44 protein-coding genes (1 of these 44 only partly in view) are annotated in these 57,671 nt (G+C 43.1%); 15 read left to right on the top strand and 29 right to left on the bottom strand.

Translation table 11 applies throughout. The features are described 5' to 3' along the window. Positions 1 to 79: 79 nt before the first annotated feature. The 3 genes from ABDD94_RS10730 to ABDD94_RS10720 all read left to right on the top strand — a co-directional run bounded on the left by ABDD94_RS10730 (position 80) and on the right by ABDD94_RS10720 (position 2,216). Positions 80 to 622, top strand: a complete 543-nt coding sequence (locus tag ABDD94_RS10730; RefSeq protein ID WP_345947527.1) for a pyridoxamine 5'-phosphate oxidase family protein — start codon at positions 80 to 82, stop codon at positions 620 to 622. A gap of 111 nt (positions 623 to 733) precedes the next feature. Continuing rightward, positions 734 to 1,441, top strand: a complete 708-nt coding sequence (locus ABDD94_RS10725; RefSeq protein WP_345955873.1) for a cytochrome b/b6 domain-containing protein — start codon at positions 734 to 736, stop codon at positions 1,439 to 1,441. Continuing rightward, positions 1,419 to 2,216, top strand: a complete 798-nt coding sequence (locus tag ABDD94_RS10720) for a molybdopterin-dependent oxidoreductase (RefSeq protein WP_345955872.1) — start codon at positions 1,419 to 1,421, stop codon at positions 2,214 to 2,216. Before ABDD94_RS10725 ends, ABDD94_RS10720 begins: the two co-directional genes overlap by 23 nt. A gap of 10 nt (positions 2,217 to 2,226) precedes the next feature. On the opposite strand, the gene ABDD94_RS10715 is transcribed toward ABDD94_RS10720, so the two are convergent. The 16 genes from ABDD94_RS10715 to ABDD94_RS10640 all read right to left on the bottom strand — a co-directional run bounded on the left by ABDD94_RS10715 (position 2,227) and on the right by ABDD94_RS10640 (position 24,932). Next, the gene (locus ABDD94_RS10715) at positions 2,227 to 3,486 is read right to left on the bottom strand and encodes a cation:proton antiporter (protein ID WP_345955871.1); all 1,260 of its coding nucleotides are present in this window, start codon (positions 3,484 to 3,486) and stop codon (positions 2,227 to 2,229) included. Positions 3,487 to 3,582: 96 nt separating this feature from the next. Beyond that, positions 3,583 to 5,244, bottom strand: a complete 1,662-nt coding sequence (locus tag ABDD94_RS10710) for an FAD-dependent oxidoreductase (RefSeq protein WP_345955870.1) — start codon at positions 5,242 to 5,244, stop codon at positions 3,583 to 3,585. 33 nt (positions 5,245 to 5,277) lie between these two features. Then, on the bottom strand, positions 5,278 to 6,684 hold the full coding sequence (locus ABDD94_RS10705) for an ATP-binding protein (protein ID WP_345955869.1): 1,407 nt from the start codon (positions 6,682 to 6,684) through the stop codon (positions 5,278 to 5,280). A gap of 98 nt (positions 6,685 to 6,782) precedes the next feature. Beyond that, a complete protein-coding gene (locus ABDD94_RS10700; protein ID WP_345955868.1) occupies positions 6,783 to 7,139 on the bottom strand; it encodes a hypothetical protein in 357 nt (118 codons plus the stop codon). An 11-nt stretch (positions 7,140 to 7,150) separates the two neighbouring features. Continuing rightward, complete coding sequence (locus ABDD94_RS10695) at positions 7,151 to 7,438, bottom strand: GNAT family N-acetyltransferase (protein ID WP_345955867.1); 288 nt, start codon at positions 7,436 to 7,438, stop codon at positions 7,151 to 7,153. 44 nt (positions 7,439 to 7,482) lie between these two features. Further along, a complete protein-coding gene (locus tag ABDD94_RS10690) occupies positions 7,483 to 8,106 on the bottom strand; it encodes a dienelactone hydrolase family protein (protein ID WP_345955866.1) in 624 nt (207 codons plus the stop codon). Between the two features lie 2 nt (positions 8,107 to 8,108). Further along, entirely contained in the window at positions 8,109 to 9,044 is a 936-nt protein-coding gene (locus tag ABDD94_RS10685) for a ring-cleaving dioxygenase (RefSeq protein WP_345955865.1), read from the bottom strand. A 394-nt stretch (positions 9,045 to 9,438) separates the two neighbouring features. Beyond that, positions 9,439 to 9,969, bottom strand: a complete 531-nt coding sequence (locus tag ABDD94_RS10680) for an OmpA family protein (protein ID WP_345955864.1) — start codon at positions 9,967 to 9,969, stop codon at positions 9,439 to 9,441. A 401-nt stretch (positions 9,970 to 10,370) separates the two neighbouring features. Beyond that, positions 10,371 to 13,751 carry a DEAD/DEAH box helicase gene (locus tag ABDD94_RS10675; protein ID WP_345955863.1) on the bottom strand — a complete coding sequence of 1,127 codons (3,381 nt, stop codon included), beginning with the start codon at positions 13,749 to 13,751 and terminating at the stop codon, positions 10,371 to 10,373. Between the two features lie 82 nt (positions 13,752 to 13,833). After that, positions 13,834 to 14,529 carry a sulfite oxidase-like oxidoreductase gene (locus tag ABDD94_RS10670; RefSeq protein ID WP_345955862.1) on the bottom strand — a complete coding sequence of 232 codons (696 nt, stop codon included), beginning with the start codon at positions 14,527 to 14,529 and terminating at the stop codon, positions 13,834 to 13,836. 68 nt (positions 14,530 to 14,597) lie between these two features. Then, positions 14,598 to 16,010 (bottom strand): serine/threonine-protein kinase, encoded by a 1,413-nt coding sequence (locus ABDD94_RS10665; RefSeq protein WP_345955861.1) that lies wholly within the window; start codon positions 16,008 to 16,010, stop codon positions 14,598 to 14,600. Then, entirely contained in the window at positions 16,003 to 16,794 is a 792-nt protein-coding gene (locus tag ABDD94_RS10660; protein ID WP_345955860.1) for an FHA domain-containing protein, read from the bottom strand. Before ABDD94_RS10660 ends, ABDD94_RS10665 begins: the two co-directional genes overlap by 8 nt. Positions 16,795 to 16,828: 34 nt before the next feature. Beyond that, entirely contained in the window at positions 16,829 to 20,923 is a 4,095-nt protein-coding gene (locus ABDD94_RS10655; RefSeq protein WP_345955859.1) for an FtsW/RodA/SpoVE family cell cycle protein, read from the bottom strand. After that, entirely contained in the window at positions 20,910 to 22,376 is a 1,467-nt protein-coding gene (locus ABDD94_RS10650; RefSeq protein WP_345955858.1) for a protein phosphatase 2C domain-containing protein, read from the bottom strand. The genes ABDD94_RS10655 and ABDD94_RS10650 overlap by 14 nt, the downstream gene beginning before the upstream one ends. Before the next feature lie 95 nt (positions 22,377 to 22,471). Further along, a complete protein-coding gene (locus ABDD94_RS10645; protein ID WP_345955857.1) occupies positions 22,472 to 23,434 on the bottom strand; it encodes a hypothetical protein in 963 nt (320 codons plus the stop codon). 97 nt (positions 23,435 to 23,531) lie between these two features. Next, a complete protein-coding gene (locus ABDD94_RS10640) occupies positions 23,532 to 24,932 on the bottom strand; it encodes a serine/threonine-protein kinase (protein ID WP_345955856.1) in 1,401 nt (466 codons plus the stop codon). Between the two features lie 250 nt (positions 24,933 to 25,182). On the opposite strand from ABDD94_RS10640, the gene ABDD94_RS10635 reads away from it, so the two are divergent. Then, positions 25,183 to 27,087, top strand: coding sequence for an AAA domain-containing protein (locus ABDD94_RS10635; RefSeq protein WP_345955855.1), 1,905 nt, complete (start codon positions 25,183 to 25,185; stop codon positions 27,085 to 27,087). A gap of 100 nt (positions 27,088 to 27,187) precedes the next feature. Here ABDD94_RS10635 and pgl read toward each other — a convergent pair whose 3' ends face one another. Genes pgl through tkt form a run of 7 tightly spaced genes read right to left on the bottom strand, consistent with a single transcriptional unit; the run spans position 27,188 to position 35,150 of the window. Beyond that, positions 27,188 to 27,919, bottom strand: coding sequence for a 6-phosphogluconolactonase (gene pgl, locus ABDD94_RS10630; protein ID WP_345955854.1), 732 nt, complete (start codon positions 27,917 to 27,919; stop codon positions 27,188 to 27,190). 11 nt (positions 27,920 to 27,930) lie between these two features. Further along, complete coding sequence (zwf, locus tag ABDD94_RS10625; protein WP_345955853.1) at positions 27,931 to 29,445, bottom strand: glucose-6-phosphate dehydrogenase; 1,515 nt, start codon at positions 29,443 to 29,445, stop codon at positions 27,931 to 27,933. Between the two features lie 34 nt (positions 29,446 to 29,479). Next, a complete protein-coding gene (gndA, locus tag ABDD94_RS10620) occupies positions 29,480 to 30,886 on the bottom strand; it encodes an NADP-dependent phosphogluconate dehydrogenase (protein WP_345955852.1) in 1,407 nt (468 codons plus the stop codon). A gap of 34 nt (positions 30,887 to 30,920) precedes the next feature. Further along, positions 30,921 to 31,553: an HAD family phosphatase gene (locus ABDD94_RS10615; RefSeq protein ID WP_345955851.1), complete on the bottom strand. Its 633-nt coding sequence runs from the start codon at positions 31,551 to 31,553 to the stop codon at positions 30,921 to 30,923. Beyond that, positions 31,550 to 32,677: a transaldolase gene (gene tal, locus ABDD94_RS10610; RefSeq protein ID WP_345955850.1), complete on the bottom strand. Its 1,128-nt coding sequence runs from the start codon at positions 32,675 to 32,677 to the stop codon at positions 31,550 to 31,552. The genes ABDD94_RS10615 and tal overlap by 4 nt, the downstream gene beginning before the upstream one ends. Then, positions 32,674 to 33,129 (bottom strand): RpiB/LacA/LacB family sugar-phosphate isomerase, encoded by a 456-nt coding sequence (locus tag ABDD94_RS10605; RefSeq protein WP_345955849.1) that lies wholly within the window; start codon positions 33,127 to 33,129, stop codon positions 32,674 to 32,676. The genes tal and ABDD94_RS10605 overlap by 4 nt, the downstream gene beginning before the upstream one ends. After that, entirely contained in the window at positions 33,126 to 35,150 is a 2,025-nt protein-coding gene (gene tkt / locus ABDD94_RS10600; RefSeq protein ID WP_345955848.1) for a transketolase, read from the bottom strand. Before tkt ends, ABDD94_RS10605 begins: the two co-directional genes overlap by 4 nt. A 328-nt stretch (positions 35,151 to 35,478) precedes the next feature. Here tkt and ABDD94_RS10595 point away from each other — a divergent pair, with 328 nt between their 5' ends. Continuing rightward, a complete protein-coding gene (locus ABDD94_RS10595; protein WP_345955847.1) occupies positions 35,479 to 36,042 on the top strand; it encodes an acyl-CoA thioesterase in 564 nt (187 codons plus the stop codon). Positions 36,043 to 36,159: 117 nt separating this feature from the next. Here the strand turns inward: ABDD94_RS10595 and ABDD94_RS10590 are convergent, their stop codons facing one another. Both ABDD94_RS10590 and ABDD94_RS10585 read right to left on the bottom strand, forming a co-directional pair. Continuing rightward, positions 36,160 to 38,988 carry an FAD-binding and (Fe-S)-binding domain-containing protein gene (locus ABDD94_RS10590; RefSeq protein ID WP_345955846.1) on the bottom strand — a complete coding sequence of 943 codons (2,829 nt, stop codon included), beginning with the start codon at positions 38,986 to 38,988 and terminating at the stop codon, positions 36,160 to 36,162. Between the two features lie 90 nt (positions 38,989 to 39,078). Beyond that, positions 39,079 to 41,778: a glycoside hydrolase family 2 TIM barrel-domain containing protein gene (locus ABDD94_RS10585; protein ID WP_345955845.1), complete on the bottom strand. Its 2,700-nt coding sequence runs from the start codon at positions 41,776 to 41,778 to the stop codon at positions 39,079 to 39,081. A 271-nt stretch (positions 41,779 to 42,049) separates the two neighbouring features. Between ABDD94_RS10585 and ABDD94_RS10580 the strand changes: the two genes are divergently transcribed. Then, positions 42,050 to 42,634: a hypothetical protein gene (locus ABDD94_RS10580; RefSeq protein WP_345955844.1), complete on the top strand. Its 585-nt coding sequence runs from the start codon at positions 42,050 to 42,052 to the stop codon at positions 42,632 to 42,634. Positions 42,635 to 42,986: 352 nt separating this feature from the next. Here ABDD94_RS10580 and ABDD94_RS10575 read toward each other — a convergent pair whose 3' ends face one another. Then, a complete protein-coding gene (locus tag ABDD94_RS10575) occupies positions 42,987 to 43,964 on the bottom strand; it encodes an SGNH/GDSL hydrolase family protein (RefSeq protein WP_345955843.1) in 978 nt (325 codons plus the stop codon). A gap of 568 nt (positions 43,965 to 44,532) precedes the next feature. Between ABDD94_RS10575 and ABDD94_RS10570 the strand changes: the two genes are divergently transcribed. Both ABDD94_RS10570 and galU read left to right on the top strand, forming a co-directional pair. Next, the gene (locus ABDD94_RS10570; protein WP_345955842.1) at positions 44,533 to 45,528 is read left to right on the top strand and encodes a hypothetical protein; all 996 of its coding nucleotides are present in this window, start codon (positions 44,533 to 44,535) and stop codon (positions 45,526 to 45,528) included. Between the two features lie 2 nt (positions 45,529 to 45,530). Next, positions 45,531 to 46,406 carry a UTP--glucose-1-phosphate uridylyltransferase GalU gene (galU, locus tag ABDD94_RS10565; RefSeq protein ID WP_345947560.1) on the top strand — a complete coding sequence of 292 codons (876 nt, stop codon included), beginning with the start codon at positions 45,531 to 45,533 and terminating at the stop codon, positions 46,404 to 46,406. Between the two features lie 78 nt (positions 46,407 to 46,484). Here galU and ABDD94_RS10560 read toward each other — a convergent pair whose 3' ends face one another. Continuing rightward, positions 46,485 to 48,851 carry an endonuclease MutS2 gene (locus tag ABDD94_RS10560; RefSeq protein WP_345955841.1) on the bottom strand — a complete coding sequence of 789 codons (2,367 nt, stop codon included), beginning with the start codon at positions 48,849 to 48,851 and terminating at the stop codon, positions 46,485 to 46,487. 7 nt (positions 48,852 to 48,858) lie between these two features. Continuing rightward, the gene (locus ABDD94_RS10555; protein WP_345955840.1) at positions 48,859 to 49,380 is read right to left on the bottom strand and encodes a DUF4296 domain-containing protein; all 522 of its coding nucleotides are present in this window, start codon (positions 49,378 to 49,380) and stop codon (positions 48,859 to 48,861) included. 49 nt (positions 49,381 to 49,429) lie between these two features. Here ABDD94_RS10555 and ABDD94_RS10550 point away from each other — a divergent pair, with 49 nt between their 5' ends. Genes ABDD94_RS10550 through ABDD94_RS10535 form a run of 4 tightly spaced genes read left to right on the top strand, consistent with a single transcriptional unit; the run spans position 49,430 to position 52,663 of the window. Then, positions 49,430 to 50,119: a YggS family pyridoxal phosphate-dependent enzyme gene (locus ABDD94_RS10550; protein WP_345955839.1), complete on the top strand. Its 690-nt coding sequence runs from the start codon at positions 49,430 to 49,432 to the stop codon at positions 50,117 to 50,119. A 9-nt stretch (positions 50,120 to 50,128) separates the two neighbouring features. Further along, positions 50,129 to 50,602 (top strand): GNAT family N-acetyltransferase, encoded by a 474-nt coding sequence (locus ABDD94_RS10545; protein WP_345947564.1) that lies wholly within the window; start codon positions 50,129 to 50,131, stop codon positions 50,600 to 50,602. After that, positions 50,599 to 51,396, top strand: coding sequence for a DUF3298 domain-containing protein (locus ABDD94_RS10540; RefSeq protein WP_345955838.1), 798 nt, complete (start codon positions 50,599 to 50,601; stop codon positions 51,394 to 51,396). The genes ABDD94_RS10545 and ABDD94_RS10540 overlap by 4 nt, the downstream gene beginning before the upstream one ends. 7 nt (positions 51,397 to 51,403) lie before the next feature. Beyond that, complete coding sequence (locus ABDD94_RS10535) at positions 51,404 to 52,663, top strand: aspartate kinase (RefSeq protein WP_345955837.1); 1,260 nt, start codon at positions 51,404 to 51,406, stop codon at positions 52,661 to 52,663. On the opposite strand, the gene ABDD94_RS10530 is transcribed toward ABDD94_RS10535, so the two are convergent. Continuing rightward, on the bottom strand, positions 52,660 to 54,714 hold the full coding sequence (locus tag ABDD94_RS10530) for a tetratricopeptide repeat protein (protein WP_345955836.1): 2,055 nt from the start codon (positions 54,712 to 54,714) through the stop codon (positions 52,660 to 52,662). The two genes, ABDD94_RS10535 and ABDD94_RS10530, sit on opposite strands and share 4 nt — an antisense overlap. Before the next feature lie 231 nt (positions 54,715 to 54,945). Here ABDD94_RS10530 and ABDD94_RS10525 point away from each other — a divergent pair, with 231 nt between their 5' ends. The 3 genes in view from ABDD94_RS10525 to ABDD94_RS10515 are tightly spaced (at most 22 nt apart) and all read left to right on the top strand, a layout consistent with a single transcriptional unit that may run on beyond the window. Continuing rightward, on the top strand, positions 54,946 to 56,301 hold the full coding sequence (locus tag ABDD94_RS10525; RefSeq protein ID WP_345955835.1) for a glutamine synthetase family protein: 1,356 nt from the start codon (positions 54,946 to 54,948) through the stop codon (positions 56,299 to 56,301). Between the two features lie 22 nt (positions 56,302 to 56,323). Beyond that, complete coding sequence (locus tag ABDD94_RS10520; protein ID WP_345947569.1) at positions 56,324 to 57,373, top strand: hypothetical protein; 1,050 nt, start codon at positions 56,324 to 56,326, stop codon at positions 57,371 to 57,373. Between the two features lie 16 nt (positions 57,374 to 57,389). Then, positions 57,390 to 57,671: the 5' end (the start) of a TIGR01459 family HAD-type hydrolase gene (locus ABDD94_RS10515; RefSeq protein WP_345947570.1), read on the top strand. 567 nt of this gene lie beyond the right edge of the window; only the first 282 of its 849 coding nucleotides appear in the window; the start codon lies at positions 57,390 to 57,392; its stop codon lies off the right edge, out of view.

Here is a 57,671-nt window from a genome sequence, read left to right as displayed (position 1 = left end):
CCGAAATCAAAATTGTTCCACACAAAATGCTTTCCGGCTGGTTATTGATATTCATTTACCGATAAACATAGTATACATCATGGATAGCATTAATCAACAACAGCCCGAAGATAATTTCAAGAACTTGCAGGGCGAAGAGGCCAAACAAAAAATTAAGGAGTTGGCCGAAAAGACCGAAACTTGTTTCTTTTGCTCTAACATAAAAACAGGTGTTCCCATCTCTACACGCCCTATGGCTGTACAAAAGATTGATGATGAAGGTAATTTTTGGTTCTTAAGTGCTGACGATAGCCACAAGAACGAAGAGATTTCTCATGATCCCTTTGTCCACCTTTTATTTCAGGGGTCAGCGCATTCAGACTTCCTGAACATTTACGGCATAGCTGAGATTAGTAAGGATAAAGAAAAGATTAAAGAATTGTGGAAACCCATACTTAAAGCATGGTTTACTGAAGGTGAAGATGACCCTCGCATAACCGTTGTAAAAGTGGAACCTACTGAGGGTTACTACTGGGACAATAAACACGGCAACGCCATAGCTTTCCTTAAGCAAGCAGCAAGCGCTGTTGTAGGCAAAACGCTGGATGATTCAGTGGAAGGCAAGCTTGAAATGGAAGATTAATAACCTCGAATGCAATAATGAAAGGCCCTGTTGTGCATCGCATAACAGGGCCTTTCTATTTAATTTAACATGTCAGGAATAATTGCAACCTTTACAGCGTATATACAATAGATGAAGTACATCATAAATAAGCATCCATTAGCTATACGCTGGTTCCACTGGCTTAATTTCCCCTTGTTAGCTATTATGATCTGGAGCGGGCTGCTTATTTATTGGGCTTATGACCCCTACGCTATAAAACTGTTTGGCCACACAATTTTTAAATTCTTCCCTGAGTGGTTCTATCAAAAATACCATATCAAACGCCGGCTCGCTGAGGGCATGGCCTTTCATTTTGTTTTTATGTGGCTGTTTGCTATAAACGGCTTTTTATATGTTTTATACACGGCAATATCCGGCCAGTGGAGAAATTTGTTACCTCAAAAAAGCTCGTGGCGTGAGGCATGGCTGGTATTGTTGCACGATTTACATATTCGCAAAACTGCTCCGCTTGTAAACAAATACAATGCTGCACAACGCATAGCTTACACCGCTATACTTGTTATGGGCGTGGGCTCGCTACTTACCGGGTTTGCTATTTACAAACCTGTACAACTTAGTTGGTTAGTGCTCATTTGCGGGGGGTACAAAACTGCCCGGCTTATTCATTTTACGCTTACAATAGGCTATTGCCTGTTCTTTGTAATACACATTGTTCAGGTGGCTTTGGCTGGTTGGCAAAACTTTTTTAGTATGATACGTGGCTTTGAAGTAACCGATAAACCTATTACTCCAATTGTTTCTAAAACTGTAGAAGATGTCAAAGCACCAAAAGAATAAAGCAAAGCAACTACCGCTCACAGAACCCTACGACAAGAAAAAGGTTACCCGACGTACGTTCATATCTACATTGACCTTTGGCGCCGGAGGGGTATTAGCTTACCTGGGCTGGAACAAGATTTACCTCGCAACAAAAGAGACAACGGCCGACGCAACCGCAGGTGCACGTGCTCCTTTAAGAAAAGGCTTGGATGCCAACGGCGAACTTTTTGAAAGTACCATAGGTCCGAATGATCTCTCGCGTACTTATCCCAAGTCAGCAGCAGTTAAAAAACCTCGTATAAACGGCGACGTGGGAATAACAGATAAAGGTGTAGACGACTGGCAATTACATATCATTAAAAGCCCATCTGAGTCATTAAGAATATCTATAGACGATTTAAAGAAACTCCCTAAAACAGAATTTGCTTTCGAGTTTAAATGCGTTGAAGGCTGGAGCCAGATAAGCCATTGGGGCGGTGTGAAATTTAGTGATTTTATGAAGCACTATAGGTTAGCTGAACAAGCCAAACTCGCTTACGTTGGTATGCATACGCCCGATAAGAAGTATTATGTGGGTATTGATATGCCAAGTGCATTACATCCCCAAACCCTTTTATGTTACGAAGTAAGCGGTCAACCGTTGTCCGCAGAACATGGCGCACCGCTACGGCTCATCATACCCACTAAGTATGGCATTAAAAACCTAAAACGGATAGGTACGTTATTTTTTAGTAATGAACGACCGCCAGACTATTGGGCTGAACGCGGATATGATTACTTTTCGGGGTTATAGCAGCGTATACTCACGAACCAGTATTTACTTCTTCTTTCTGTAAAAGCGGTTTATTACGGCCTCCGTCTGTGCCAGTAATTCTTACGGCTGCTTTCTCAGTAGCAAAGGATGCTACCAAGCACGTCATTAAAATAAGTATGATGGTACCGTTCAAGATATTATCATCTATAATTCTGGCTTTAAAACCTACTAGTATGATGGCCATAGTGGCTGCGGCGTGCGAACTACTGAGGCCAAATATTAAGCCTCGCTGTGCGTTAGAATATCTAAAAACGAGCTGTGTGATCAATGCACTTATCCACTTACCTGCCAACGCCACTACAGTAAGTACACCGGCAACCATCAATGCGTGGTAGCCATTAAACAACACATGTAAATCAACCAGCATACCCACACTAATCAAAAAGAAGGGAATGAAAATAGCGTTACCCACAAATTGCACTTGATTCATTAGCTTAGAACCAGGTGGCACAAGCCGGTTAAGTGCCAAACCAGCAGCAAACGCACCTACAATTGGCTCTATACCGGCCAGCTGAGCCAAAAAAGCCGAAAGAAATACCATAAATAGTATAAAAATGAAGTGCGTGGTTCTTTCGTTAGCAACCTTTATAAAGAACCAGTTTGCCAGGCGAGGAATAGCGATGAATTCAATTAATGAAAATACCATTAAAGACGCCGTTAAACGCAACCAAAACACGGCTGTTAATCCGCCAGCAACTGATCCCATTACAACTGCCAGAATGATAAGGACAGCAGTGTCTGTTAATATAGTGCCACCAACTGTTACCGCCACGGCTTCATTTTTAGAGATACCGTACCTGCTGATGATCGGGTACGCCACCAGCGTATGGGTGGCAAACATACTGGATGTTAATATGGAAGTAAGTAAAGGATAACCCAGCACATAGTAACAAACCGGGAATCCTATTAGTGTAGGAACAGAAAAGGTAAGAAAACCAAAAAGCAAGCTCTTATGCTTTTTCTGTTTAAAATCATTCAAATCAAGCTCAAGACCGGCAATAAACATGATGTAAAGCAATCCGATAGTCGAAAACAAATCAGTCGCAGCATTCTTTTGCAAAACGTTAAGCCCGTGCGGACTTACAGCTATACCAGCCATTATAAAACCTACAACAGCTGGTACCCGTATTTTTTTGAGCAGCAGCGGCGAAAGTAAAATAATGAGCAATACCAACATAAACATCAGCACGGGGTTGGTTACCGGCAACTGAAACTTAGACAGTATTTCATCAAACATATGGTTATTCATAACGGCAATAACTTATAGCATAAAAGTACATGATGTTGATAATACGGTTTGCACGCCAACCGTCAAAACTTTGCTATAATTTGCTTCGCTTCATTGTTAAACCTCTGCCAGATATTTGTGTACGAAACTGATTGCCATTGATCCCTCTCCTACAGCAGAAGCTACCCTGTTCATGGCACCGGCACGTACATCACCGGCGGCAAAAATGCCGGGGCAGCTGGTTTCCAAAAGGAACGGATCGCGTGGCAGTTTCCATGATTTGCCAAAATTATCGTAGCTGGCTAAATCGCGCCCGGTTTCTATAAAGTTGCCTTTACTTTTTATAATTCCCATCTGTATCCAATCGGTGTAAGGCTTGGCTCCTATAAAGATATAAAGGGCTGTTGCTTGCTTTTTAACCGTTGCCTGCGTGTTTAAATTGATCAATGTAAGTGCCTCAAGGCAATTTTCACCGTGGGCTTCAATTACTTCTGTACATGGCAGTACGGTTATATTGGGCGTGTTGTCAATTTGTTCAATCAAATAGGCAGACATAGTTGCCGCAAGGCTTTCGCGGCGGATGACGACGAAAACGTTTTTAGCAAACTTTGACAGGTACATAGCTGCCTGGCCTGCCGAATTGCCTCCCCCAATAATGTAGACTTCCTTATCCTTGCAAGCAGCAGCCTCTGTTATTGCGGCGCCATAGTATATTCCCGCACCGGTAAACTTATCCACACCATTCACTTCCAACTTACGGTAATCAACGCCCGTAGTTATCACAATAGAACGGCTGATTACCTCAGAACCATCATCCAAAATAACATATTTATAACCATCACGTTCCTGTATGTCGGCTACGGTATGCGGTGATAAAAATTCAGCGCCTAAACGCCGCGCTTGACTGATAGCCCTATGGGTGAGATCGGCTCCACTTAAACCTGCCGGAAAGCCGAGGTAGTTCTCAATCCGCGAACTAGAACCGGCCTGACCACCAGGTGCTTTACGCTCAATAAGCAGGGTCTTCAACCCTTCAGACGCGCCATAAACAGAGGCAGCCAATCCGGCCGGACCAGCGCCTATGATCACCACATCGTAAATCTGGTTGGTTAGTTGTGGGCTAATACCTATTTTGACAGCTATATCAGCAATGGAAGGTTTTGATTGGTAAGATCCGTCCTCAAAAAAAACAACCGGCAGTTGTTCATTGGTCAGCTTATTAACCGTAAACAAATTCTTGGCCTCTTCATTACGTTCAATATCCAGCCATTGATACGGAATTAAGTTACTCCCAAGGTAATCTTTTATGGTGTGCGATTGCGGCGAAAACTGGTAGCCAATAAGCTTTATACCTTTAAAAACCGGAATGTAGTGCGTATGCCAGTCATCTAGCAAATCGCTCACCACCGGGTATAATTTCTCTTCGGGCGGATCCCACGGTTTCATCAAGTAGTAATCCAGCTGCACATCGTTTATGGCCTTAATAGCTGCATCCGTGTCCGAATATGCGGTAAGCAACACACGCTTTGCATCAGGATAAATTTTGGCCGCCTTTTGTAAAAAGTCAACACCTGGCATTTCGGGCATGCGCTGGTCGCTTATAAATAGGGCTACAACGTCGCCGGCATTTTTCAGTTCAAGCAAGGTATCAAGCGCTTCTAACGCAGATTCTGTGCTCATAATTTTGTACTCTTTGCTGTACTGAGCTCTTAAATCACGACTGACAGCACGCAGAACCTGCACATCGTCATCAATAATTAGTATAATGGGGCGGGTCATAAAACAATATTCAATATTTGGTAGATAAAATTATTAGCAACTCTCAATAGGTATACAGACAATAAACTCGGTTTTACCCGGCTCGCTGTTTACTTTAACTGATCCCTGATGCTGCTGTTTGATAATCCGTTGCACCACTTCCAAACCCATACCTGTGCCTTTACCCATCTCTTTAGTAGTAAAGAACGGGTCAAAAATGCGACTTCTTATATCCCCTGCTATACCAGGGCCGTCATCGGCAATTATGATTTCAGCAAATTCGCGGTCTTTCCTTGTATGGATACTTAATGTTCCTTTGCTATTGGCACTCATGGCGTCGATGGCATTATCAATTAAATTTGTCCAAACCTGGTTCAACTCTCCTACCAGCATCTTTACGAGTGGCAATTCAGGGTCGTACTCTTGTACAACCGTAATGTTATTTGCTCTTATTTTATGCCCCAACATGTTAAGGGTATTGCGTATACCGGTATCAACCGTTGCGTACTGTCTATCTTGCCCCCTATCCATATGCGTAAAGGTCTTAATAGAAGTAATTAAATCTGCAATGCGCTCAGAAGCGTGGTGTATATCAGCTACCATTTTCTCAGACAGCAAATTGTCGTTTATCCAGCGGAAAACCGGAGCAGCAGCCTCGGGGGTTACGTGCCTATAAATTGCGTCTAAATCTGCGGAATTAAAACCTTGTTCAACAAAGTTTTCGGCCATTTCGTCGCTGTCATCAATTTCGTGCTCTTCAAACCAATCCAGCAGCTCACCTTCCAGCCTGCTACGCTCACGTAATGTAAGGCGGTCGTCTTTTTTGCTGTCCAAAATACGGGTCATCTCTGCTTTAACGGCTGCAACTTTATCTGCATCTAAATTGACGGCTAAAAGTTTGGCAAAGAGCTGTGGCTGTGCTTTTAAATGCTGCTTTAATAAGGCTGCATTACGAACGATTGATGAGGCAGGGTTGTTAAGCTCGTGAGCCAGACCTGCCGATAATTTCCCCAAGGCCATCATCTTCTCATTTTGCTGAATAATGGCTGTAGAATCGCGCACGCGGTCGCTCATCAAACTCACAAGTGCCTGGGTCAACTCATAAAAGTCCCTGATCAGTTCGGGGCATTTTTCCCTCGGCAGCATCATGATTTGTGTAGTCTCTACTGCAATACCATCACCTATAGCCACCTTGGCTCTGGAGTAAGGTAAAAAGCCGGTAACTTGTCGTTCGTGCATGGAAACCAATTCTGAACGGACACCGTTGCGCATTAGGTAAATACGAATGCGTCCTGCAACAATAAAGATGGTGCCGTCGAGCGGCATATCACGCTTAAAGATATAATCACCTTCGTTAAGTTCCTGGTGGTCACTATTGTCTATCAGCCATTGCAACTGTTCATCAGGCACTGGGTTAAGCGCTTCAATACTTTTTAGCCATGGAATGGTAACCTGTTGCATATTGTTGGCAATTTAAACATACAATTTGAATTATCTACACATGAAAAGCACGACCATTAAACACAAAAAAGCATGGCGAATGCCATGCTTTTTTGTGTTTAATCAAAGGTTACGAACAGCGAGCTCCGCTCCAGCGGCAAAACATTCTTGCTTCGGTGCCCTTTCCCTTCGGTATCTTCCATTAGCAATATTTGTCCCTCATTAAATATGCGCTTCTCGGCCAGCGAAGTCTCTATCTCTACAGCGCCATCCAGCAGAATGACATACTGTTTTTGGGGCGCCGTGTGCAGGTCATTGTACCCAGGCGGAACTTTGCGGAACAGCAGATTACTTACTTTAACCTTTTCAGATAAATAACCAATAGGACCTTTATCAGTTAACGGATATTCAATGTCCTCAAAACAGCTATCGCCTTTGGCATTGTTATAAACACGTGTTACTTTGAATGATTGCATAAATCTGTGTGTTAACTAGCCAAAAGCCGATTCCATTGGGGATGACGTTTTAAATATACCTGCACGTAAGTACACATAGGTACTAGCTTTAAATGATGCTGCTCAATATAACTGAATGTTTTTTCAACAATAGCTTCAGCAACACCTTTTCCTTTTAATTCGGCCGGCACTTCGGTATGTATGAGATATATTTTCTCATCCTTAATTTTGTAATCGATAAATGACCGGTGACCGTCAACAACCAATTCAAAATTGTGAATGGCTTCATTATTAACCAGTTCAATATCTGGATATTTCATTGCTCTATTTCTACTTATTTTTACCGGGTGGTACTTGGTTAACTTTACACAAAAACATACTGGTTGGCTAAATCTATCTCCTCCATTGTTATGGTATGTGGCCGGCCCGGATATACCTTTAAGGTTACTTGTGCATGGTGCTGCTTCAAAATCTCGACACTCTCCTCCACACGAGTTAGCGGCACATGCTGATCGGGGTCACCAGTTGTTATCAGCACCGGGGTTCCGCCAAAATCACCCGTATAGTTCTCGGGCTGTAACTGCTCACCTATCAGGCCGCCGGTAAATGCAACGGCACCGCCGTATTGTTTAGCATTACGGCTTATATACTCCAAAGTTAAACACGCCCCCTGAGAAAAACCTATAAAGAATATTTTTTCAGCCGGAATACCCTCGGCTATTATCAGTTGGACCAAATCATCAATAACTCCAATTGCTGAATCGAGCGCCGGCTGGTTCTGCTTATCGGGCGCCATAAAGCTGTACGGGTACCAGCTATTGTTACTGGCTTGTGGTGCATAAAGCGCAAAGTCTTCCACATTTAGCTCGGCAGCTAAACTCAAAATATTGGCTGCATTGCCACCACGGCCATGCAACATAACCAGGGCCCCCTTCGCATTAGCTGCAGGGGCTCCGGCTTTTTTATATTGATTGTTATGTGTGTACATGATTAGATCAATTTTGGTAAAGTAGTTTCCAAACTGGCGCGGTACTCTTCGTACTGTGCAGGCAGCTTTAAATGTGTGCCTAATTCGGCTACAGGTTCGTCAACGCTAAAGCCCGGGTTATCGGTAGCTAGCTCAAACAGTACGCCTCCTGGTTCGCGAAAGTATAGTGAATAGAAATAATTACGGTCAATTTTTTCGGTAATGTGCAAACCCAGTGCGGCAATTTTATCCCGGTACTGCATCAGCACTTCCTCATTTTTAACCCTGAAGGCTACGTGGTGAACAGAACCACCAGCTACATGACCAGCCGCTTCACCAGGTACCTCAACCAAATCTACAATGTTTGCATTATCAACCGCATCAGTTACAAAACGGTAGCGATTCACGTGTTGCTCCAGTAAACGGTAACCAAACACGCCGGTCAAAATATCGGCAGTTGGCTGCATTTTGTTAGTAGTGATGGTTATATTGTGAAACCCTTTGGTAGCGTTTTCGGCATTCACTTCTGCAGTTTCCCAGGGCAAACGGTAATCTGCTGTTTTAGATGCTATCAATTCCAGTTTAAGACCGTCAGGATCCAGGAAGGTTAAATAAGGTTCGCCAAATTTTTCGGCTACTTTGTTGTAAGTTACATTGTGTTGTTCAAAGCGTTTCACCCAAAAGTCGAAACTGTTTTCGGGCACTGAATAACCTATTTCGGTAGCCTGCCGGGTGCCGCGGCGACCAGCCATGATGTTTTCCCAAGGGAAAAAGGTTAAGATAGAACCGGGAGTGCCTTGTTCATCTCCATAGTACAGGTGATAAGTTTGAGGGTCATCAAAATTAACCGTCTTTTTCACCAGGCGCAGGCCTAATACTTTGCTGTAAAAATTAAAATTGCGTTGGGCGTTGCCAGCAATAGCTGTGATGTGATGTATGCCGTTTATTGAATTTTCCATGGTTGTATTTTTTAAATTTGTTATGATGGTTTTGTTGATTACTGATTGATGATATGACCGTTATTTGAACTTGCTCCAATTGATTTTGAGGTAACTTGCACTCATACATAATGCTGCTGATATTTGTGCTGGGTTTGATTCCGGAAAACCTAATGCGATCAGTTGTGCTATAACTTTCATCTTTGTTTGTTTTGATAGTTCAAATGTCGGCACTCTGCAGCCGTTCACTCTTAACGTACATTAAGAAATGATTGAAGATCACATTTTACAGCCATTTGCTTTGAGCGTTCACAAACCTTAAGAAAAGGCATTAAACAAAAAAAGTCATGCCTTCAAGCAATGAAGGCATGACTTTGTCAAAAAGGGTGTACGATGCTGGTAACTCTAAAAAAGCTTAGTTAAGCTTAATTTCGACCCGGCGGTTAAGCGCACGGGCTTCCTCATTTGTGTTCGTTGTTATAGGCTTGCTTTCTCCCCAGCCCTTAACAGTCAAATTAGCACCATTTATACCGCCATTTATAAGATATGATTTCACCGAGTTGGCTCGATCTACCGACAATGACTGGTTATGCTCAGCCGTTCCTTCTGCAGACGAATGACCATTGAGGGTAAATTTCGCTGACGGGTCCTTCTTCATTTCTCCTACTACTTTATCAAGCGTTTCATACGAGCCTGTTTTTAGCACGGCTGAATTAAATTCGAACTGAATATTACTGAAATTGAAATTTGGTTTAGCTGGCGGCGGTGCAGGTTCCTCTTTAGGCTGCTGTGCTGGCGCCGGCGCCTGTGCTTGTGGCGGCGGTGCGGGTTGTGCGGCAGCTGGTGGCTGGGCTGGTTTGGCTGGCAATTTTTTAGTTTTGCAAGCTCCAAAAGAGAGGCCCAATAAAACAGTAACAGATAAAAAATAGATTTTTGGCGCTTTCATAGCAATGTTATTTGCGTAAACATATAAAACATCTACAACCTGTCCAATATTGCGCTGAACATTAACAACTATTTAACTTAATGCCGACTATTGACAACATGCAGATTTAATATCATTATTTAAACCATTCTCCATTCAACTATTGGAATAACAGGAATCAAGTCACCGTTTTCAGGCAGTGTTTTAAGAAAGACATATAACATATTAGCTTCTGCTTCAAATGTCTCTTCGTAAGCAAATATAAAATTGATTCAATAACGCTTACTATTGTAACACCTAAAACAAGTTTGAAAGGAAGCTAGAAAAGATCTCGTGTTTTACTGCTAAGCTCGTTCGTACAAGTTGCCTTACAATAAATATGTAAAACAATGGGCAAACTATACTCCCAAGAAAAAAGACGCCTAGGTATGGGTAACTATGCCTAACAAATCTTGCCTTGTAAGCGACTTAAAGCCAGAGGCATCAGTAATGATGCTGCCAGCAAGTTCACGCTTGGTCTCTTGTAATTGCATCATCTTCTCTTCAACAGTGTTCGGACAAATCAACCTTACAGCAACCACGTTCTTTTTCTGGCCAATACGATAAGCTCTGTCTATTGCCTGATTTTCTATCGCCGGGTTCCACCAGGGGTCAACAACGTATATATAATCGGCTGCTGTTAAATTTAATCCTGTTCCGCCTGCTTTTAAGCTCACCAGAAACACACGCGTCTCTGCGTTTTCCTGAAAATCATTTACTACACCTTCCCGGTTCCGGGTGTTGCCTGATAAAAATGCATGACCAATATGATGGCGTTGCAGCTCCACGCGTATCAGGTTAAGCATGGTAACAAACTGCGAAAAGATCAAAATTTTGTGATGCGGTGCTTTGCTTTGTATCTGTTCCATCAGTACATCGATCTTTGCCGAAGCATTACCGGGCAGCTTCTCTCCTTTCAACAACAAAGGCGAATCGCAAACCTGACGCAACTTAGTGAGGCCTTTCAAAACGTACATTGATTTTTTAGGAAGACTTTCCTGCGTAGTGGCCGAAATAAATTCACGGAACTCTTTTTCGTAAGCGTCATAAATTTTACGCTGCTCGGTTTGCATCTCACAGTGTAACACTATCTCGGTTTTTTCGGGTAACTCATTGGCTACTTGCTCCTTTGTTCTACGTAACACAAACGGCCTAATTTTCTCTTGGAGCTCCTTTGTACGCTTACTTTGCTGAAACTGGTCAATGGGTGTAAGATAGATTTCTTTAAAATACTGCTTGCTCCCTAATAAACCCGGGCTTGCAAAAGAAAGCTGGCTGTACAAATCGAAAGTGTTGTTTTCGATAGGTGTGCCGGTAATGGCTATTTTGTTACGTGATTTGAGCAAGCGCACAGCCTTGTACCGCTGTGAATCGGGGTTTTTAACATTTTGTGATTCATCCAGAAAAATATAGTTAAAGTAATATTCTTTCAAAAAGTTCACATCGCTCAACAAGGTGCCATAGGAGGTTAAGATTAGCTCGGACCCATCAAAGTCCTCAACGCTTTTTACCCTACCTGCGCCGTAAACTGTGTTAATTCTGATTGAAGGCGCAAACTTTTGCACTTCGGCCTGCCAGTTAAAGATAAGCGAGGTGGGTACTACGAGCAAATTGGTGTTGTGTTTAGTTTTCTGCCGCTGCAACAGTATAAAAGCAATAATCTGTATGGTTTTACCTAAACCCATATCATCGGCCAAACAGCCTCCAAAATTGAAGTCGTCTAAAAAGTTTAACCAGTTAAGCCCTTGGTGCTGATAATGCCGTAGTGTGGTTTGCAGCTCGGGCGAAACTTGTACTGATTGTATCTCATTAAAGTCATTAAGCTTTTGTTGGTAATTATATATTTCTGCTTTTACTTCTTCATCCAGCATAGCATCGTCGTATAATTGTGCAATGGATGTAAAGTTTGCCTTGGGTGTATAAAGCAGTTCATCATTACCTATTTCGGCGGTATTGAAATACTGCGTAAAGCGTTCTACCCATTTGGCCGGTAAAACGCCCATAGTGCCGTCGTCTAACTGTACAAATTTGGTTTTGTTCCGAATAGCTTTATGCAGGTGCTTCAAGGCAGCACGCCGCTTTCCGAAATACACCTTTAATTCTGTGTTAAACCAATTTATACCACTTAATACCCTTACCGATATTTTTGCCTTGTGCGGGTTGAGGTTATTGCCGCTTAACTCATTAAAGCCAAATATGGTGATCCCATCAGCATACCAGTCTTCAAAGGCGTTCAGAAACCAATCCTCATTCAAAAACTTTTTTTTATGCAAGTAAAAGTATTGCAGGTCATCAGTAAGCTGTTCTTCAAAATCGGCGTGTTGTTTGAGCAGTAAAGCGGTAAAATTCCGCTCGGCTTCCTCATTACGTTGCACCGTGAAATATTTACCTTTATGATCTATTGCATTGATTTGCTTTTGCGAACGTATGGCAATTTCTACCTCGCCATAGCGCATAACAGGCACAATCATTACATGCTGACCAAAATCCGACAGGTATATGATTTTTTCTGCATCTCTGGTAAATCCCTGCTCGGCCAACTGACTTTGATTGGCCGGCTTGATGTAACGATAATTAATCTTGGTGCCGTCCTCCAGCTTATTTAATATCTGTGCCTGAAACAGGCTATACTTAGACTGGTGTATGAGCAAACTTTCGGCACGGCGTTTAAAAAAGTTTATGGTGCCCAGCATTTGCAGGTCCTTAACCAAAAACAACTTATTATTTAATTGTACAAAATAGCCGAATTTGATTTCGAGATCTGTAAGTTTAAGCGTGTTATCACCTATCAAAAGGGTACCCGATATTTCAAAAAAATGGCCTTTTTGTTCAACAGTCAGCTCTATATTGTTAATAATAACGCTTAAGCTTACTTGCTGCAAGGCTGTTGCCGTTACCTTTTCTGATACCGCGCTTTGATGTATGTAAGATGGTAAATTCAGCGGATTACGTATTGCAGCCTTTAAGCTGTTCAGCGCAGAGGCTGTTACTTTACCGTCGACACTATTTTGAAAACGGGATATTGCAGTATAGAATTTTAATTCAAGCGGATCATTCGTATCCCATATCAGCTCTAATGCGTTTACCGGACTAAGCGGGTTTTTGATCTTTCCATCGCGCGTTACCGGCGCATCATACAATTCAAGCATCAAGTGCTTGTAATACTTATGCTGCTTCAAAACCAAAAATCGCGTGGTGCCATCCTGCAGCTCTCCGGTCCGGTAAAAAGCATGTGGTTGCTCCGGTAAAACCAAACCCTTTACTATGTTTAAACTTTCGGGCGTAACAGGGTATAGTGCAGCATTCTTAAGTTCAATTACCGTTTTACTGTCACTATGCCGCAGATCAAAATAACGATCCAAATCCGGCTCGTCCTGTAATCCGTAATCAACTGCCAGCTTAAGCTGCAGATCGTGCCGAAGCCGCTCATCAAAAAAAAGGCGATAATCTTCCTTGTAAATGAGTTGGCGTAAAACCTCTGCCTGATGCTCACACAGTTGGGTTTTGGGTTGCTTACATGGGCAGGTGAGCATTAAATGTTCACCTTGTTGCAACACATCTACCACTGGAAATCCGTCTGAACGCAGTTGAACTTTGAAAATGCCATGATCTATACTTAAGTACTCAGCGGTTATTTCTGTATCCAACGAATCATAACTACCGCCGTGCCGGGCAATAACAACCTCTGTAAGCGAACTAACCGTAACATTAGGTATGGTGTATACTACAGGAAAAGAATGTGGGTGTGGTTGAACCGGCTCCATGACTGATGTTACCTGCAAAAATAAATTTATACCTTGATAAAGCTGTCTTGATTGAACGGATTAATGCCTGATTAATCGTCAATCAATCGCTGTACCTATCATTACGCCAGGGATAAGCGGTATTGGAGTAGCCACGGTCTTCCCAAAAACCAAGCCTGTCCTCAGTCATAAACTCAATGCGCTTAATCCACTTAGAACCTTTCCAGGCGTATAACTGGGGTGTGATCATACGAACCGGGCCGCCGTGTTCTACAGGTAGTGGCTGTCCCTCAAAAGTGTGTACCAAAAGTACATCGGGCTTTAGCGCTTCCTCAAGCGATATATTGGTGGTATAGGTATCGTACCCATAACACATGATGTGGGTTGCCGTTTCATGCGGGTGGACCAAGGCTGCCAGATCAAGCATACTCACCCCTTTCCAGTGCATGTTTAATTTAGACCAGGTAGTAACGCAATGAAAATCGGATGTATCCTTGGTTTGTGGCAATGCCATAAAGTCTTTCCAGGTAAGCCTTACCGGGTTTTCAACAGCGCCATCAATGGTGAGCCGCCAGCGATCGAGTGGAATGTTTGGCTGATAGCCTAAATCCAGAACCGGCCATTTGGTGGTTGTAGTTTGACCAATGGGTACCGCCGGCATACCATGCCGGTTAGGATTGCCAGAGCCGCGGGGAGTATCATCAGCCACAGATGGCGTTTGCGCCATCTTTTCCTCAAACCGGGCCTTTAGCTTCATACGGGCCTCAATAATGCGGTTTAATTTTTCTGACTCCTCCATAAGATAAATGTAAGTATAATAGGCAAAAGCAGCAACCTACAATAAGGCATGATAGTAAAAGCAATCGTCTAAAATATCCCTAAAAACTTCTTCCGCTTCTTTTTTTGCCACTTTTTAGCCTTAACAATTGGCTGCTTATAAACGCCTGGTTCTTTTGGCTTAACAATAGCCGCAGCGCGAGCCCGCGCTACGCTGTCATAATTATACGGCTTTTTAAAATAAATGTATGGCGAGCGATATGGCTTTGTTAGAGCCACATTGGTATCATTACCTTCATTCTTGTTAAAAAAAGAAAAGACAAAAAGTAGCATAAATAATAAGCCGGCTCCTGCTATACCCAAAAAAAGCCGCTTAGGTAAGAATACAATAGCTTTATTACGCTCGTAAACACCCTTATTGGGGTTGTATACACCTCCAGCTTCTAATGCTATTGATTGCAAAGACGACAATTTTTTTTGAACTTCATCTTCTGCCTGTTGGTGTTGAAGCAATTGCGCTTGCAGGCGTTCATTCTCTGTTTGCAGGGCACTCGTGCTTAACACCTCCTGTTGTTTTGTGTACCGGCTTTCAGTTACCTGCAATGTGCCGTTAACCACCGCTTCCTGCAATTCTATACCATTTGCATAACGCTTTTGCGGATCTTTTTCAAGGCACTTGGATATTACCTCTAACAACCATTCTGGTACCTGCATTTCGTGCGCCTTTTTCTCAACCGACCAATCAGCAGGCATATTCAGTCCGCGTTTCATTAACGGATCTGATACAGCCGACTCTAAGTGTGCCAACATTACCGAGTTTCGAGCCGTCTCGCCGTTTCCATTAAGGGGAAACGGTACCTGCCCGGTAAGTAACTCGTATAACACCACACCATAACTGTAAACATCTGTTTGCGGCAGCATGTACCCCTCGTGCTGTTCAGGCGCCATAAACTCTATGGCACCGGCATTGCGCATACTACTCCTGCGCTGTTCATCAGTCAAAACAGCTAAACCAAAGTCCAGCAGTACATAGTTGCCGGTATGCACATTGTATTTAACGTTATTGCTTTTAATATCGCCGTGTTTTACGCCTACCCGGTGGCAGTGCGCTAAGGCGCCGGCCAGTTGGTCGGCCACCTTAATAAGTTCCTTAAGCGTAAAAACAGGTTCATGTGGCTGGTTCAGCAGATCACAAAGGTCGGGGCCTTCAATGTATTCCATTTCTATGAAAGGGAATGAACTGCTATCAGTTAATCCCCAGCTCAGAATTTTAACCACATGCGGATTAGGCTGCTCATTTACCTTTTGCAGCTTGGCAACCTCATTTTGAAAATTGATGTAGTTTTTATTGTTTTCATCCTCAGTAAGGATGGGCGTAGGCAGCAGTTTTATAGCGCTATAGATGGTGCCTGTGCGACGGCCTTTATAAACAGACCCTTGCCCGCCGGTGCGCATGGCGCCCAGGTTCTCCAGTCCTTCGGATATGGTAAAGACCTTACCCATTGTTAGATGGTTTGTAACTGAACTGCAATACTGCTGATTCGCCAATAATGATCTGATCTCCCTCATTAAGCGGGTGTCCTATTTCGGTAGAATGCAGTTTCACTAATTCTTCGGTACTTTCTATACGAATTTTCACTTTGTTACGCGGAGGCACGCCGCCTTCATCTGCATAAATAATGAAGTGTGCTCTGTCATTGTCCCATTCGATATGGGCATGCTGCCTGCTTACGTATTTATTGCTCTGGTTACTGCTATCGGATGGGAACGCGATATGATTAGTGCGAAAAAAACCATCATCGGCCTGCGCTTTTTTATCACGGCCAATATTAATTTTTCCGGCTGTAGAGCTGATCTCATAAGTCTGCTGGCCAGTGTCGCCGCTTAACACCACTAAATAAGCGGTAGCTGTTTGTTTGATGAAATGCTTATTGGTTTTGATAAAGAAAGCAGCATCTACATTTTGCGCTTTTATAGCTTCGGCAGGTATTTCTTCATCAAAATATACATCCAATGTCCAGTTTGCCGGTAAAGAAAGGTCATAATCGTCTGCAATTTTCTGAATCTCTGCTCTGAACTGCTCCTTGTCTTCGGCGTATACTGCTGTCTCGTACATATGCTGGTCGTTAGCGTTACCATTGATGTACAGGCATAAGCCCTTTATGTTGCTGCCCTCACCTCCTTCAGCCTTTTGGAGTTCCTGTTTTACAAACTGCAGTAATGCATGACGTACACCCTTTACATCGGTAGGGCGCTCGTCAGAATTACCTTTGAAAAAATTAAACATACTTTATGTCCTTAAATTTATACTGGCTCGTTTGCTACTCTTCAATAAGCTCCGGCTCTTGTTTGGTTGTTTGTTCAACAATACTTTTAATGTAACCCTTTTTAACCAGAAAAGGCACAACATGTTTTCCGGCTAATTTAACCGCATCAGAAGATCCCTTGGTAGCCTCCACACGTACACAAACCACCATATTGCCGGTTCCGTTAGCCTTGGGCGCAAAAAAAGTATACCAACCGTCGTTTATTTGTTGTCCTTTCCATATCCTTTCGGGCGTACCGGTTTTACCAGCCACAGATATCCCCAATGTATAAGCTTTAGGAGCACTTTGCTCAATCATATAACTACGCATTAGTTGTGCATATTGCGGATTGCTTACCAGTTGTGTACCTGCTTTAACTAGCTGCTCGGCGTCGCTTACTTTTAACACAAACCGGTTTTGCAGCAAAGTACCGTTATTAGCAACGCTAGATACCAGCCTGGCAACGGCTGCTGGCGTAGCAATAAGTTCGCCTTGCCCCCAAGCCATGCCAGATATGCCCTTAGCCCGGGTACGGCGAATGTTATTTGGATTATACCGGGGCTTAGTGTTAAATTCTGTTTTACGCCAAAGCTCACGCCATTTCTCTTCCTGCGCGGTATTTACAGTTTCGCGGTTGTAATAATAACCGCCTACGCCATGTAAAAACATACCGGTTTTGAGGTACAGATCTGCCATCTGTTCCTGCAAATGCTCTTCGTTAGCCAGCTTAATGAAGTAAACGTTGTTTGATTTTACAATGGCCCGCTGCAGGTTGATAACGCCGGTTTCATCGGGTTCTATGCCTTTGGTACGAATACGTTCAGCAGCGCTTACGGTGAACGTTTTGCTGGCTGCAACGTGCCCTAATTTGTTAAACGCCGCCAACCCTGTTAATACTTTAGCTGTTGAACCTGGCTGTGTTGCCGTGGTAAAACCTAAGTCGGATGTCGTCATCCATTGTGCCAACTGGTTTTGCTCCGCATAAGTCATGGTCAGTTTTTCCCAGTTACGTACGGGCGGCAATGGGTAAACAGCCGAAGTAAGCACATCGCCGGTGCCAGCCTCCATTATTACAACCGACACACGATTATCGGCCAGTGAAGTATCAGTGGCCAGCGAACGTTGTATACTGGTTTGCAAACCGGCATCAATAGAAAGCTGTACATCGCGGTTACGATTTTTGAATGCTTCAACTTCTTTACTGTTAATGCCGGCGAGCAGTAGCGGCGCTAACGCGCTGTAGTCTTTTTTCACTACCGTCATTTCCTTTACGCCACGCGCCAGGAAACGGTCCTCGCGATAGCGGCTGGCTATGGTGTTGTAACTGGTGGTGGGTAGTTTAAAGCCACGCAGCTCGGCCGCATGTTCATATTCGGCAAAGTAGCCGTTCGCACTACCGTTAAACACACCCGTATTAGCATCGCCTGTCCAAAAAAACGCCTGCTCTTCGAAAGGATAATAACGATCGAGCCGTTTATGCATGGCCGAATCAAGATTGTATCCAGCTACACCGGCCCCGGCCAATTTACCGCGTTGTTTGCGAATAAGCTGGGGCTTGCTGGTAGCCAGTATAGCGCCAGTACGGTCGTACAAATTACCGGCTTGCAAACGGTTCATCAATATAGCAATGCGTGGGTTATAGCTAAACATACGTGCACCACTTTTATCGGCCACTAACGCAGGCTGTACTACCCACTTACTGTTGTTAAAAAGATAGCGCGACACATTGACCGTTAGCAATAAAACACCTACACAAGCAGCTATAAGAGCCGGCACCAGGTTTCTGTCTTGTTGTTTCGAAATGTAAGTCATCTGCACTGGCGTACCTCTTACCAATGAGGCCGACAACAGGAAGCCTGAAGCCAGCATGTTAGCCACTAATGATGAACCGCCATAACTTTGAAAAGGTAAAGAGACACCAGAAAGCGGCAGTGCACCGGTTGAACCGCCTGCAATAAGCAGGAATTGTACAAAAGTTGATATACCTATCCCTGCACATAGGTAAAATAGAAACGGCGTGCCCGTACGCCGGCCAATTAATATGGCCCGGTGAAGATATAAGAGAAAAAGCAGGAAAATACATACAATACCTGTCCAGCCGAATTCTTCGCCCATAGAAGGCAAAATCATATCGGTATGTGCCTCGGGGATGGTTTTAGCAAAGCCCTCACCTACGCCTTGCCCCGAGGTACCGCCGCTGGCCATGGCCCAAAGGCCGTTGGCTACCTGGTCGCCGCCGTACACTTCGTTGTTCCAGGCGTCCTGCCAAATAGCTTTGCGGTCAACCAAGCGCTGCACAGGTCCGGGAAAAGCCTTATCCAGGTAAGGTATCTGATCGATGGTTAAAAACGCTGCCATGATCACTAATACCATTACGGCCGACTCGCTAAGTTGCCGCCGCTGAAACAGCATGAGCAAGGCTACTATGGCGGCCGTTATAAGTGCCGACAGCCATACGTTTTTAACCACCCAGGAGGTGAGCACGTAAATAATTACCGCGCCTGCCATAAATGCAAAATCGCCCCGAGAAAAAGAGAATAGCGTGATGAAGGTAAAACATACCACCATTGCCGGTCCTAAATCACCCAGCAGCAAGAAAAGCGTCAGGGTTACTAATATAGCTACTAATGCAAATGAAAAAAACGACCAGCGCTTTGTCCAACTGGTGTATTCGCTTATCAGCTTTTCATTAGCGGCAAAGAAGCCGGCCAGGAAAAAGATGATCAGATATTTAACAATCTCGCTGGGCTGAAAGCCAAACAGGTTTACTTTTACCCCACTCCCTTCAGGCCCGGTGCCAAAAACAATAGTAAGGGCCAACAGGCCCACCGCTAAAACAACCCACGGCCAGCCGTTAGCTGCACTGGGCACATTTTTAAAAATACCCATACGGTAAACCCAGGTATCAACCGTAAATCGGCGCAGGTTAAACAGCAACATCACTGTGATAGCCGCTACACCCATTCCCAAGTAAGTAAGCATATCCTTAGCCAAAAAGCGGTCGCGAAGCGGATCTTGCAAGCTTAGCAACGTAAGGAATGACATACCGGTAAGAATCATAATGATAGGTAGTATCAATTGATCGGCCCCGTTAAAGCGGATAGAAAGAATAAGATGTATGATGAAGAACCCTGCCACAAAGCAACCCGCAATTATCCAAAACCATTTATTAAACTCTTGCGGTGCACGGATAATGAGCGATTTCTCTTTCTTTAGAATATTAAAATCCCGAGTGGATAACAGTTTAAACGTATGGGGCGACTGTCGAAAATTGAACGTTACGTCCTCATCAAGGTTTTGTACGCCCTGCGATGTACCAAACTGGTAGCCAGGCTGTAATGGTAATACTTTAAATGCTTTTCCATCAGGGAGGTTCCTGAACTGGAATTTCCCTCCGCCATCGGTACGGGCATATGCTGTAAAAGACTGGAGATGCTTTTTGCCGGCGCTATCTGGCAGATAAATTTTGGTATAGGTGCTGCTTTTTTCAGTCATGGGCCTAACCTCTTCACCGGTTTCATCGTTGTAAATGCTATCCTGCGGTAAGATCATCTGTAAACGCAACAATACGCCGCCAACCGGTTGCTCTTTGTTAATTATCTTTCCACCTATGCTGTGCGTACCCATATTCAGGTCAACGACGGCTGGCAGCTCAGGTGCGCTCCTTCTCTCTTGAATAAATCTTAACGAGTCATCGCCAGTATATCCAAGTAACGAGCGCGAAGCGCTTACCCTCTGTTTAAATGACTCGCCACCCTTTTCATTGGCATCGTCAGCATTAATGTAATACTTGCGCTTGTTGAGCTCACCAATGTTGTCAATTTTTTCGCCTGTACTAATGCCATTTGCAACAATAGCCTCTATTAGGTCTATGTCGCGTTTATCCTCAAAGTAGTAACCTTTTTGCAGCAACGTTCGGAACCGTGCCGCCGGATTTTTATCATTAAGGTTCACCATGGTACCCTCTTTCAATCGCTTATCTACATCAGCAAAGCGCAACTGCACTACGGTGTACAAACGGTAAAATAAAAATGCAAATAGTATGGTGATTAGCAATAAAAACACCCGTTCCTTACCACGGCCGCCGGTCTCAATTTTATTTGTTTCCATTAGGTTTTGTAGAAGTATTTTTCAAAGTATCAGTAGTATAGGTTACTGCAGGTAAAGAACTGGTAACGCGATTTTTAAGATCAAAACTATAAAGCTTTAGTAAAGGTTGAAGGCAGTTTAAAAATTGTACTTTCTTCAACTCAAGTGCGGTGTTATGAGATTGAATACCAATGGCAAAGCCATCAAATTTAACACCGTCTAACACGATGTGTTTACAGTTAACAGACAAGGCCAAGGCCGGACCGTTATAGCTCGAATCGCGCTTAAACAATACGTTGCCTTTTGCCCGTATATAAAGTGTGTCTTTTTGTATGTGTATACTATCGCTAATGATTATTGGCTGCTTAAATACCGTATCAGACAATACCACTGTATCACCGGTTACTTTATCAATAGCTTGCTGAAGCTTTACTTCATCGGGATTGTGTGCGTTTTTTACACTAGACGTATCTGCAACAGGCCGGCTTACCAAAGCTTCGCTAGATTTCCACTGCCTGTAAAACCACACCGTAGAACCCAAGAACGCCACGCACAGCACAGCCAATATAACGGATAACCCCTTGTTATTTTTTACTATAACTTTAGCAGGCTCTTGTTTTGTACTAGCACTTTCTACTACGCTATCTACCTTGGGCTTATCCTCCCTAACTGAAAAGTCCTTTTTTTTTAAAGCCGTTGGTGGTACCGTAGCTGCCGGCTGTTGGGAAGCTTTGGGATGCTGCACCAGTACCACAGTTATGTTGTCTTTACCTCCCTTGTTGTTGGCAGACTCAATAAGCTGAGATGCTTTTTGTTGTAACGACGTACCCTGTGTGATAATGCCTGTGATCTCGTTTCTGTCCACCAGGTCAGACAACCCATCACTGCAAAGCAACAGCATATCGCCTGGTAAGAAAGGCGACTGACCAGTTTCGATATAAGCATCGTCAGTATCAATAGCACCATCAAAGCCTAAGGCCTTGTTAATTTCGTTGCGTTTAGGATGACTCATAGCTGCAGCTTCGCTTAATCTGCCCGAATCTTCCAAGAAACCTACAAAAGACTGATCCTTTGATATTTTAACTAAAGAGCCATCACGTAAAAGGTATAAGCGCGTATCGCCAACATGCGCATAGTAGAACTGGTTTTTCTCCACGTCAACCATTGCAAGCGTTGTTACGCAAGCCATACTCTCTAATTCCTTCTCTTGTTGTTTACGGGCGTATATACTTTTATTAGCTAATCTGAAAGCCTGCACCATGGCCGGTACAAAGTCGGTGTTTACTTTGTCCATTTGTGCAATAATTTCATCGCGGGCAATTGCCGCAGCAACTTCGCCGCCACTATACCCGCCTACGCCATCAATCACACAGGCTAAAACCAGGTTACTCGTTGTTTTTTGTGCAATGAAAGTATCTTCATTATTGCCCCGGACTTTGCCGGTATCGGTTAATCCAAAATAGTTCTCAGCCATTACGTTTTCCCGAATTTTTGATGTCATAAAAATGAGTGGCCAGCAGGCCTACAACCAGTACTAATAGCCCTATAGATAAAATTTGTGACATACAGCTATGATTTAAAAAGATTTAGGCCAATGATACCATTAAGCAACATACGCGAGTTAACAGGCAACTCGACCCAGGCGGGTGCGTTCACATCGCTACGGGAAATAAGTACTTCATTAAGCGTTGTCATCTCGCCAAAAGAGGCCAGGTAAAACTTGCCATCGGCTTTGTTAAACCTTATAGCAAGATGTGGCACGTTTACCCAGTCTGACGGTATTTTGAAAACATCTGCCTCATCGCGGGTATCTTCACTGCCCGTTACAATGATCTCTTCATCTTTCATCAGAAACTCTACCTTTTTACCAGCAAACTGTTGATCTGGAATAATAGTCTCTAAGCGGGCAATAAGCGCCTGACCTGGTTTGGTGTTATCTTTCGCATCATACTCCAACTCCTCTTCGTAAGGTATTTCGAAATAGCCATCACTATAGTAAGTAAAGCCTTTTAAAACATCCTGGTTTACATCAAAGGTTTGTGCTATACCGGTTTGCCGGGGAATAAATGTTACCCTAAGATTTTCCTCTTTTGGTACTACTGTATTATTATTATCAGGAAGTAGTTTGCCTATAAAGCCTTTATCTCCGCGTGCATAGTCGGGGTGAGATACTACCCTGAAAACCCACTTCGATCCGGATGGCTCTACAGTTTTGCCGGCATCACGGTATTCTTTTAATATCTCATAGAAGCGCTTTACGGTTTCCTTAACAATAAGCCCTATAATCCCCTGCTTATTTTCATTAAATTCTTTGTAATCATCGGCATTAAAGCTGATGATAAACTCGTGATAAAACACAACCCTATCAGCAAAAGATAACTCACCGATAGACTCACGAAACTTTTCAACGATATATTTATAGATAGTATCAGGTGTAAGGGCTGGTGTTAGGTTAAGCGCTTCGGTTCCTTCTTTGGTCAGAAACCAGTCCTGAATGCCTATTCGTTGCCAAAAATTAGGTTTAGAATCCATTAGAGTAGATTTGGTAGTATGCAATTATAATGTGTACGCAACATCTAAACAACCGCAGATGTTTGAATGCCATTAAACAGATCTTAGAGCAATACCTTTAAAACGGCTCCTCCTCAGTTGTTTCGGTGGTATCTGCTTCGGCTTTCTTTACACTGTCTTTCTGCGCTTTTAGTTTTTCTTGTGCTTTGCGCTCCACTCTGATCACGCTATCAACAACCCGTTGCATAGAATCCTTTGCACGTTGCTTGATGATTTCAACATCTGTAGAATTAACCTTGAAATCTTGTTGAGGGGTCGTACTCGTATCTGTTTGTGTAGTGTCGGCCCCACCAGATAGCATTGCAGTTGCCTCACGCTTAAAGAAAGCAGAATACACAGAAAAGCCCATGAAAAGAACCAATAAGGTAATGAACAAGATAAACATTGGCTTAGACAGCACTACGTTTGAGCCTTCCTCTTCATCATCATTAGCTTCCACATTGTCGTTTTGGCCTTGCTGATATTGCAGCAGTTGAGCTTGCAGACGCTCGTTCTCCGCTTGCAATGCACTTGTGCTTAACACTTCTTGCTGCTGAGCATAATTTTCAGTGGCTTGCAAGCTGCTGTTTACGATAGCTTCCTGCAACTCGACGCCGCTTGCGTAGCGGTTTTGCGGGTCTTTTTCCAAACACCTTACAATAATGCGCAGCAGCCAATACGGCACTTGCATTTCCTGTGCCCGCTTCTCGGCCGACCACGCCGCAGGTAAATTTTCCTGCCTTTTGCTTAAAGGATCGGGAATAGGCGTTTCCATATGAGCCACCATTACCGTGTTACGTGCCGTCTCGCCATTGCCATTCAATGGAAACGGCACCTCGCCACATAGTAGCTCATATAATATAACCCCGTAGCTGTATACATCAGTTTGAGGCAGCATATGTCCTTCATGCTGCTCAGGTGCCATAAACTCTATAGCACCAGCATGACGCATACTACTGCGGCGTTGATCTTCGGTCATGATAGCCAAACCAAAATCGAGCAGTACATAGTTGCCGGTGTGTACGTTATATTTTACGTTATTGCTTTTAATATCTCCGTGCTTTACGCCAACCTTATGGCAATGAGCCAGTGCGCCAGCCAATTGGTCGGCTACTTTTATGAGCTCTTTCAGCGCAAATATCTTTTCGTGCGGTGGCTGGAGCAGTTCGCAAAGATCAGGACCATCTATATACTCCATTTCAATAAATGGAAAAGAGCCGCTATCTGACAAACCCCAGCTCATTATTTTTACAACGTTGGGGTTGGGCTGCTCATTCACTTTTTGCAGCTTGGCTACTTCGTTCTGAAAATTTCTGTAGTTTTTATCGTCTTCGCTTTCGGTAAGAATGGGGGTTGGCAATAGTTTGATAGCGGTATACAACGTACCTGTACGACGACCCTTATATACAGAACCTTGTCCGCCGGTGCGCATAGCGCCGAGGTTTTCCAACCCTTCTGTTATGGTAAATACTTTACTCATTTAGTTAATCAAGATAAATTATATGCGCAATAATATTGCCGCAGTTGTAACAGCACGCGGTGTAAACTACATTTTAATTGCGGCTTTGTTGTGTTTTACATTAATTTTTTAGACAACTATCTCTAAGAATGTTTAGCTACAGCATTAAAAATTTATGTGGCCCTTAAATGTAATCAATTGTTTTGTTATGCAAAACAGCCGTAAGGTAAGCCGCTACGCCAAAAGCTGCCGGCTTTATTAACTTTGTCGCATGGATTATTTTAAAAAGCTTTTAACCCTGTTAAATATTGAACGTGATGACGACCGCAAAGCTTATTTAAAACTTACCGAGACCAGTTCGGCTACAGATCGCCGGACTAACGGCCTAACTTGGTATCCTATTGCCATAAGAGGAACTGAACTTAGCCGTGGCGACTATTTGACTGTTGAAGTTGAACGAACCACGCATCAGGAGATTACCCACCAGTTGAGGTTTGGCGCTTCGGCGGCTTTGTTTTCCAACCACGATCCGAAGAATAACCGCGTGGAAGGCACGATTGCTTATGTGGGTAGGGATAGGCTAAAGATTACTCTGCTTACCGATGAGTTGCCAGATTGGTCGCGCGATGGCAAGCTGGGTATAGACCTGCTGTTTGATGAGAATAGCTACAAGGAAATGCAGGATGCACTTAAAACAGCTGATGTATTGTCTGATAAACAGTCTGACTCCAGTCTTATACAAGTACTAACCGGACAAAAGCCACCATCTTTCTTAAACCGGGCCAGTTACACCTCAACCGTTAGCTTAAATAATTCGCAGAATAAAGCTGTTGATCAAATCATTGACGCGCAAGATTTATGCATTGTTCATGGTCCGCCGGGTACAGGCAAAACAACTACACTGGTACAAGCCATTAAAACGTTGATTGCTCAAGAAGGAGAACAGGTTTTGGTAGTTGCGCCCAGTAACACTGCGGTTGATCTGTTAAGCGAAAAATTAGCGGCCGAAGGATTACGTGTGTTGCGTATTGGCAACCCTGTTCGTGTTTCAGACAGGTTAACAGCGCTTACCCTTGATGAGCAGATTGCCAATCATCCGCACATGAAGGAAATAAAAAAGTTGAAGAAACAAGCGGCCGAGTACAAGAATATGGCGCATAAATACAAGCGCAGCTTTGGAAAGGCAGAACGTGACCAACGCAAGGCTTTGTTTGATGAGGCGCACCGCATTATGAAAGATGTGGGAAAAACAGAACAATACATTACCGATGATTTGACGGCCAAGGCGCAAGTAATAACAGCTACTCTTGTAGGTTCAAACCACTATACCATCCGTAATCTGAAATTTAAGACCGTTTTTATTGACGAGGCCGGACAAGCATTGGAACCTGCTTGTTGGATACCTATACTTAAAGCTCAAAAAGTGATTTTAGCCGGTGACCATTATCAGCTTCCGCCCACCATTAAATCGGCTGAGGCTGCAAAAGGCGGATTAAGCACTACGCTACTTGAAAAGTGTACTTTGCATCATCCCGAGGCAGTTACTTTATTGGAAGAGCAATACCGAATGAACGAGTCGATTATGAGTTACTCATCAAAAGTATTTTACCAGGACAGACTTATGGCCAATTCATCAGTAGCGCAACAATTGTTGTTTGAAGGCGATTTACCGCTCAACTTTGTAGATACAGCGGGCTGCGGTTTTGACGAAAAGATGGAAGGAACAAGTTCAACCAATCCTGAAGAAGCCGCCTTTCTATTTACACACTTAGCACAATTGGTAGAGCAACTCAACGGTCATTACGACTTAACTAACTTTCCGAGTATTGCAGTTATATCACCTTACAAAGAACAAATACGTTTATTGCGGGACCAATTGGCTAATCATCCAGAATTAATTAATTATGGTGAAAAAATAGCGATAAACACGATTGATAGTTTTCAAGGCCAAGAACGTGATGTGGTATACATCAGCATGACGCGCAGTAATAACCAAGGTGATATTGGATTTTTATCAGATATACGCCGCATGAATGTAGCTATGACCCGTGCCCGTAAAAAACTGGTAGTAATAGGCGATAGCTCTACCCTAGCGCAGTTACCGTTTTACGCCGACTTTATAACCTATACCGAACAACACGGCGGATATCAAAGTGCTTGGGAATATATAAGTTAGAAGTAACCACCTGTAGTGATACTTTCGATTAAAGGATTTTTAAATTAGCACTACTATATGAAGAAAGCCGATTAACCGGCCTTCTTTAAATGAATACATATTAATTGGCTGGCTTTGATAACTGCGATGCAGCAATCTCATCAACCATAAAAATCAATTCTCCGTGAGTTGGATTTAGTAATTGAGACGGATATTTTTCAGGATTGCGTTCACCTTCTATTACCTCATGTAGCGCATGCGTTTTCTTTTCACCGAAGGTAAGCACGGCTATCCTTTTTGCCCGATTAATGAGCGGTGCAGTTAAGGTAATACGATACATATCCTGCGGCTGCAGGTAATAAGCAGCTACCCACTTGTCTTGCTCATGCAACACGTCGGTACCAGGAAACAAGGATGCGGTATGGCCGTCGTCACCCATACCCAAAAATATCAGGTCGAACGCACCCTCTTCACCAACCTGTTCGCGTATCCACTGCTCGTACTCCGCAGCAAACGCTTCGGGAGAGTCCGCTGCATCATACATAGGTTTGATTTGTTTTGTGGGGATGGGCACGTGGTTAAGCAGTGTATCAAAAGCCATTTTGGCGTTGCTACGCTCATCTTCCATTGGAACCCAGCGTTCATCTCCCCAAAATATGAAGACATGTTGCCATTCAACCTGTTCAGCGTATGGCGAAGCAGCCAGTAACTTATGCAAGGCAACGGGCGAACTACCACCTGTTAAAGCAACTGTAAAGCTACCTTTTTCGGCAATGGCTTCCTGTGCCGATTGCACAAATAATTGTGCCGCGGCATCGCTTAATTCCTGAGTATTTTTGAATATGCGAATCATTATTGTGGCAATTAATGGTGCGTTTTGTTATGCGCGTTCAAAGCCCAAACATGACCTTGGCGTGCTATCAATGCTTCGGCAGTTTCGGGTCCCCAGCTTCCTGCAGCGTAGTTAGGAAAATCAAGCGACTCGCGATTTTCCCAAATTTCCTGTATAGGCGTGATTACGTCCCAAGCCTCCTCTACCTGATCCGAACGCATAAACAAGGTGGCATCACCCTGCATGGCATCAAGCAGCAACGTTTCGTAAGCCTCCGGCGACTGTGTTGAGCAGGTATCATAATCAAAAATCATTTCTGAAGGATTTAAGCTCATTTCTAGCCCCGGCCGTTTAGTCATAAACCTCAACCTGATATCCATTTGCGGCTGAATATTAATGGTCAACCGGTTAGGCATCAAGTTCTCAGCCTGCCCATCTGAGAAAGTTGAGTGTGGCACCGGCTTAAATTCAATAGTGATAGATGATGTTTTTTCCTGCATGCGTTTACCAGTACGCAGGTAAAAAGGTACACCTTGCCAGCGCCAATTGTCCAGGTAAAATTTAATAGCTGCAAAAGTCTCCGTGTTAGAAGTGGGGTTCACGCCCTCCTCCTGCCGGTAACCCGCTACTTTCTTTCCCTGCATCCAGCCATCGTTGTATTGACCACGTACAGCATAATGATGCACTTCCTCGGGTTTAAAACGCCTGATAGCACGTAGCACATCTACCTTACGGTTGCGGATCTCTTCAGCTTTAAAGGAAGCTGGTGTTTCCATAGCTACCATACACAATATTTGCAGCAGGTGATTTTGAATCATATCCTTTAGTGCACCTGCGCTTTCATAATAGCCGCCACGGTCTTCAACACCTACCTGCTCAGCAACCGTTATTTGCACCGACTCAATATAGTTGCGGTTCCATAACGGTTCAAACAATGCATTTGCAAAGCGGAAGGCCAGAATATTCTGTACCGTTTCTTTGCCCAGGTAATGGTCAATACGGTAAATCTGCTCTTCCTGAAAAGTACGGGTAAGCAATTGATTAAGCTCAATAGCCGTCTCTTTGTTGTGGCCAAACGGCTTTTCGATCACCATGCGATCTTGTGAGGGTACGCTGGCTAAGCCCGATTGATTGATGTTAACAGTAACCGCTTCGATAAATCTTGGCGCTACTGAAAGATAGAATAACCTGTTCGCTCTTTCTCCCCATTGCTTATCTAAGGCATCCAGCTTTTCGGCCAATTGCTTGTATGATTCGGGATCATCTATGTTAGATTGAAAGTAAGTGATACTCGGATTAAACTTGGCCCACTTATCGTCGGCCGGAGCACCGGTTCTTGAAAACTCAGCCAAACCGTCTTTTAAACGCCCACGATAAGATTCATCGTCGAGCTCTGTACGACCGAGACCAATGATAGCAAACTGCTCGGGCATCCAATTTTCTAAAAATAAATTGTAGAAAGCCGGAATTAATTTACGTTTAGCCAAATCTCCAGTACCGCCAAAAATAACGATGATTGCTGGTTTAGCTTTATTACCTGTTTTCATGCTTGTAAAATTATAGTAATGAATAGGTAAACAATTAATCCCAGTGTGTATGGAAAGTTCCTTCGCGGTCAGTACGTTCGTATGTATGTGCGCCAAAATAATCGCGTTGCGCCTGTATAAGATTAGTTGCTAAGCGCTCACTACGATAAGCATCAAAATAAGCAAGTGAGTTCATAAAAGCCGCTACTGGGATGCCTTTATCTACAGCTAATTTAATTACAGTACGGATGTTAGTTTGCTTGTTTACCAACTTGCCGCCAATTTCGTTATCCAGCAATATGTTTGGCAATTCAGGGTTACGAACGTATGCCTGCCGGAAATCCTCAAGCACAACTGCCCGAATTATACAACCGCCACGCCAAATTTTAGCTACCTGTTCCAGGTTTAAGCCATAATTGTAGGTTTTGGAAGCAATGGTTAATTGGGCTAATCCCTGTGCATAAATGGTAATCATGGCAAAGTAAAAGGCCTGTCTTAGTTCCTCAATCAACTGCTCTTCGCTAATCTCGCCTCCAGTTGCTGTCCAGGTAAGTTCCTTAGCTGCCTCAATACGCTCGGGTTTGTATTTTGACATATCACGCATAGTAACTGCAGCATCAATAACCGGTATTGGCGCTTGTAGGTCCATTGCATTTTGCGAAGTCCACTTGCCGGTACCCTTAGCTTTAGCCCAGTCAGAAATTTTGTTAACTAAACGTTCACCGGTTTCTTCATCAAATTTATTGAGTACAATGCCGGTTATTTCAATCAAGAAAGATTGCAATTCGGTCTGATTCCAATCCGCGAAAGTTTGTTGTATTTTTTCATCACTAATGCCATAACCACGTTTCATCAGGTCGTACACTTCAGATATAAGTTGCATAATACCGTACTCGATACCATTATGCACCATCTTTACATAGTTACCAGCCGAACCACTGCCCAAATACGTTACGCAAGGCTCGCCATTCACTTTAGCAGCAATAGCTTCAAAAATGGGGCGTAAACGCTCATAAGCATTTTGGTCGCCGCCCGGCATCATGCTTGGGCCAAAACGGGCACCTTTTTCGCCACCCGAAATACCCATGCCGAAAAAGTGGATATTTTTCTCAGCAAGTTCAGCCACACGGCGGTCTGTATCCGGGAAATAAGAGTTACCGCCATCAATTACAATGTCGCCTTCTTCTAAAAAGGGTAACAAGCTGCCTATAGCGCTATCAACCGGCTTGCCAGCTGGCACCAACAACATAATTGCACGTGGTTTGCGTATGAGGCTTACAAATTCCTGCGCTTGCGTAGTAGCCTTTACATCCTGGCCTTCTGCAGCCTCTTTTTCAAGAGATTCAGCCTTCGCAGCATCAAGGTCTAAACCAGCTACCGCAAAATTGTTATCGGCCATATTTAACAATAGATTACGGCCCATAACGCCTAAACCTACTATGCCAAAATCATATGATTTCATAAAATAATTGTGTTTTGAGTTGAAATTTCCTGCCTTACACTGCTTCAGGACGCAGCCCAAAGGCGTTAAAAGCACTTCGGGTGGTTTCCGTATTAATATGATGTATGGTATTGATTCCTAACTGCTGGGCAGCTTGTATAAACACCAACCGGTCGTCCAAATATATAGCTTCTTTTGGCTTAATCTGCAACAGGTCTAACGCCGTCGTATAAATACTCTTATCGGGCTTTCGTGCTTGAATGATACATGATGAAGCAAACACATCAATAAACGATTTCAAGTTGTACTGCTTTATACGGTATTCATTAATTTCCTTACCCTCATTGTTAACAGCAATAGTTTGTAAACCATATTGTTGTTTGAGCTGTGCAACCAGCGAAATCATATCAAGGTAAGGCTGAGACTGCCCCATCATAAAGCTCTTAAAATCCTGCGGAGTAAATGGACGCGATTCGTAAAATACTAATAAGTTAAGATACTCGTCCAAAGTGCTCTTGCCCGACTCATAAGCATCAAATATAATGCGGTGCCGCTCATTCATTTCCTCAAAATTGATGTTGAAGTGATCGGCAGCAGCCTTACGAGAGCCGCGGTCCCAGCCATTGGTGAGAAAAATCCCACCAATGTCCAGTAAAAGCGCTTTTATTGGGCTTGAATCCTGTATCATGACACAGCGCCTTCTGCCCGTTTTTCTTCCAGTACGCTCATCAAGCTCTGAAATGGTTTGATGAACTTCTGAATACCTTCTTCTTCAAGCTTTTTGGTGATGTCGATAAGCTTGATGCCTACTACATCTTCCAGTTGGTAAAGCACCCACTGTGCTTCTTCTATGCCTGCTTCTAAACGATCAGCAGGCACGCCGTGATCGCGAAACGCGTTCAAAGTGTCCTTAGGTACGGTGTTCACCGTGTTCGGGCCAATTAAAGCCTCAATGTACATCACATCCCGGTAAGCCGGATTCTTGGTACTGGTGCTTGCCCATAGTAAACGCTGCGGTTTGGCTCCTTTAGCTTCAAGGGCTTTAAACCTATCAGACTCGAACACTTCTTTATAAATATGATACGCAACACGTGCGCTGGCGATAGCTACTTTACCTATTAATTGTTTGGCTACTAACGACCGATTATTTTGTTCCTCACATATTTTCTCAAGCATTGGGTCGACCATTGCGTCGATACGGCTTAGAAAGAAGCTGGCCACGGAGGCGATGTTATCAATCCTCTCTCCTTTTGCATCACGTTCTTCTAACCCGGCAACATAAGCTTCAGCCACTTCCCTGTATCTCTCCAATCCAAAAAGTAAAGTTACATTGACATTTATACCATCGGCAATAACCTGCGTAATGGCAGGTAAACCCTCTTTGGTTCCGGGAATCTTAATCATTACGTTTGGTCGGTCAAGCTCTTGCCATGATGAGCGGGCCTCTTTTATAGTACCCTCTGTATCAAGCGCCAAACTAGGTGACACCTCAAGACTTACATAACCATCAAGGCCATTGGTTTCCTTGTATACTTCTTTAAAAAGGTCTGCCGCGGCTTGTACATCCTCTATGGCAATGGCCAGGAATATCTCTTCGGCCGATTTACCTGACTTAGCCAACGTTTGAATAATATCCACATAGTCATCACTATGTGCAATGGCTTCTTCAAATATGGCTGGGTTTGAGGTTACGCCCCTTAAATTATCATTATCAATAAGCGCTTTCAGTTCACCAGAGGCGATAAACTTGCGACGGATATAATCAAGCCAGATGCTTTGGCCAAAGTTTGGAATTTGTGCTAATGGATTCATGATTTGAATTGTTTTTCTAATGCGATTACTTTATCTAAACGGCGTTGAAAACGCTCTCCGCCGTCATATTTTGCGTTCAGAAAAGCCTGAACTATTTCCCATATTAACATGGGACCTATTACACGGCCTCCAACGCAGAGCAAATTCATATCATCATGCTCTACGCCCTGGTGGGCCGAATAACTTTCTGTTATTAAGGCGGCTCTAACACCCGGTATTTTATTAGCTGCTACCGAAACGCCAACCCCGCTTCCACAAACGGCAATGCCACGGTCAACCTCTTTGTGGAGCAATGCCATGCCTAGCGGAATAATAACATCCGGATAGTCATCCGTTGGTTCGTAGGTATTAGCTCCGTAATCGGTAATATCGTAACCCATATCGGTGAGTTGCTGTACCAGTTTTTGCTTTTGCTCATAACCGGCATGATCGGCGGCAATACCTATTTTCATGGTTGTGTTGGGTTTGTATTTAACAATTGCTGGGCAGTTTGATAAACATTATCTACGGTAAAGCCGAAATGCTCTAAAACAGCCTCACCTTCGCCCGAGTCGCCAAATGAGTCGATACCAATTACTTTGCCCTGGATACCTACATATTTGTACCAGCCAAAAGTAACACCGGCTTCAACTGCTATACGCTTGGTAACACTTGGTGGCAATACCGCGTTCCGGTATTCTTCGTCTTGGTAGTCGAACAGATCCCATGATGGCATACTCACTACACGTACTTTGACGCCTTCTTTACTAAGCTGCTCTTGTGCGCCTAAAACCAACTTTACTTCGGAGCCACTTGCTATCAAGATGATATCGGGCTCGCCATCGCTATCCTTCAGTATATAGGCGCCCCTCTCTACATTACTGGCCGAAGGGTAAATATTCTGATCTAACACCGGTAACTTTTGCCGGGACAATATAAGCGCCACCGGACCTTTGTTACGGCTCATAGCAATACGCCAGGCCTGCACGGTTTCATTAGCATCAGCCGGGCGAATAACGGTTAGGTTAGGCACTGTACGCAAACCGGTAACTTGTTCAACCGGCTGGTGAGTCGGGCCGTCTTCTCCTAGTGCAATACTGTCATGTGTAAACACATAAGTAACAGGAGCATGTGTTAAAGCAGCCAAACGGATAGCACCTCTCATGTAATCTGAAAAGGTAAGGAAGGTACCGCCATACACACGTGTACCGCCATGCGCATCAATGCCGTTCATGATAGCGCCCATGGCATGCTCACGTACGCCGAACCATATCGTATTGTTTTGGTAGTGGCCGGGCTGGAAACTCTCGTCACCGCTTTTAGGCGTCTCGTTTGAACTTGCAAGATCGGCAGAACCACCAATTAAAAATGGCACCGACTTACGTAAGGCTTCCAGCGTTTTACCTGATACCTGACGCGTAGCCAGGCTTTCTTCGGGCGAAAATACAGGCAACTGTGCGTCCCATCCTTCAGGCAGCTCACCTTTAAAGGCAATATCAAATTGCTTAGCCTCGGTTTGGAAAGCTTCGCTGTAAGCTTTAAAAGCCTCGTTCCATTCTGCTTGTAATTGTGCACCTTGTTGACCCGGCTCCAATAAAAGTTGCTTTACTTCTTCCGGAATAAAGAACGTCTTTTCAGGATCCCATCCAAAAAATTCCTTAGTTTTCTTAACGTTATCTTCGCCTAAGGCAGCGCCGTGCACCTTATTGGTTCCTTGCATTGGGCTACCAAAACCGATAATAGTTTTTACTGAAATTAAGGTTGGGCGCTCTGTATCGGCCTGTGCCTCTAAAATAGCTTGCTCAATGGCTGCTAAATCGTTGCCATCCTCTACCGTTAGGGTTTGCCATCCGTACGCATCAAATCGTGCTTGTACATCTTCAGTAAATGCCAGGCTTGTAGGCCCATCAAGCGATATTTTATTATCGTCATATAAGTAAATCAGCTTACCTAATTTCAGGTGGCCCGCCAAAGAAGCGGCTTCTGAGGCTACGCCCTCCATTAAGTCGCCGTCGCTCACGATGCCATACGTGTAATGATCTATTAAATTATGACCTTCGCGGTTATACAGGGCTGCTAAATGTGCTTCGGCAATGGCTACACCTACCCCATTACCAAAGCCCTGTCCTAACGGACCAGTTGTTACTTCGATACCCGGCGTCATTGTCGATTCGGGGTGACCAGGCGTTTTTGAGCCTAACTGCCTGAACTTTTTCAGTTCCTCATACGGAAGGTCATAACCGTAAAGGTGTAATAAGCTATATAATAAGGCAGATCCGTGTCCGGCAGAAAGAATAAAACGATCGCGGTTTGGCCATTTAGGCTCGGCCGGGTTAAAGCGTAAGAACCGGCTCCAAAGTACATAAGCCATAGGCGCCGCACCTAACGGCAAACCGGGGTGGCCCGAATTGGCAGCTTGGACCATATCAACCGATAAGAACCGGATGGTGTTTACGCTGAGTTCATCGACCTGAGAGAATGCTTGTTTTGTCATGATTGGATGTTATATCACTTTTAATGATGGTTATTCTATTTAGTTGAATGGTAATTTAGCTGCTAAATGCAGCGTTACAAAGCTGACCAAAGCTTGCCTGCAAACATTTGATAAAAGACATAAAGTAACGTTGACATATGTCAATAATTAAGTGAATATATGAATGATCTTTACATATTTAATCGTTCAAGTTTAACACATGGCTAGGCTGCAGGTTTTCACTAAAAAAACACGAGCTCTAATTTGACTTTTTGAAGATAAAACTCCCTGGCATTTAAACTGCTCCGAAAATGGTATATTTAACCAATAACTCAAGCTTACGCATGTCATGGAAACCTATAAAACCGTAAAAAACTCACAGACAACTTTAACAGAGCTGATGATTCCATCATACTCCAATTTTGGTGGAAAGGTACATGGTGGCGTTATATTGGGATTAATGGACAAAGTAGCCTATGCTTGTGCTGCCAAACATGCCGGTAATTATTGTGTAACCGTTTCTATCGATACGGTAAACTTTATGGCGCCGGTAGAAGTTGGCGAACTTGTATCCCTGCTGGCTTCGGTTAACTACGTAGGCAATTCATCAATGGTAATTGGCATCAGGGTACAAACGGAGAATGTAAAAACGCAGGAGATTAAACATACCAATTCCAGCTACTTTACCATGGTAGCCATGGGCGATGATCATATGCCTGTACAAGTACCGGGGCTCATACTGCAAAACCAAACTGAGATTAAGCGTTTTTATGAAGCCTACCACCGCAAAGAGTTAACACGTTATTACGATCAGGAACAGAACCGTATAAAAAATGCCGATGAAATGGAGGAAGCAATTAAGCTTTTAGGACAGGAACGGTGCCGAGTTGAATTGATCGATACAACTGCCTGATTTGCACCTTTTCCCGCTATTCACAAACAGACAGTGAGAGGTCTTATCCGCTTTGCTATCTAAAAGCAAGGCGTATAAGACATCTGTTAATCACTTGGAACGGCAGCCGGCCGTTGGCTACTTTACCGGCGCAGTACATTCGTCAACCAGGGTAAGAATTGATTGGTAATTCTTTTGCACGGCATCTGACAAGGCGATTTCACATGTTTTGGAAGATGAGTAGTAACCGCTGCACGGTTCGTTCCTGGCATCATGAGCTTCGAGGTGCGTTGCAGCTCTGGTAAGTTCGGGGAATAAGAAACCCCTGTCGCCAGCCATACCACAGCAGCCAGCATGTACTGGTACCGTCACCTTTTCGGCATAGTGTCCTGCCACCACCGAAAAGGCATTTTCAAGCCCCATTTTGGTTAATGAGCATACTGGGTGCAACATAATATTGCTTTTTTTACTTACTACAGGCGTTTTAGGAATAATATATTCTTGTACATATTCTATGCTATCTAAAATACGCATAGCGTCATATTTGGCCTTATTTTCATCTGTAAGCTTGCCACGACAGTTGCGTAGCGTTTGCGTACAGGAGCTAATGTCTAAAACTATGGCATGCTTACCCTGCTGCGTTGTTTCCCATAGATGACTAACCGTTTGGTTGACGGTAAAAGCATGCGAATCTGAAAAACCCTTTGACGAATAGATCTGTCCACAGCAAAGACCGCCTAATCCCTGCGGAATAATAACCTGTATTTCGGCCCGGGCCGAAACATCCAAGAACGTTTGCATAACTGTTTTCTGCCCCTTATGAGCCTCCCCCATCACCCTGTTGATGCAGGCCGGGAAATATACTACGGCATCAGCCAAGCCGGTAGACTTATTTAATTTAGGTAATGACGGCGCAACAGCCAACTGGTTTGACCACAGTGGGAAAGCCGGCACAACTTTCTTAATACCTGCGGTTAAATTTTTCATGGTGTTTACGCCAAATACTTTATTAAACGTTACGCCCATGTACAACGCAGTTTTAACCAAAGCTGCTACTACCTTAAAATTTTTGGCAGTAAACAAAGCTAAGCTGTTAGCCACACCCGAGTGATTTTCTTTGCGCAGCCGTTTTACCAATTCGCCGGTGTTAATATCAACCGGACAGGCCGTGGCGCACAAGCCATCAACGGCGCAGGTATCCAATCCAGGATATTGGTATTGTTCTACCAATTCGTTATACTGTTTAAAGTTACCCTGTAGCTTAAGTTTGGTTATTTCGCGCCTTACCACAATGCGCTTCCGGGGCGTTAGCGTTACATCGCGGCTAGGGCACTTATGTTCACAAAAACCACACTCCATACAGCGGTCTACCTCTTCCTCTACCTGCGGCAAGTCTTTAAGGTTGCGTATGTGTGCGGCCTTATCATGGTTAATGATCACACCAGGATTCAACAGATTTTCAGGGTCAACCAAAAGTTTCACCGCTTTCATAATCTCGTAAATCTCCGGCCCCCATTCAGTTTCAACAAATGGCGCCATATTGCGGCCTGTACCGTGTTCAGCTTTAAGAGTTCCTTGATATTTATCTACTACCAGGCTCACAACTTCTCTTATAAACCTATCGTAACGTTCAATTTCGGCAGGGGTATCAAATGCTTGGGTCACTACAAAGTGTATGTTCCCATCCTTAGCATGACCAAAAATAATGGCGTTTTGATAATGGTATTTCTCGAACAGCCGGTGCAAATCCAGTATGGCATCACCTAAGGTGGCAACCGGGAAGGCTATATCTTCTAAAATTACCGTAGTACCGCTTGCCCTTACCGCGCCCACCGCCGGAAAAAGCCCTTTCCGTACTTTCCATAACAGCGCCTGCTCCACCGGGTTAACGGTAAATTTCACCTCATTCAACAAATCGAGTTGAGCGGCAACTTCCATAAATTGCCCTATTTTTGCTTCCACTTCCTCCGCTGTATCTGCCTGAAATTCTACTAAGAGCGCGGCAGCACTTTGGGGCAGCTCTTTAATTATAGCGGGCATTCCGGGTGTATGTTCAATTGAGCGTAGCGAAGCCCTGTCCATCAACTCAACCGCTTCAGCACCCGATTGGGTAAGTGGCACAATGGCCTGACAAGCGGAATAGATGCTTGGAAAATATAACATAGCCGTAGACTTTGCCTTATAATCGGGCACAGTATTCATCACTGCTTCGGCAATAAAGCCCAAAGTACCTTCGGCCCCTACCAACAGGTGCCCTAATATATCCAGCGGATGCTCAAAATCTAAAAAGGCATTAACAGCATAGCCAACCGTATTCTTGGTTTTATACTTTTTACGGATGATGGCTTGCAGCTCAGGATTGCCTATTAGCTGGCTACGCATACTTTTTAATTGTTCAGCCAAAACCTCACACTCGGCATCAAAGCGACTGTAATCAGCTTGGTTCTCGGTCGAAAATTGCTTACCATCTGGCAGTATAAAGCTGATATGCTTAATCGTGTGATAGGAATTCTTGGCAACTCCGCAGCACATGCCGCTGGAGTTGTTGGAGATGATTCCACCCATCATAGCCGAGTTTATACTCGCAGGATCGGGACCGATTTTTTTCCCATACTTTTTAAGGTAAGTATTCACAATAGCGCCAATAGCACCTGGCTGAACACGAACGCTACCGCCGTTGTCTTCAATACTGATCTTACGCCAATGCTGACTTAGATCTACCAATATACCATCCGTAACCGACTGACCTGACAAACTCGTACCGGCCGCACGAAACACCAGTGGCACTTGATGCTGTTTTGAAAAGTGAAACAGCTTTTGAATCTCAGTTTCGTTAACAGGCAGTACTACAGCCTTAGGGCGCATGTAATAAAAACCTGCATCAGATGCCGATGCTACCAAATCGATGAGACTGGCCTTAACACGTTCTTTAGGTAAAATATCTTCTAATAACCGGGGTATATCCATGCTACAATATTCGAAACTGTAAAGTTAACGCCCCTTGAGCTATTATTCGTTTATCCGGTTGTTTTTTTGTGGTGAATATATTGCCTCATTCTAAAATAGTTTACGTACCTGTAAACCGTTTAGTATAGTTTGCCCGGTCCGCGCCTTAAAATTTATAACGATGCCCTTCCCATGGCTTGCATTAACCATTACTTTACTACTGTAAGCTTTATCGGGTTCGAGGTAATTACTGTTGCTTAAGTTTTCCACTACGGTAACATTGTTTATAGCTACGTCAAATGCACGTGTGCTGATCTCATCTTTCTTGGCAACGCTGCCTGTTGTTGAAAGGTTGTAGACTAATTCCTCACCTTTTTGGTTAGAGAGCAGTTCGGCAAAGTGCAGTGTTACCTCGTAAGTACCGTCGGGCACATCAAGCTTAAATTGCTCTATGCCTACCCGCTGCGTTTCAAACACCGGATCGTTATCAGTACCCAGTATGTTTTTGTCAGATCCGTAACTGATACGTCCGTTGCCTTTCATCGTAAACACCTCACCGCCTATATAGCCCCAGCTGCCAGGTTCATAGGCTTTTTCGGGTAACCATACTTGCTGTTGCACTTCATCTACAATAAAGCGTTTATCGCCCAGGCTTACATTCAACTCAGTAAAGGGCAAAGCGGTGCTTTTAAGATTGGCGGGTACAAGATTAAAATCGATCAACACCTCGTCGGCAACCTGCTCATCATTAACAAAAGTTATTGCCTGCAGCCTGTTCTCGCCGTTTATAAAGGGCACATTAAATGCCGCAGCACCATCTACGGTGTTAACCGAACCTAAGTCTTTACCATTCAGCTTCAGCATTACACTGGGTTGGTTGCTGTATATTTCGACAGGCTGGGTACACTGCAATTTATCTGTTGATTCGGCTATACCACTGCGTAATGTCCATCGCTTTGAGCCAATGGATACAAAAGGCTTTTTCCATAGGTTGGCTTTGTACAGCCAATAACTGTCCTTGGGTTGTCTGTCTATAGTAGCTATACCTTTATTATTAATGTGGGGCATACTTTCAGCACGTTGTTCTGAATTAAAGTCGGCCAGATTCCATATCGCCCCGCCGGCAACAAATGCCCGTTCGTTCATGGCTTTGAGGTAAGCCTTGTGATAGATAACCGCATACTCGTTTGATTTGTCGAACCTTACAGGCTGCATGCTATGTACACGCGGATCGGCATCGGCACCGTATTCTGTAACTATTAACGGTTTATCGGGCAAATCTTTATGGTGTCGGTCAAGGTACTGGGCAAAGCCGTTCAAATCGCCGCCGTACCAGCCCTGGTATAGGTTCCAGCCTACAATTTTCGGTATTTTGGTTAGGCCAGCGTTGTTATATAACTCAAAACTGCCGTGATTAGGAATCATGGTATACCGGTATGGATCTTCTTTTCGGGTAAGATCTTCGAGTTGCTGTGCTAGTTGGGCTACGTTTTTAAGGTAAGTTTGCCGTTCCACAGATCCGTTGGCATAAGGCAAACGCAGCAAAACCTCGTTCATGTAGGCCCAAATGATAAGGCTTGGATGATTAAAGTTCTGACGAATCATTTCCACCTGCATATTTTTACTGTTTTGTGCAAACGCTGCGCTTTCGGTAATTTGATTTACAATAGGTATCTCAACCGAAGCCAGTACCCCCAGCCGGTCGCAGGCTTGCAAAACTTCCGGATCTTGCGGATAATGAGCCACGCGCAAATAGTTGGCACCCATGTTTTTTAACAGTTCAACGTCGCGCACGTGCATAGCATCAGGCAGCGCATTACCTTGGTCTTTATAATCCTGATGGCGACTGGCGCCCATTAGCTTGTAATGTTTTCCGTTCAGGAAAAAACCCTTTTGGGCATCAAAATCATACCAGCGAAACCCTAGCGGATTGTTTACCTCATCCAGTTGTGTTTTGGTATCAGCATCAACTAAAACTGAATTAATCTTATAAAGGTAAGGGCTTTCGGGCGACCACAAGGCGGGTTGCATGATGTTTACAATATTCTGCGTAAAGCTTACTTTTTGCCCTGCTCCTGCTTTTGCCGATGTTTGTTTTTGCGCAATTACCTTCCCTTCATTGTCTGTAATACGAGTAATGACCCGCAAACTCCTGGTTTTGGTTGATTGGTTTACAAATGCTCCGGCTATGTTTACATCAGCTTTTACAGCCGATACATTCGGCGTGGTTACAAATATCCCGGCTGAAGCGTTATCATCCGTATCGAAGTGAACCGGATTGGTAGCCACCAAATAAACGTCGCGGTATATACCGCCAAAAAAAGTAAAATCGGCTGATAATGGTGGAATATCATCATTATGCTTGTTGTTAAGCTTCACAGCAATGACATTGACCGAGTTTGGCGCAAAATTTAAATATTGCTTAACCGGTATATTAAAAGCACTATAACCGCCAATGTGTGCACCAGCCTTTTTTCCGTTTACATACACTTCAGCAACCTGCGAAGCACCTTCGAAATAAACGCTGACATATTTGTCCTGCCAGGATGCCGGAATGCTTAAGCGCTTGGTGTACCAACATGTACCACGGTAATAACCTTTTTCGTCGTCTGTTACATCGGCTGTGTTCCAGCTATGCGGAATAGATATGGTTTCCCACTTAACGTTGGTGTTATTTGCCGGAAAGCCTTCAATATCACCTTTATAAAACTGCCAGTTAGTATTTATACTGGCTTTGATCCGTTGTGCGTGCACAGTTAAAACCTGAAACAAAAGCAAAAGGATAAGCAAACGTTTAGTTAAGGTAGACATAGAAAATACGCTTTACAATTTTTGGTTTATAATGCTAATTGGGCGGTGGCGATATCATAGCTACACGCCTGGCATTTACTGGCCATAAAAAGACGATTTTTGGTGAAGAATAGCAAACATAATTGTGTATTTAATACACTTTTAAATTAAATTGGTAAGGCTTCCATTTTGTGGTTACCCAAACCCATTACAAACATTACTCGTTAAAGCTTAAAGCAAAACTTTTTTCCATCTGGTTGTTTACTTAATATACATCTAAAAAACAGAACCTATGGTACCCTATGATGATGAGCCAACCAAAGATTATCCTCACCATACCGAGCAAACGGCCGATGCACCAGCAGGCGGTTATGAGGTAAAGGATGATAGTAATTTGGATGAAAGCGATTTGAAACGCACCATATTTGGCGGCGAAGAGCACAACCCCGATCAGCCCGGCTATGAAAGCCACGGCATGGGCGGACAAAGTTTTGGCGAGATGAGTGAAAACCGTTCGGGTGATGATTTAGCCAACCCATCGCGCACTGCGGGTTACAGTAACGATTATTTTAAACGTACAGAACCCCTGCAGGAACACCCCGAAAATCAAAATTTTAAACCACAAGACCAACAAGGAGAACCAGACGTGAACGAAGGAAAAGAAGAAGTTCCGGGCTACCGTGAAGAGCCCGAGCAACAAAAAGTAGGCGGTGTTGAACAAGACAATGGCCGCACCCAAGAAGGAACAGCAGATAATGACGGCGACCGCCAAAAAGTAGGTCAGGATGAATCTGATACGGAAGGCACCGCTTATTACAAGCCAGAGGACGATAAAGGCACGCCAGACTATGGTAGCAACAGTCCGGAGAATCAGTAAGCAAAATTTTTACTGTTTAAAAAGCGCTCTGTGAATTTCACAGAGCGCTTTTTTTATAGACGCTCCCCCGGCGTCATTACCCTTGTAAAAGTAGAAATATACCTCACGGGCGCATTAAGTAATTATTTTAACGGAAACCTAGTACATTTTGCTGCCTTTAAGAACCATAGTGGTTTGTATGCAACACCAACGGAAAACGAAGCGTTTAATGAATACTTAAAGAAGTTCAACAGGCAAAGGCTCAATTTAATTTTCCCTGGCTGATTCAATACCACTGCATTTAATTTTCAGCATGATTACATTCCGGGTTGAAGAAAACTCAAATCGTGCCACAGCAAACTTAAACCTTAAACTACCACTTTACATTCTTCTCTATAAAGCCAATTAACTGATTAGCCATATCTATTTGTTCCTTTTTACTGGGGTGGCCGGGCGTATTTTTAGCAGGGAATATGAATGATTGAATACTTTTATCTTTTAAACCCACTATGGCCTGCTTTATGTATCCCGGCCATGGCGAACCTTCGCGGCTGGCATCCATACTGCCTAAGGCACAAATAATTTGAGCCTTAGGATACTTTGAGCGAATGGTTTTTACAAAAGTTTGATAAGCGGCAACTATCTGCGCAGGCGTTGGCTTTTTATCACCAAAACGCGCTTTAAATTCCGGATGCTCTGGGTGTTCTACCAGCCAGGAATCGTTTTGGAACAAGTTAATTACAACCACATCAGGCGTATAACGGGTGAAGTCCCACTTCAGTTGCAAGTTAGACGGATCGACTTTATCGTACATCTCCGGCATAATCTGCGGAAACCAGCTTACCAAAACGCCTATACCGCTCCGAGCCGTGCAATAGTATTCGGCGTCGAAGTGCCTGGCGGTTATAGCGGCATAACTCTGATAATTATCTTCATAAGGAGCAGATCCACGATCTTTTCCGGTTGTATCCAATACAGCAAAGCCGCAGGTTATAGAATTACCAAAAAACTCAATCTTATGTTTCTTAATAGCCGGCGCAGCTAAAAGTGCAGAACCTGCATCCAGATCAAATTCGTACAGCCAGGTTTTACCCATTGCCCACTCTGTTAGCTTAAACAACTCCAAAGTGTGGTTCGCCTTAGGTAAATTTGCCGCTAAAGTATAAGCATGTTTTTGAGCGTCAATCTGAATGCGCTGCGTAACTGTACCATCAATAATTACATTGTAGTAATTATTGCCGCCTTCATCCTGCAATACAGCTTTAACACCGGTGCCGTTAAAATTAATTTTTGCGCTCGTGCCAGACCAGGCCAGCATAGTTCGTTCGGGCTGTATGTCTACCCTGCCCATGTAATGTATATGATTATCATTACTTTTTACAACTACATCTTGCGCATGAGCAGCCAACGTTGTTGCTAAGCTAACTAGTAAACAAAAGCATATTTTATGCATTCCAGTAATATTAAATTGAAAACAGTTCTTTTATTTAGAATAATTATAAACTACCTTTGTCACAGCAAAGTGCCATGGATAAAGAGCTTACAAATACACCAGCCGAATATAACGTTAATCAACCATTGTTGATGAAAGAGTTTACTTTTCAGCTGGACTGCGTTTACAAAAAGTGCTGCAAAAAGTATAAGAAAGGCAAACGGTGCCGCAGCTGTCCAAAGAGTTAGTCACTTAAAGTGTAGTTCCATTAGCATGCAATATGAATAATTAAAATTCACTTTTGCATCACGTAATAATATTTTAAATACCGTTCCAGAATAAGATAATATATTTCGGTTCAACGCTACTTTTTTAAGATTCGACCATAAAGCCGTTCAAATTTTACTTCTTGAAAATATATAATTTCTCTTTATCATTCTGATATTTCGAATTTATCTGCATTTTTAGCAAAAGTTATATTCAACCTATGATAATTGATTCGAGGGCGTTCGCAAGAGCCGGATTGCTGGGCAACCCCAGCGATGGCTACTTCGGAAAAACCATAAGTTTAAGCATCAAAAACTTTGGAGCCCACATACTACTCTATCAGTCGCCCGAACTGGTTATTGAGCCGCAAGAGGCTGATGCCAACGCATTTAGAAACGTTTATCACCTAAGAGACACCGTTAGCCTAATTGGCTATAACGGCGGCATCCCCATTATAAAAGCTGCTATTAAGAAGTTTTGCGACTATTGCGACGAAAACAGTATTAAGCTATCCAACAAAAATTTCACTATACGCTATCATTCTTCCATACCACGACAGGTTGGTTTGGCCGGCTCTAGTGCTATTATTATTGCTACGCTGAAAGCATTAATGCGCTTTTATAATATTGATATTCCGGTTCATTTACTGCCTAACATTGCTTTGCAAGCCGAGACGCAGGAAATGGGCATTAACGCAGGCTTGCAAGACCGCGTAATACAATGCTATGAAGGCTGTGTGCATATGGATTTTAACAAGGTACAGATGGATGAACACGGTTACGGCATTTACACCCCTATTGATCCAAATTTGTTACCTAAACTATATATTGCCTACAAAACAGATTTGGGCAAAGTATCAGGCAAAGTGTTGAACGAGATCCGCTCTAAATATGACAAGGGCGACGAGCATGTAATAAGCACCCTAAAAACGATTGCCAACCTGGCCGATGAAGGCGCAGAGGCTATCAAGAACCAGGACTACAATTTATTAGGACAATTAATAAACGCCAACTTTGATAACCGCTGCAAAATAATGAGCATTAGCGACAGCAATATGGAGTTGGTGAATACTGCCCGTAATTGTGGCGCATCGGCTTCCTTTACAGGATCGGGCGGGGCAATTATAGGCATTTACGAGGATGATGAGATGTTGAAGAAGCTGGTTTACAGTTTAAAAAAGATTAACGCCAGGGTAATAAAGCCCTATATGATATAATTATGGTAAAGAAAGCAGTAATTCCAGCGGCAGGATTAGGTACCCGGTTTTTGCCCGCAACCAAAGCGTCTCCAAAAGAAATGCTCCCTATAATTGATACGCCTACTATACAGTATGTGGTACAAGAAGCGGTTGACTCAGGCATTGAAGATATTCTAATTATATCGGGAAAAGGGAAAAGATCAATTGAAGATCACTTTGACCGTCATCCGGAATTAGAAGAGCGTTTGCTGGAGAAAGAAGATAAAATGTATGACGAGATCATGCACTTATCTGACATGGCTAATATCCACTTCATTCGCCAAAAAGAGATTAACGGTTTGGGCGATGCTATTTGCTATGCCCGCCATCACACTGGTAAAGAGCCGTTTGCCGTGTTATTAGGTGATACCATCATCAACTCTGTGATACCAGTTACGCAGCAATTAATAGACATTTATGAACAGTATCAAAGCACGGTTATTGCAGTAGAAACCGTTCCGCATGATAAAGTTTCGCGTTACGGCATTGTGGGTGGCGATATGCTGTCTGACACGTTGATGAACCTGAATACGCTGATAGAGAAGCCTGATGTTGACAAGGCTCCATCAAATCTGGCCATTGCAGGCCGCTATATCTTAACACCAGAGATTTATACCGCCTTAGAGAAAACGCCTCCGGGAAAAAACAACGAGGTGCAATTAACTGATGCCATGCTTAACCTGCTAAAAAGTGAAAGCATGTATGCGCACACTATTGAAGGTAAACGTTATGATATTGGCAACAAGCTTGATTTCTTGAAAACAAACGTAGAATTTGCCTTGCGCCGTAAGGAGTTTGCCAAGCCCTTTTATGCGTTTTTAAAAGAAATTGTAGAGCAACATAAAGATCAGTTTTAACTAAACCAAAAAGCGGCTGTTGATGATCAACAGCCGCTTTTTGGTTTTATGGTCCCCCTTTACCTACTTTCATTACCCTTACTTTAGGTAAACATAAGTAATACCATCACCGCCCCTATCCTGGTGTTCGTCTTCCATGTGGCTAACCTGATCGTATTTCTTAAAATAGTTGCGTATTAATTTGCGTAGTATGCCATCGCCTTTACCATGTATAATTTTAAGTGAGCCGAAACTCATCATCAGGGCACGGTCCAATAGCTTTTCAATAGCATGCAAAGCATCTTCTCCACGCATACCACGTACATCAATCTCGGGGCTAAAGCCTGCTACATCACTGGTTGATGATGCGCTGGTTCCTGCACGGCGAATCTCTTTTGGCACTTCCTTACGCGATACCTTTTGCACGCGCTTGCGCTTAGCTACCGTCCGCAGATCACCTATGGCTATAATTACATTATCCTTGGCAATCTCCATTACCTGGCCGGTAGTGTTTGAGTCTGTCAGTTTAACCCAATCACCTACTTTTAAGTCTTCATCGCCTGTTAGTTTTGCTGGCGCAGCAGCCTTAACTGTATTCTTCTCCACCTCCCGGTTTAGGTTTTCACGTAATACCTTGGTTTTTTCTTTATCAGCCTGATTGCTTTTAATTTCGGCTATCGTATTCTCAACCAGTTTATTAGCATTGGTTATGATATCCTTGGCCTGTTGTTTCGCGTCCCGTATTAAGGCTTTTTGATTTTCTTCCAGGTAACTTTTCAGCTTCTCGTTCTCGGTAAGCAAATTATCAACCCGCCGCTGCTGACGGTCAAGCTGCACCTTGGTATCGTAAATCTCTTTCTTTTCCCGCTCCAGATCAACTAATAAAGTATCTACCTTTTTTTGGCCAGCACTAACTTTATTTTTGGCCAGGTTAAGCACCTGCGGCGGTAAACCAATTTTTTGAGCAATTTCAAAAGCGTAAGAGCTACCTGGCTTACCTACCTCTAATTGATACAACGGCCGCATTTGCTGGTTGTCAAACAACATGGAGGCATTTTCTATACCCTCGGTGTTGCTCGAAAATATTTTAAGGTTTGAGTAGTGTGTAGTTACCATTCCTCTTACCTTTTTTTGATTTAACGACTCCAAAACCGCCTCTGCAATGGGTCCACCAAATTGAGGGTCTGTACCGGTACCAAACTCATCAATCAAAATCAAAGTTCTACCATTGGCCATCTCTACAAAGTGCTTCATTTTTGATAAATGCGCACTGTAGGTACTTAAATCACTTTCGATGGATTGGTCATCGCCAATATCTACAAATACCTGCTTAAATACGCCAACCGTGCTATTTTCATCAGCAGGTATGAGCAATCCCGCTTGGCTCATTAATTGTAACAAGCCAACCGTTTTCATACAAACCGACTTACCACCGGCATTAGGCCCTGATACTGTAATTATACGCACGCCATCATCAATGCTCACGTTAAGCGGTACTACGGTTTTCTTTTCCTTTATAAAACTTAAGAATAGCAAAGGGTGCCTCGCGTTTATAAGCCTCAACTTGGCTTCGTTAACTACTATGGGCATCTCACCTTCAATATCTATAGCAAATAAGGCCTTTGCACGAACAAAGTCTAACTTGGTTAACAAGCTGTGATAGGATAATAGCAACGGCACGTAGGGTCGCAACTCATCAGTTAACTGCGTTAATATCTTTATAATTTCGCGGCGGCGTTCAAATTCGAGGTCACGTATACGGTTATTGAGGCTAAATACTTCCTCCGGCTCCATATAAACCGTTTGGCCGGTTGATGACTCATCATGAATGAAGCCTTTTAACTTACGCTTGTTTTCGGCTAGTAAAGGTATACACAGGCGACCGTCCCTAATGGTAAGTGAGCCGTCGGCTGTCCAGCCGTTAGAAGAGGCGCTTTTAAAGATCTGATCAATTTTGTGACGGGCTTCCTGTTCAGCTTTGGCAATGCCTGAAGTAATGTCCAGCAACTCGCGCGACGCATTTGGCCGTATCTTACCCTTTGCATCCAGCACCATATCAATCTTTTTAATAATGGCCTTCTCTATGGGTAAGTGCTCAAATAAGGCTTCAAGGTTAGGGTATAGCCCTTCCCGCTCGTTAAAATAACCAATTACAGCAAACACAGTTGCCAGTGAGGTTTGTATCTGAAAAAACTCTTCTTCAGATAAGAAGGTCCCTTCTATCTTAACCTTACTGGCAAGAGTCTTGATGTCAAAAAAATGGTTGATGGGCAGAGCCGCATCATTTAGCAATATGTTTTTAAATTCTTGGGCCTGACTCAGAAACTTATGTATCTGATCATAATTATTCATCACCTGTATTTTGTCCACCATTTGCTGGCCCATGGTGCTCAGGCAGTGTGCTTTTATCAGTTCCTTTACTTCGGTAAAGCCTAATTTATCTGCACTATTGTCCGGATATAACATCTAGTATCTATAATAATTTACCTTGCCCCGCTTGCGCCTTCTTAATATGCTGCTTAGGCATCTTTTTAATTTTAGCAACCGAATCGGCTTTGGCCTTGTTAAGACGCGCAACGGAATCGGCTATGCGTTTGGCAATCTTTTCGTTTATTTTATTCTGTCTTATTCTCTCTAATGAATCAGCCTTTACTTTAACTTTTGTAGCCGAATCAGATTTCGCTTTTATAATCGGAAGCACCTTTTCGTATATATCAAACAACTGATCGGGCTTGTTGGCATAATAACTGAAGCTTTTTCTGAATTGCGCGCTATCAGTATCATGTTGCTTAAACACCTGCAGGTAACGGTTTGCACTGTATTTATATAATGTGTCGGGTTGCTGGGCAATCTCCATCAGGCTACCGTCTATGATATGAACATCAACCAGCACACCGGCCATTTGTTGGTGTGTTAGTATGCCTTTTGGTACATCATCACCACAAGACACAAAAAAAATAGCGACTAAAAAAAACAAGTTTTTATATAAGTGCATTCTGTAATTTAGCAGGCTAATAATTAATGAGCAAATTTACGGAATATAAATGAGCATTACCGATAACATTAAACGTCTGAAAAGTGAATTGGATATACTGCACGTCACATTAGTTGCGGTGTCAAAAACCAAGCCTGCCAGCGAGATACAGGAAGCTTATGATGCCGGTCAGCGTCTGTTTGGCGAAAATCAGGTTCAAGAACTGGTGGAGAAATATGAACAGTTGCCAAAAGACATAGAGTGGCATTTAGTAGGTCATTTACAAACTAATAAGGTTAAATACATTGCACCTTTTATTAGCCTTATCCATTCGGTTGATAGCTTAAAGCTTTTGCAGGAAATTGATAAGCAAGCTGCTAAAAACAAACGAATTATTGATTGCTTGCTACAAGTGTATATAGCTGATGAAGAAACCAAGTATGGCTTAGGATTTGACGAAGTAATCGAATTATTAAGATCAGACGAGTTTGCAGAGCTGAAAAATATACGTATACGAGGCCTGATGGGCATTGCCACCAATACCGATAGCGAAAAACAGATTAAAGAAGAGTTTTATGAATTAGACACATTTTTTGACGGCGTAACGCAAAGCTACTTCAGGAAAGAAGATAGTTTTGATACACTGTCAATGGGGATGTCATCAGACTATAAAATTGCCATAGAGCAAGGTAGCACTATGGTACGGTTAGGCAGTACAATCTTCGGCGACCGGGTGATTAAACACTGGAAAAACAATTAGGCCATTAACATGCAGGTACATTTAAGAGTAGCCCAGAAACAAGACTGTCCGCGGTTGATGGAGTTGATTAATGAACTGGCCGTATATGAACGTGCGCCACAAGAAGTAACCGTAAGCCTACAACACTTTGAGGAAGCAGGCTTTGGTCAACGCCCGGTTTGGAAAGCTTTTGTGGCTGAGGTTGACAATTTCATTGTAGGCTTTGCCTTATATTATGTACGCTACTCTACTTGGAAAGGAAGTCGCCTGTATCTGGAAGATTTAATTGTGACAGAAATTATGCGTGGCCGTGGCATTGGTAAATTGTTATTTAACCGATTATTGCAAGAAGCCAGTGAAATGAGCTTTAACGGCATGAGCTGGCAAGTGCTGGATTGGAACGAGCCTGCTATAAATTTTTATAAAAAGTACGAGGCTGGTCTTGAAGCAGGTTGGCTGAATGCCTCCCTTTCTAGCGAACAGCTATTAACCTTTAAGCCATGAAATTGAAATATTTGTTGTTGCTGAGCGTAATTTGTAACTGTTTGGCATCGTGCATTAGCAGCCCTAAAATTGGTAAGCCCGACGTTTATACGGATACCTTGACCTATCAATTTAAAGCTGTAAATGCCAAGGCCGATGATTGCGCCGGGAAGCCCGACAGCACCTGCACCTACGTGAAGTTTAATTATCCGGCTTTTGATAACCAGCCTTTATTGAATGATACGGTGGTTACCGGTTTAGCTATGTTAATGGATAGACAAAAAGGTATTGCCGGATTACAGCGATTAACCTGGCAGTTTTTACAGGACTATAAAGATTTCAGGAAACAAAATCCTACATCTACCATGCACTTTGAACTGGATTGCAAAGTGAATATTATAAGGCAAGATTCAAGCCTTGTAACAATGGAATATAATGGTTATCAGTTTACCGGCGGGGCTCATGGAGGCACGGTTATCCGTTACTTGAACTGGGATGTAAAAGGCAAAAAAAAGATTTTGATGTCCGATATTTTTACACCCGGGTATGAAGCCGAACTTACTAAAACGGCAGAAAAGATATTTCGGAAACAGGAAAACCTGACACCCGGAAAATCCCTGAAAGATGATTACTTTTTTAAGGACGGGAAATTTAGCCTGAACCAAAATTTTTTAATTACCCCCATAGGCATCAAGTTTTTATACAACCAGTATGAAATTAAGCCATATGCAGCCGGGCAAACAAGCCTCGAAGTTCCATATTCTGAAATTAAAACCTTACTGCAACCCCATACAGTTGTAGCCCGATACTTATAATAAGATAATGCTTGTATTTAAATTTGGCGGCGCGTCTGTAAAGGATGCTGCGGGTATAGCCAACCTGGCACTGATTGTAAAAAAGCACGCTGCTGAGCCATTGCTTATAGTGGTGTCGGCAATGGGAAAAACAACCAATGCTTTAGAAGATTTGACCCGCGCTTATGTTAACCAGCAGGATAATGTACATCAGCTTTACGATGGTATCAAGCAATATCATTATCAAGTATTACATGAGTTGTTTGATGACGCTCATCCGGTATTTGATGAAGTAGCCAATACTTTTGTTGAAATTGATTGGATGCTGGAGGATGAGCCGCACGACAGTTACGATTTTATATATGACCAAATTGTGTCAATTGGCGAATTACTTTCATCCCGGATTGTAAATGCTTATTTAGTGCATGCGGGGCAGCTAAGTCGTTGGTTAGATGTACGTGGTTATATACATACCGATAATAATTACCGCGAAGGTTTAGTAGATTGGAATAAAACCTGTGCAAGCATACAAAAGGATTTACCGGCCTTGCTGGAAAATAGCATTATAGTAACGCAGGGCTTTTTAGGTGGCACATCCGAAAATTTTACCACTACACTGGGGCGCGAAGGATCTGACTATACAGCATCCATTTTTGCTGCCTGCCTTAACGCCCAATCGGTAACGACATGGAAAGATGTGCCAGGCATATTGAACGCCGACCCAAAGTTGTTTACCGATACAGTAAAGTTCGACGAGCTATCTTACACGGAAGCCATCGAGATGACTTATTATGGAGCCAGTGTAATTCATCCTAAAACGATCAAGCCATTATACAATGCAGGTATTCCTTTGCTCGTAAAGTCGTTTAATGACCCGGATGCAGCAGGAACAAAGATTAGCCAGACTGGTAAAACGCACTTTGATAAAGCGGTTATTATCATTAAACAAAACCAGGTATTACTTTCGGTATCAGCAAAAGACTACTCGTTTGTTTCCGAAAGCCAAATGAGCCAGATTTATTCTTTATTTGCCAAAAATCATGTCAAGATCAACGTATTACAAACATCAGCCTTGAGTTTGTCGGTATGTATAGACTGGGTTGAAGAACGTTTTGAGAAGCTTTTGTTGGAGTTAAGGGAAAATTTCAACGTAAAGTATAACAACCGCTTATCCTTAATCACACTAAGGCATTACCAATACAGTTTGCTTAAGGAGTTGGTTGAAGGTAAGATCGTACTGCTCGAACAAACCAGCCGTAATACTGCGCAGGTTGTTGTAGCCGGTTAATGTTTATTAGACTCTTTCCGACCAGCCCTTGATACTTTGGATACAGGTATGTTAATTGCCTTGGATTCAGTTGCTATTTTAAAATAAGGTAGTGAGAAATAAAAGGTGGACCCTTGATTTAGAAGGCTTTCGACCCATATTTTTCCTTTATTAAGCTCCATAAACTCTTTGCAGATCACCAAACCCAAACTGGTACCGGTTTCATTGTTAGTGCCTTTGGTGCTTACGTTTTCGATATCAAAAACAAGCGGAAGTCTCTCTGCACTTATACCAATGCCGTTATCTTTTACCGAAAATAGCACACGATTATCAAACTGATTAACCACAGCCTCAATCTGTATGACCCCACCTGTTGCTGTAAATTTTACAGCGTTTGATAGTAGGTTGCGCAATACAAATTCAAAATGGTTAGGATCAACCATAACGGCTACACTATCGCTTACTTTATCCTGAATTTGTATCATCTTCTTTTCAGCAGCCTCTTTGAGCAAGCCTACAGTTCGTTGTATGATTGGTTTAGGCTGCACAATCATACTGTTAAGTCTTACGCCTTTAAGCTGCATTTCGCCCCATTTGAGCAGCATGTTCAACGTCTCTAATGATACATTACTGGCGGCGGTTAACCTTTTAATCAACATCGATTTTTCTTCGCCGTTGATATCGTCATCATCGAGCAAAAATAACAGGTCAATTACCGAAGCAAACGGCGCCCTTAAGTCATGCGCCAGTATGGAGAACAGCTTGTCTTTAACCCGGTTCGAATCCTGCAGGTCGGTGTTGGCCGTGTTTAGTAGTTTATTTAACTTACTTGTACGATAAAAATAATAGGCAAAAACCAGTAAGGTAAGTATGCTTGCAACAGTTAGGCCGATGTAGAAGTTACGCTGTTGTTCCTGGCTGCTGTTAACCTGCTTAAGTTCATTAACTTTAGCCTTAGATTTATATAGTTGGTATTCAGACTGCAAACTAACCACCTGTTTGGCCATCGCCTTATAAAACAGGCTGTCTGCAAGTCGGTTTTGCAGCTCTTTCATTGACAAAGCAGTCTTAAAATCTTTTTCAGACTTATATAATTCAGACAGGCGACCCAATATATCAATCTGCTGTTTGTAGGCTCCTTTATCTTCAACAAGATTTAATGCCTGCCTATAATAATATAATGCTTGTTTAGCATTAGCAGCTCCATAGGTATCGGCAAGGCCGGTTAATGTTTGCAATTCGCGCAGGTAGTTTTGAATGGTGCGCGCCTTTTGCAAGGCTGTTATTTGTAGCTCTATGGATTTCGCCTTGTTACCTTCCTTATTATAAACTTTAGCTAAATTATTTATCAGCGTAATGTTCAATCCTTGATATTGCGGTTCATCACTCAGCATAATTCCTTTCTCCAGGTAAGCCTTCGCCTTTGCGGGCATACCCAGCTCACGATAAATTACACCAAAGTTGTTATATATATTAAGTGATAGATTGGAAAATGGAATAGTATTGTTTATGCGCTCGGCGGTATTTAGATACTTCAATGCAATGTCGAACTTGCGCTGGCCCATATAGCCTTCTGCAAGTGTTAAATATGCTTCCATACGGCCAGCTGTATTATGGCTGCGTTCGCTTACTTTTAATGATTGCAAAAAGTAACCTATTGCTTTGTCGTAGTTACCCTTTCTAAGCTCTACCACACCTAAGCGCACAATAACGGCTGCTTCGCCAACAGCATTTTGCGTTTTACGGTGAATAGCGAGCGCTTCCAGGTATTTAGGTCTCGACGTCTCAAAATCGCCTTTATTGTCGTCAATCATCCCGAGTTGATTAAGCATATTGGCTATACTTTTATCATCATGCTGCTGACGGGCCTGTGCAAGCGCCAAATTGGCAAAGAAGATAGCTGAATCGGGTTTGAAGTAGCGATAGCGCTTTATCAATTTGTCAAAATCGACCATGTTAAGCGCAGAAGATGCCTTACCGGTTGGGATGTTACCGGGTGCCTCCGCCCTACTATAACCAATGGTTAAATAAAGCGCAGTAATAGTCAATAGTATAAATTTTCTTAGGGGCATTTATACGAACATGTAAATATAATTATTATTTCGCTTTTACGGATACTATTGATGAAAGTTGATTTTATTATTAGTTAAAGCCACCTATAAGCTATAGTCGTTATAAAAGAAACCTCTTTTCACCGGCAGAATACTATATATAATAGTACCCGGCTTACTTTTTAACTTTTTTAGCAAAATCACACTCGAATACCTAACTTGGCCGCACGTGTATAAACCTTACCCCACCCCATGGATAAACAACAGATTCTGGAGTATTTAAATCAGAATGATATTCATCATATAAAGTTCGCCTTCGCCGATGTTGATGGAATTTTGCGGGGCAAGGTGATCCATAGAAAAAAATTTGAGGCAGGACTAGACAAAGGCTACGGTTTTTGCGATGTTGTGTTTGGTTGGGATAGTAATGACCAGGGGTATGATAACGTAAATGTCACCGGCTGGCATACCGGTTATCCCGATAAACAATGCCGTATTGACCTATCTACTTTTCGCACAATTCCGTGGCAAGATGATATGCCGTTTTTCATGGCCGATTTTAGCGGCGAGGGAAATGACAATGTACCTTGCCCCCGCACGCTTCTTAAAAAAATAGCTGATGAATGCCAAGCCCTTGGTTTTCATCCGGAGTTTGCGCAGGAATTTGAGTGGTTTAATTTTAAGGAGAATCCACAATCATTACAGCAAAAAGGCTTTGCTGATATGGAACCGTTAACACCAGGCATGTTCGGTTATTCAATACTTCGCACGTCTCAGCAAAGCGACTTTTATTTTGACTTGGTTAATTTGCTCGAACAGTTTGACATCCAGTTAGAGGGTTTGCATACCGAAACGGGGCCGGGCGTTTATGAGGCTGCCATTATACATGACCATGTAGTTGCCGCAGCTGATAAAGCTGCTTTGCTCAAAAATGCTGTTAAGGAAATTGCATCAAAACATGGCATCACCGCCACTTTCATGGCCAAGTGGACAGAAACTCTACCCGGTTGCAGCGGCCATGTGCACCAAAGCTTATGGAGTTTGGATAAAACTACCAACCTATTTTATGAGCCTGCCGATGAACATAATATGAGCGATACCATGAAACATTATGTTGCTGGTCAGCTCTATTGTTTGCCGCACATTTTGCCAATGTATGCGCCAACCATAAACAGTTACAAAAGACTGGTTGAAGGTGCTTGGGCGCCAACTACTATAACCTGGGGTATAGACAACCGTACTACTGCCCTGCGTATATTAAATTCATCGTCGGCATTAACCCGTGTTGAGACCCGTATTCCGGGTGCCGATACCAACCCTTATCTGGCTTTGACAGCTGCGCTGGCATCGGGATTATATGGTATAAAAAATAAATTGCCGCTTACCATTGCCCCTGTTAAAGGTAATGGCTATTTAGATAAAAGCAACGGCAGCATCGCGTCCAATTTGCTGGAGGCTGCCACCGCCATGAAAAACTCGGCTATTGCACGTGAGTTATTTGGCAACTCATTTACAAAGCATTTTGCGCATACTCGTATTTGGGAATGGCGACAATTTAGTAAACAAGTTACCGACTGGGAATTAAAAAGATATTTTGAGATAATTTAACCCAAACGGGTTATCACCAATTATGGACCACGAATTAAGTAAGCTGATTGTACGGAAAGCTTGGGAAGGTTATGATGCTTCTAAAGTTATCAGAAGTATTGATGACATCAGCGCCAATGTATCAACCAATTTCGTATTTCGCATCACCTTTGAGGATGACGATATTATAATTGCCAAGTTATCAAATTTTGGCAAGCACGAATATTTTAAGGAAGACCACCGTATTATCCACAGTTTATCTAACAACCTGTTATACCCATACGAGAACTTTCTGGCCAAATCGTTACTCAAAAATAACCGTGTATATATTTACCGCCACCGGTTAAGTGGTACAGATGCCTGGGTGGTTTTCTACAACCCAACCCGCATTATGGAACGCCTTCCACGCAGGTTGGAAGATCATCACATCCGTAAGATTGCACAGCAGTTGGCCAAGTTTCATAAAGCATGTTCGAGAGCCAGCAAAGTGCTGCCCAAGTCGTCAAAAACAATGCGCACGGATATCAACACTTTACTGGAACAATTAGGGCGAGACGAAAGCAGGTTCGGAACCCGGAGCAATGCGGACCAGCTTAGGTATCATTGTGATAAATATTTGAAAGGCCGGGCCAAATATGCCGCAAACACCTTTGAAACAATACCTGTATTTATAGACTGGAACATTGGCAACTTCTCAGTTACACCTGAATTAGAACTTTACTCCCGCTGGGATTATGACTGGTTTAGAATGAGCACCCGTATGATGGATTTTTACTTCTTCAGCCGGGTTGTATCTGATGCAGGCGATCGTACCGTGTTCAGTTACCTCGTCACCACCATGATGGAGAAGCGTTTTATTATGTTTTTGGAAGAATACCATAAGCACAACCCGCTTTCTATAAATGAAGTTTACTTTTTAAAAGAAGCCTATCGTTTTTTCATTTTAAATTATGTGATAAAAGACGGCAAGCATTTTTTTAACGAGCAATATGCCGTAAAGCTACAGCAGGAGGCGTATGATATATATTTACCTTCAGTAGATCGTGACTTTGATGCCGAGGTATTACTGAGTGCGCTCAAACTAAAACCCTAATTTTAGCTCATATTCTATGCTACCTATTGATTTTAAAAGTGTTGTTGACCGTTATCAGGTAATTTTCTTTGACTCGTTCGGTGTTATAAAAAATTACAAAGGGCTCGTTCCGGGGATGATAAACACCTTTGATTATCTTGAAGAAAATCAAAAGGATTATTATATAGTTACCAATGATGCTTCACGCAGCCCGCAACAGCTTGCTGAATCTTTTAACAAACTGGGGCTTGAGCGGATAACTCCCGAAAAAGTAATTTCTTCGGGCATGCTGGCACAGGAATATTTACAACTTAAAGTA

This window comes from Mucilaginibacter sp. PAMB04168 (assembly GCF_039634365.2).
Taxonomy (GTDB): Bacteria; Bacteroidota; Bacteroidia; order Sphingobacteriales; family Sphingobacteriaceae; genus Mucilaginibacter.
This window is presented reverse-complemented; position numbering and strand designations above follow the sequence as displayed.

What these genes read in the sequence shown, in the direction of transcription:
- ABDD94_RS10615 (WP_345955851.1), bottom strand. Translation starts at nt 31,553, where the DNA reads ATGATACAGGATTCAAGCCCAATAAAAGCGCTTTTACTGGACATTGGT.
- ABDD94_RS10670 (WP_345955862.1), bottom strand. Translation starts at nt 14,529, where the DNA reads ATGGAGGAGTCAGAAAAATTAAACCGCATTATTGAGGCCCGTATGAAG.
- ABDD94_RS10650 (WP_345955858.1), bottom strand. Translation starts at nt 22,376, where the DNA reads ATGGCTGAGAACTATTTTGGATTAACCGATACCGGCAAAGTCCGGGGC.
- ABDD94_RS10640 (WP_345955856.1), bottom strand. Translation starts at nt 24,932, where the DNA reads ATGAGTAAAGTATTTACCATAACAGAAGGGTTGGAAAACCTCGGCGCT.
- ABDD94_RS10555 (WP_345955840.1), bottom strand. Translation starts at nt 49,380, where the DNA reads ATGCACTTATATAAAAACTTGTTTTTTTTAGTCGCTATTTTTTTTGTG.
- ABDD94_RS10570 (WP_345955842.1), top strand. Translation starts at nt 44,533, where the DNA reads ATGATAATTGATTCGAGGGCGTTCGCAAGAGCCGGATTGCTGGGCAAC.
- ABDD94_RS10540 (WP_345955838.1), top strand. Translation starts at nt 50,599, where the DNA reads ATGAAATTGAAATATTTGTTGTTGCTGAGCGTAATTTGTAACTGTTTG.
- ABDD94_RS10595 (WP_345955847.1), top strand. Translation starts at nt 35,479, where the DNA reads ATGGAAACCTATAAAACCGTAAAAAACTCACAGACAACTTTAACAGAG.
- ABDD94_RS10580 (WP_345955844.1), top strand. Translation starts at nt 42,050, where the DNA reads ATGGTACCCTATGATGATGAGCCAACCAAAGATTATCCTCACCATACC.
- ABDD94_RS10585 (WP_345955845.1), bottom strand. Translation starts at nt 41,778, where the DNA reads ATGTCTACCTTAACTAAACGTTTGCTTATCCTTTTGCTTTTGTTTCAG.
- ABDD94_RS10535 (WP_345955837.1), top strand. Translation starts at nt 51,404, where the DNA reads ATGCTTGTATTTAAATTTGGCGGCGCGTCTGTAAAGGATGCTGCGGGT.
- ABDD94_RS10525 (WP_345955835.1), top strand. Translation starts at nt 54,946, where the DNA reads ATGGATAAACAACAGATTCTGGAGTATTTAAATCAGAATGATATTCAT.
- ABDD94_RS10645 (WP_345955857.1), bottom strand. Translation starts at nt 23,434, where the DNA reads ATGGATTCTAAACCTAATTTTTGGCAACGAATAGGCATTCAGGACTGG.
- ABDD94_RS10605 (WP_345955849.1), bottom strand. Translation starts at nt 33,129, where the DNA reads ATGAAAATAGGTATTGCCGCCGATCATGCCGGTTATGAGCAAAAGCAA.
- ABDD94_RS10665 (WP_345955861.1), bottom strand. Translation starts at nt 16,010, where the DNA reads ATGGGTAAGGTCTTTACCATATCCGAAGGACTGGAGAACCTGGGCGCC.
- ABDD94_RS10590 (WP_345955846.1), bottom strand. Translation starts at nt 38,988, where the DNA reads ATGGATATACCCCGGTTATTAGAAGATATTTTACCTAAAGAACGTGTT.
- ABDD94_RS10635 (WP_345955855.1), top strand. Translation starts at nt 25,183, where the DNA reads ATGGATTATTTTAAAAAGCTTTTAACCCTGTTAAATATTGAACGTGAT.
- ABDD94_RS10710 (WP_345955870.1), bottom strand. Translation starts at nt 5,244, where the DNA reads ATGACCCGCCCCATTATACTAATTATTGATGACGATGTGCAGGTTCTG.
- ABDD94_RS10730 (WP_345947527.1), top strand. Translation starts at nt 80, where the DNA reads ATGGATAGCATTAATCAACAACAGCCCGAAGATAATTTCAAGAACTTG.
- ABDD94_RS10675 (WP_345955863.1), bottom strand. Translation starts at nt 13,751, where the DNA reads ATGGAGCCGGTTCAACCACACCCACATTCTTTTCCTGTAGTATACACC.
- ABDD94_RS10655 (WP_345955859.1), bottom strand. Translation starts at nt 20,923, where the DNA reads ATGGAAACAAATAAAATTGAGACCGGCGGCCGTGGTAAGGAACGGGTG.
- pgl (WP_345955854.1), bottom strand. Translation starts at nt 27,919, where the DNA reads ATGATTCGCATATTCAAAAATACTCAGGAATTAAGCGATGCCGCGGCA.
- ABDD94_RS10690 (WP_345955866.1), bottom strand. Translation starts at nt 8,106, where the DNA reads ATGTACACACATAACAATCAATATAAAAAAGCCGGAGCCCCTGCAGCT.
- ABDD94_RS10575 (WP_345955843.1), bottom strand. Translation starts at nt 43,964, where the DNA reads ATGGGCAGGGTAGACATACAGCCCGAACGAACTATGCTGGCCTGGTCT.
- ABDD94_RS10705 (WP_345955869.1), bottom strand. Translation starts at nt 6,684, where the DNA reads ATGCAACAGGTTACCATTCCATGGCTAAAAAGTATTGAAGCGCTTAAC.
- ABDD94_RS10550 (WP_345955839.1), top strand. Translation starts at nt 49,430, where the DNA reads ATGAGCATTACCGATAACATTAAACGTCTGAAAAGTGAATTGGATATA.
- tkt (WP_345955848.1), bottom strand. Translation starts at nt 35,150, where the DNA reads ATGACAAAACAAGCATTCTCTCAGGTCGATGAACTCAGCGTAAACACC.
- ABDD94_RS10545 (WP_345947564.1), top strand. Translation starts at nt 50,129, where the DNA reads ATGCAGGTACATTTAAGAGTAGCCCAGAAACAAGACTGTCCGCGGTTG.
- ABDD94_RS10560 (WP_345955841.1), bottom strand. Translation starts at nt 48,851, where the DNA reads ATGTTATATCCGGACAATAGTGCAGATAAATTAGGCTTTACCGAAGTA.
- ABDD94_RS10680 (WP_345955864.1), bottom strand. Translation starts at nt 9,969, where the DNA reads ATGAAAGCGCCAAAAATCTATTTTTTATCTGTTACTGTTTTATTGGGC.
- zwf (WP_345955853.1), bottom strand. Translation starts at nt 29,445, where the DNA reads ATGAAAACAGGTAATAAAGCTAAACCAGCAATCATCGTTATTTTTGGC.
- ABDD94_RS10660 (WP_345955860.1), bottom strand. Translation starts at nt 16,794, where the DNA reads ATGTTTAATTTTTTCAAAGGTAATTCTGACGAGCGCCCTACCGATGTA.
- gndA (WP_345955852.1), bottom strand. Translation starts at nt 30,886, where the DNA reads ATGAAATCATATGATTTTGGCATAGTAGGTTTAGGCGTTATGGGCCGT.
- ABDD94_RS10685 (WP_345955865.1), bottom strand. Translation starts at nt 9,044, where the DNA reads ATGGAAAATTCAATAAACGGCATACATCACATCACAGCTATTGCTGGC.
- ABDD94_RS10520 (WP_345947569.1), top strand. Translation starts at nt 56,324, where the DNA reads ATGGACCACGAATTAAGTAAGCTGATTGTACGGAAAGCTTGGGAAGGT.
- ABDD94_RS10700 (WP_345955868.1), bottom strand. Translation starts at nt 7,139, where the DNA reads ATGCAATCATTCAAAGTAACACGTGTTTATAACAATGCCAAAGGCGAT.
- ABDD94_RS10725 (WP_345955873.1), top strand. Translation starts at nt 734, where the DNA reads ATGAAGTACATCATAAATAAGCATCCATTAGCTATACGCTGGTTCCAC.
- ABDD94_RS10695 (WP_345955867.1), bottom strand. Translation starts at nt 7,438, where the DNA reads ATGAAATATCCAGATATTGAACTGGTTAATAATGAAGCCATTCACAAT.
- ABDD94_RS10720 (WP_345955872.1), top strand. Translation starts at nt 1,419, where the DNA reads ATGTCAAAGCACCAAAAGAATAAAGCAAAGCAACTACCGCTCACAGAA.
- galU (WP_345947560.1), top strand. Translation starts at nt 45,531, where the DNA reads ATGGTAAAGAAAGCAGTAATTCCAGCGGCAGGATTAGGTACCCGGTTT.
- tal (WP_345955850.1), bottom strand. Translation starts at nt 32,677, where the DNA reads ATGAATCCATTAGCACAAATTCCAAACTTTGGCCAAAGCATCTGGCTT.
- ABDD94_RS10715 (WP_345955871.1), bottom strand. Translation starts at nt 3,486, where the DNA reads ATGAATAACCATATGTTTGATGAAATACTGTCTAAGTTTCAGTTGCCG.
- ABDD94_RS10530 (WP_345955836.1), bottom strand. Translation starts at nt 54,714, where the DNA reads ATGCCCCTAAGAAAATTTATACTATTGACTATTACTGCGCTTTATTTA.